The 43,185-nt window shown below is 43.2% G+C and carries 33 protein-coding genes and 4 tRNA genes (1 of these 37 only partly in view); 18 read left to right on the top strand and 19 right to left on the bottom strand.

What is annotated here, in order from left to right:
- Positions 1-303: 303 nt before the first annotated feature.
- The 3 genes from cls to QWZ17_RS22405 all read right to left on the bottom strand — a co-directional run bounded on the left by cls (position 304) and on the right by QWZ17_RS22405 (position 3,072).
- Positions 304-1,749, bottom strand: a complete 1,446-nt coding sequence (gene cls / locus QWZ17_RS22415; RefSeq protein ID WP_290307553.1) for a cardiolipin synthase — start codon at positions 1,747-1,749, stop codon at positions 304-306.
- Positions 1,750-2,095: 346 nt separating this feature from the next.
- Positions 2,096-2,776 (bottom strand): metal-dependent hydrolase, encoded by a 681-nt coding sequence (locus QWZ17_RS22410; protein ID WP_290307552.1) that lies wholly within the window; start codon positions 2,774-2,776, stop codon positions 2,096-2,098.
- A 140-nt stretch (positions 2,777-2,916) separates the two neighbouring features.
- Positions 2,917-3,072 (bottom strand): lmo0937 family membrane protein, encoded by a 156-nt coding sequence (locus QWZ17_RS22405; protein WP_290307551.1) that lies wholly within the window; start codon positions 3,070-3,072, stop codon positions 2,917-2,919.
- Positions 3,073-3,136: 64 nt separating this feature from the next.
- Between QWZ17_RS22405 and QWZ17_RS22400 the strand changes: the two genes are divergently transcribed.
- Positions 3,137-3,595 carry a helix-turn-helix domain-containing protein gene (locus QWZ17_RS22400; protein WP_290307550.1) on the top strand — a complete coding sequence of 153 codons (459 nt, stop codon included), beginning with the start codon at positions 3,137-3,139 and terminating at the stop codon, positions 3,593-3,595.
- 41 nt (positions 3,596-3,636) lie between these two features.
- Here the strand turns inward: QWZ17_RS22400 and QWZ17_RS22395 are convergent, their stop codons facing one another.
- The gene (locus QWZ17_RS22395) at positions 3,637-4,659 is read right to left on the bottom strand and encodes a nucleoside hydrolase (protein WP_290307549.1); all 1,023 of its coding nucleotides are present in this window, start codon (positions 4,657-4,659) and stop codon (positions 3,637-3,639) included.
- Positions 4,660-4,766: 107 nt separating this feature from the next.
- On the opposite strand from QWZ17_RS22395, the gene QWZ17_RS22390 reads away from it, so the two are divergent.
- On the top strand, positions 4,767-4,991 hold the full coding sequence (locus tag QWZ17_RS22390; RefSeq protein WP_290307548.1) for a DUF4287 domain-containing protein: 225 nt from the start codon (positions 4,767-4,769) through the stop codon (positions 4,989-4,991).
- Positions 4,992-5,169: 178 nt separating this feature from the next.
- Here QWZ17_RS22390 and QWZ17_RS22385 read toward each other — a convergent pair whose 3' ends face one another.
- Positions 5,170-6,168, bottom strand: a complete 999-nt coding sequence (locus QWZ17_RS22385) for a hypothetical protein (protein ID WP_290307547.1) — start codon at positions 6,166-6,168, stop codon at positions 5,170-5,172.
- A gap of 114 nt (positions 6,169-6,282) precedes the next feature.
- On the opposite strand from QWZ17_RS22385, the gene QWZ17_RS22380 reads away from it, so the two are divergent.
- Complete coding sequence (locus tag QWZ17_RS22380; RefSeq protein WP_290307546.1) at positions 6,283-6,687, top strand: hypothetical protein; 405 nt, start codon at positions 6,283-6,285, stop codon at positions 6,685-6,687.
- 63 nt (positions 6,688-6,750) lie between these two features.
- Here the strand turns inward: QWZ17_RS22380 and QWZ17_RS22375 are convergent.
- From QWZ17_RS22375 to QWZ17_RS22360, 4 genes are all read right to left on the bottom strand, one after another.
- Positions 6,751-6,821, bottom strand: a tRNA-Gln gene (locus tag QWZ17_RS22375).
- 10 nt (positions 6,822-6,831) lie between these two features.
- Positions 6,832-6,905, bottom strand: a tRNA-Cys gene (locus tag QWZ17_RS22370).
- A gap of 79 nt (positions 6,906-6,984) precedes the next feature.
- A tRNA-Ile gene (locus tag QWZ17_RS22365) sits at positions 6,985-7,057 on the bottom strand.
- A tRNA-Pro gene (locus QWZ17_RS22360) sits at positions 7,058-7,134 on the bottom strand.
- A gap of 345 nt (positions 7,135-7,479) precedes the next feature.
- Here QWZ17_RS22360 and QWZ17_RS22355 point away from each other — a divergent pair.
- The 4 genes from QWZ17_RS22355 (at position 7,480) to QWZ17_RS22340 (ending at position 16,631) form a co-directional block, all read left to right on the top strand.
- On the top strand, positions 7,480-10,374 hold the full coding sequence (locus QWZ17_RS22355) for a ligand-binding sensor domain-containing protein (RefSeq protein ID WP_290307545.1): 2,895 nt from the start codon (positions 7,480-7,482) through the stop codon (positions 10,372-10,374).
- Between the two features lie 260 nt (positions 10,375-10,634).
- Positions 10,635-13,631, top strand: coding sequence for a SusC/RagA family TonB-linked outer membrane protein (locus tag QWZ17_RS22350; RefSeq protein ID WP_290307544.1), 2,997 nt, complete (start codon positions 10,635-10,637; stop codon positions 13,629-13,631).
- 11 nt (positions 13,632-13,642) lie between these two features.
- Complete coding sequence (locus QWZ17_RS22345) at positions 13,643-15,178, top strand: RagB/SusD family nutrient uptake outer membrane protein (protein WP_290307543.1); 1,536 nt, start codon at positions 13,643-13,645, stop codon at positions 15,176-15,178.
- Positions 15,179-15,275: 97 nt separating this feature from the next.
- Positions 15,276-16,631, top strand: a complete 1,356-nt coding sequence (locus tag QWZ17_RS22340; protein WP_290307541.1) for a glucoamylase family protein — start codon at positions 15,276-15,278, stop codon at positions 16,629-16,631.
- A 218-nt stretch (positions 16,632-16,849) separates the two neighbouring features.
- Here QWZ17_RS22340 and QWZ17_RS22335 read toward each other — a convergent pair whose 3' ends face one another.
- The 4 genes from QWZ17_RS22335 to QWZ17_RS22320 all read right to left on the bottom strand — a co-directional run bounded on the left by QWZ17_RS22335 (position 16,850) and on the right by QWZ17_RS22320 (position 20,108).
- A complete protein-coding gene (locus QWZ17_RS22335) occupies positions 16,850-17,788 on the bottom strand; it encodes a hypothetical protein (RefSeq protein WP_290307540.1) in 939 nt (312 codons plus the stop codon).
- Positions 17,789-17,863: 75 nt separating this feature from the next.
- Entirely contained in the window at positions 17,864-18,079 is a 216-nt protein-coding gene (locus tag QWZ17_RS22330; protein WP_290307539.1) for a DUF2442 domain-containing protein, read from the bottom strand.
- 164 nt (positions 18,080-18,243) lie between these two features.
- Complete coding sequence (locus tag QWZ17_RS22325; protein ID WP_290307538.1) at positions 18,244-18,969, bottom strand: YebC/PmpR family DNA-binding transcriptional regulator; 726 nt, start codon at positions 18,967-18,969, stop codon at positions 18,244-18,246.
- Positions 18,970-19,157: 188 nt separating this feature from the next.
- The gene (locus QWZ17_RS22320; protein WP_290307537.1) at positions 19,158-20,108 is read right to left on the bottom strand and encodes an NAD-dependent epimerase/dehydratase family protein; all 951 of its coding nucleotides are present in this window, start codon (positions 20,106-20,108) and stop codon (positions 19,158-19,160) included.
- 330 nt (positions 20,109-20,438) lie between these two features.
- On the opposite strand from QWZ17_RS22320, the gene QWZ17_RS22315 reads away from it, so the two are divergent.
- The 7 genes from QWZ17_RS22315 to QWZ17_RS22285 all read left to right on the top strand — a co-directional run bounded on the left by QWZ17_RS22315 (position 20,439) and on the right by QWZ17_RS22285 (position 31,337).
- Positions 20,439-21,686 carry a YdcF family protein gene (locus QWZ17_RS22315; RefSeq protein ID WP_290307536.1) on the top strand — a complete coding sequence of 416 codons (1,248 nt, stop codon included), beginning with the start codon at positions 20,439-20,441 and terminating at the stop codon, positions 21,684-21,686.
- 12 nt (positions 21,687-21,698) lie between these two features.
- On the top strand, positions 21,699-22,574 hold the full coding sequence (locus QWZ17_RS22310; RefSeq protein WP_290307535.1) for a hypothetical protein: 876 nt from the start codon (positions 21,699-21,701) through the stop codon (positions 22,572-22,574).
- 380 nt (positions 22,575-22,954) lie between these two features.
- Complete coding sequence (locus QWZ17_RS22305) at positions 22,955-26,233, top strand: SusC/RagA family TonB-linked outer membrane protein (RefSeq protein WP_290307534.1); 3,279 nt, start codon at positions 22,955-22,957, stop codon at positions 26,231-26,233.
- A 23-nt stretch (positions 26,234-26,256) separates the two neighbouring features.
- Entirely contained in the window at positions 26,257-27,786 is a 1,530-nt protein-coding gene (locus QWZ17_RS22300) for a RagB/SusD family nutrient uptake outer membrane protein (protein WP_290307533.1), read from the top strand.
- Between the two features lie 428 nt (positions 27,787-28,214).
- Positions 28,215-29,255, top strand: coding sequence for a sensor histidine kinase (locus QWZ17_RS22295; protein WP_290307532.1), 1,041 nt, complete (start codon positions 28,215-28,217; stop codon positions 29,253-29,255).
- A gap of 320 nt (positions 29,256-29,575) precedes the next feature.
- Positions 29,576-30,601, top strand: a complete 1,026-nt coding sequence (locus QWZ17_RS22290; protein WP_290307531.1) for a sensor histidine kinase — start codon at positions 29,576-29,578, stop codon at positions 30,599-30,601.
- Complete coding sequence (locus QWZ17_RS22285) at positions 30,579-31,337, top strand: LytR/AlgR family response regulator transcription factor (RefSeq protein ID WP_290307530.1); 759 nt, start codon at positions 30,579-30,581, stop codon at positions 31,335-31,337. The genes QWZ17_RS22290 and QWZ17_RS22285 overlap by 23 nt, the downstream gene beginning before the upstream one ends.
- Here the strand turns inward: QWZ17_RS22285 and QWZ17_RS22280 are convergent.
- The 3 genes from QWZ17_RS22280 to QWZ17_RS22270 all read right to left on the bottom strand — a co-directional run bounded on the left by QWZ17_RS22280 (position 31,272) and on the right by QWZ17_RS22270 (position 35,750).
- The gene (locus QWZ17_RS22280; RefSeq protein ID WP_290307529.1) at positions 31,272-34,244 is read right to left on the bottom strand and encodes a lantibiotic dehydratase; all 2,973 of its coding nucleotides are present in this window, start codon (positions 34,242-34,244) and stop codon (positions 31,272-31,274) included. The two genes, QWZ17_RS22285 and QWZ17_RS22280, sit on opposite strands and share 66 nt — an antisense overlap.
- Before the next feature lie 76 nt (positions 34,245-34,320).
- Complete coding sequence (gene gwsS / locus QWZ17_RS22275; RefSeq protein WP_290307528.1) at positions 34,321-35,406, bottom strand: grasp-with-spasm system SPASM domain peptide maturase; 1,086 nt, start codon at positions 35,404-35,406, stop codon at positions 34,321-34,323.
- Positions 35,407-35,573: 167 nt separating this feature from the next.
- Complete coding sequence (locus QWZ17_RS22270) at positions 35,574-35,750, bottom strand: hypothetical protein (protein WP_290307527.1); 177 nt, start codon at positions 35,748-35,750, stop codon at positions 35,574-35,576.
- Between the two features lie 260 nt (positions 35,751-36,010).
- Here QWZ17_RS22270 and QWZ17_RS22265 point away from each other — a divergent pair, with 260 nt between their 5' ends.
- Positions 36,011-36,979 carry a zinc-binding alcohol dehydrogenase family protein gene (locus QWZ17_RS22265; protein WP_290307526.1) on the top strand — a complete coding sequence of 323 codons (969 nt, stop codon included), beginning with the start codon at positions 36,011-36,013 and terminating at the stop codon, positions 36,977-36,979.
- Positions 36,980-37,032: 53 nt separating this feature from the next.
- Here QWZ17_RS22265 and QWZ17_RS22260 read toward each other — a convergent pair whose 3' ends face one another.
- Positions 37,033-37,473, bottom strand: coding sequence for a cupin domain-containing protein (locus QWZ17_RS22260; RefSeq protein WP_290307525.1), 441 nt, complete (start codon positions 37,471-37,473; stop codon positions 37,033-37,035).
- 190 nt (positions 37,474-37,663) lie between these two features.
- Between QWZ17_RS22260 and QWZ17_RS22255 the strand changes: the two genes are divergently transcribed.
- Complete coding sequence (locus QWZ17_RS22255) at positions 37,664-39,397, top strand: glycoside hydrolase family 13 protein (protein WP_290307524.1); 1,734 nt, start codon at positions 37,664-37,666, stop codon at positions 39,395-39,397.
- A gap of 5 nt (positions 39,398-39,402) precedes the next feature.
- Here QWZ17_RS22255 and QWZ17_RS22250 read toward each other — a convergent pair whose 3' ends face one another.
- Positions 39,403-40,347, bottom strand: coding sequence for a helix-turn-helix domain-containing protein (locus QWZ17_RS22250; RefSeq protein ID WP_290307523.1), 945 nt, complete (start codon positions 40,345-40,347; stop codon positions 39,403-39,405).
- Between the two features lie 161 nt (positions 40,348-40,508).
- Between QWZ17_RS22250 and QWZ17_RS22245 the strand changes: the two genes are divergently transcribed.
- Together QWZ17_RS22245 and QWZ17_RS22240 are read left to right on the top strand one after the other, a co-directional pair.
- Entirely contained in the window at positions 40,509-41,282 is a 774-nt protein-coding gene (locus tag QWZ17_RS22245; RefSeq protein ID WP_290307522.1) for an SDR family oxidoreductase, read from the top strand.
- An 85-nt stretch (positions 41,283-41,367) separates the two neighbouring features.
- Positions 41,368-42,273 carry a helix-turn-helix domain-containing protein gene (locus tag QWZ17_RS22240; RefSeq protein ID WP_290307521.1) on the top strand — a complete coding sequence of 302 codons (906 nt, stop codon included), beginning with the start codon at positions 41,368-41,370 and terminating at the stop codon, positions 42,271-42,273.
- 185 nt (positions 42,274-42,458) lie between these two features.
- On the opposite strand, the gene QWZ17_RS22235 is transcribed toward QWZ17_RS22240, so the two are convergent.
- Positions 42,459-43,185, bottom strand: the 3' portion of a protein-coding gene (locus QWZ17_RS22235; protein ID WP_290307520.1) for an alpha/beta hydrolase. The gene runs 395 nt beyond the window's last position; 727 of the gene's 1,122 nt are visible here — the last part of the coding sequence; the start codon falls outside the window, past its right edge; its stop codon occupies positions 42,459-42,461.

The following is a 43,185-nucleotide window of genomic DNA, read 5'->3' as shown; positions in this document are numbered from 1 at the left end:
TCAAAATCAGGGTTGGAATTAATTGGTTCGTTCATCAAACAAAAGTCCAACTTTTTCGCAACTTGTGTACACACAGTAGCCCAGGGGAGGGAATTGGGAAATTATTATAGGGGTTGGGGCGGAAGCCGGGGTAGAAACCTGAAAGTTTATAGCGATGGACCTGTGCGATTCCTTCCTTGGGGAAGGGGAGGTAGGGGTTTATTCAGCTGTTCTTGTAACATTGCTCAATCGCATGTAGAAATCCCTCCCTGCCTTTGCGCTCATTTCCGGCGCGCCCCTCCCAAGGGAGGGAATGGGGAAATACTACAATAACGGCGAAAACAACCGCGCAAACTTCTCTGGCAATTGCTTAAACAGGGGGCGTTTTTTCCAGGTTTTGGGATTTATCTTTTTGGCATCTTTAATGTCGTTGTAAAAAGCATCCCGGAGTTGGGTGGCTATTTCGGTATCGTATACCATGGCGTTTACTTCAAAGTTAAGCTCAAAGCTGCGGTGGTCCATATTGGCCGAGCCGATGATGGCCAGCTTGCTATCTGCCACCATGGTTTTGGCGTGTACAAAGCCTTTTTGATAAAGGTAGATTTCGGCACCGCAATCCAATATCGTTCCGTAATAAGAACGGGCCGCGGCATTTACAACAGCAGAGTCTGATTTATCGGGTACCAGCAGCTTCACTTTAACCCCACTAAGCAGGGCCATGCAAATTGCATCCATCATGCTTTCGCCGGGAATAAAATACGGGGAGGTGATCAGGATCTCCTCTTCGGCCAGTCCAATTACCTCCATCAGCGAAAACATAATGGTTGGGGTAGATGAGTCTGGTCCGCTGGCGGCCAGTTGCACCATGGCTTTGCCTTTTTTGTTATCGGTAGTGCAAAAGAAATCCTTTTCCAGTTTCAGGTGCTGACCGGCGCTAAAGTTCCAATCGCAAATGAACAGGTATTGAAGGTAAAATACACCGGGGCCATTGATGCGTAAATGCGTATCCCGCCAAAATACCGGATTATCGTTTTCGGGCTTGTTGATGTAGCGGTCGCTAACGTTGATGCCGCCCACAAAGCCTGTACAGCCATCAATTACAATAATTTTGCGGTGATTGCGGTAATTGGTACGGTTAGATAGCGCCACAAAGAATATCTTGTAAAAAGGATAAGCCTCTACCCCACCGACCCGCAATTCATCCACAAATTTGTGGCGAATAGACCGGCTGCCAAAATCGTCATAAATGAAACGCACTTTTACACCTTCGGCCGCTTTTTGTATCAGCACATCTTTTACCTGGTTGCCAATTACATCATCCTCATAAATATAATACTCTATATGAATATGATGCTTTGCTGCCCGCAGTGCCTCTAATACCAGGGGAAACTTTTCTTCGCCATTCAGTAATAGTTTAACATCGTTATGCCCGCTTAGCGGACTGTTGTCATTAACCAGCAGCCGGGCCAGTTTTTTGTGCGTTTTTACTTCGGTGCCCCCGGTATCCCAGGCTTCTTTTGATTCCATGCGGATTTTTTTCAGGATCTCTTCCAGGAGGGTATTGTCCCGCACAATCTTTTTACTGTAAAGTTTGTTTTTGCGGTAATTGGCACCGACTGCAAAATAAATGATCATACCTAAGCCCGGCAAAAGGATAGCAATGAGCAGGTAGCCAAAAGTTTTACTGGTAGATACGGTATCGTACAATATGCGGAGGCAAACAAAGCCCACCAGGGCAATATAAAGGGCCGTAAGTATATACCAGTGCATATTAAAGGGTTTGGTTGTTGATGATTTGATGGCCGGCAATGCGCCGTAAATATATTTTTATCGATTGTTTATTCCAGCCGCCTAACCGGCCTTTTTGCAGCAAGGCGGCACTGGCTTTAGGATCATTTAAAGGGTAGCTGAACGAAAACGCGGCATCGCGCTTTGCCCAGCCTTGTACCTGCCCAAACCGTGGAATGTTGAGATAGCTTTTCCCGTTTTGTTGGGTTATGATGTAATCGTTATCCGCAAATTGGATTAACCTGCGGGTTTGTTCGTTAACATGTGTGGTTAATAAACTATCGGCCCTGGCATGCCATTCAAAATCAACGGGACTTTGTTCGTCGTCTCAAACAGAACTGTAACCCGTGTAATCGCCTTTTTCCTTACGCACTACAATATACCACAGCATGCTGGTAAATGGCGCAGGCGTTGTAAAATAGCTATCCGTAGGTGTGTTTAAAGATGACAGCACCTTGCGATTAACAGTCATTTTGCAAAAAGCCGCGAAACAGAGGTAAAGCGTTGCCATGTATAGCCCTCCGTAGGCCCAAACCGCGCGTTTTGAATAATGAGCGGGTTTAAACAGGAGTACAATTGCTGCGATCAACAAAGCGGCGGTAAAAAGAGGATCGGCCACGTACAATAAATTGACAGAGAAACGGTGATTGCTAAACGGTTCAAGCAAGCCGGTGCCGTAACTGTTGCAACAGTCGAGCAAATCATGCAGGCCAAGTTCAAAACTAAAGAAGGCAGCTAAAGGCAAAAGATTAAGGTTTTGCTTTTGATGAACCCGCCGGGCTACCAGGGCAAATACAAAACCCATAACAGCGGCAAACAAAAAAGAATGTGTTAAGCCCCGGTGGATAAGAAAAGCTTCGTCCGCAGGGAAAAAGGGCTGCAAAGCGGTATCAATATCCGGAAAGCTTTGCGCTAAAGCCCCCCAGAAAAGCGCTGGTTTGCCAAGCTTTTTGCCAAGTAAAATTTCGCCGGTGCAGGCGCCCAAAGCTAAATGTGTAACGGTATCCATTAATTTTTAAACGGGTTAATACATTAAGCGTTATAGGCTAAAAAAGTTTTAAAACAATGGTTATCAGTACGCTTAAAATACAAAGAGCCGGTTTGCATTGCGCAAACTGGCTCTTTGTAAATGTTGTTAACCTGAAGGTTTTATATGGCGGTGTCTCTTCTTAAGAAACCTAATATTAAAGCAATGATGGCAATAACCAATAAAATGTGAATTAAACTGCCAACAGAGTAAACAAATGCGCCAAGTGCCCATCCAATAATCAGGATTACAGCTACGATATACAATATTGAGTTCATGATAGATTTTTTTAGTTGTTAAATAATAATTGTTATTGAAATGATTGTGACAAAACAATTACAAATGGAATGCCAATTACTTTTTACCCTGCCTGGTTGTAATAATGCCATAAAAATAGTGTACTATACTATACAACACGTAGTAATAAAACCGACAGCTTTAAATTTAAAGTTTAATTTATTAATTTTTAATGGGGCTAAAATCCAAAATACTTACCTGTTCGTAAGTATTGACAAGCGCTCTGGTATCGGCATACAAGTGTCGACATTTTGGGGTGGAGCTTTTTTAAATACCAATATGTCAAACGTTGTTAAAAGTAGAATTAAAGCCATTGTAGGCCGGATACGTGTATTGCGCAGGTCAAAAAACTATTCGCAGGATTACATGGCGGCAAAACTCAATATGTCGCAAAACGCGTACAGTAAAATAGAATTAGGCTATACCAATATCACCCTGGAGGATTTTATCAATATAGCCGATTTATTAAACACCAGCGAGCACGAGTTGCTTGACAGTATTTGAGTGAGCTAAAAGCAGAAGGCTCAAAGCCCAAAGCAGGGAATCTACTTATCCATTAACTCAAGCTTGGCAAAAAAATCATTAAACATGAGATTAATATCAAGGCGACCGTAAACACGGATGTTGCGGCCATTGGCATTATAATCATATCCTCCTTGTGTGTTTATAGCAGGGCAAGGTTTAAGCGTGTATTCGCTTGATGACGGATCGGCCTCAAAAGAAGATTGCAGGGCGGTAAGCAATACCAGCGGACTGTCGCCTAAAATATAAGTCTCCCCAATATTTAAATGATACTGCTGTAAACGTCCCATCAAATTTTCGAGCGTATTGCTTAAGTATTTACCAATTTCGCCATGCGGTTTAATCCTCGTTAATAATTCTGAATATGGCAGTAAAGCCTGGCGGTAGCCATTGCGTGGTATTTGCCATAATTTAAGTTGGGTATGGTTAAATACGGCTCTTGCGGCATTGATATCGATGTTTAAATTATACTCCGGGCTGGAGTAATTTGGCGGAGGTAGTGCAAGGTCGTTATATTCCGGTCCGCCTATCCAAACTAAGGTGAGCTTTGATGCAATTTTAGGATCGGTAAGCGCCGCTGATGCAATTTCCGTAAGGCCTGCTCCGCAAATAACATAAAGCGGCAAATTGATATCGGTGCGGGAGGCTTCTTTAATAATTAAATCAACCGCGGGGCTTTTAACCACTGTGGTATCATTTGGCATCCCTGTATTTGAACCGGCTATTACCGGGATTTTACCATCCATTTTCATCACCTTTAACAGTTCGGTAGCTTTTTTGACCGCATTATCTGCCTGGGTTGTGGAATGGTCAAAGCCATCACCCACCTTAAGGTGCGAGCCGATGATTCCCCTAATCTCAACTGATGGCGATAATAACAGGTGTGTAAGCGCGAAAAGTCCATCCGGATCTCCGCTAAAATCGTTATCAATAATAACCCGCATCCGCGGTGTTACAACTTTGCTCATCATCATGGTTTGGGCCGATGCGCTGGATACGATAACAAAAAACAACAGCAGATAAGCGAGGCGGTTAATCTTGATCATAAAAAGTAGCTTTATTGGTTGGTAAAGCAAGTTAGCTGTTTTTTGATTATCGGTGTTAGGCATTTTAAACAAAACAACTTATCTTGCTTTTACCAATAAGAAAACATATGTCGTTTCAGGGATATTTAAAAACCATCAGAGCAAAAACTGACAAAGGCCCGGCCGATTTTAGAGCAATGGCCGAAGAAAAAGGTTTTACAAAAGGCGGAGAGTTAACCGCCAAAGCCGGTGATATTGTAAAATGGCTTAAAGACGACTTTGACCTTGGGCATGGCCACGCGATGGCTATTTACGCGCTGCTAAAGGGAGTAAAGAATGAGTATAGCGAGTAACGTTATAAACTCTTAGCTCCCGCGAGGTTAGCGCAGCGTAACTTGTGGGACAACCTGGCGTAAGCTTTTAGCTTGCGTAGTATGGTGGCGCAGCTAAAAGCGGCATCCATGTTACCCACGAACTGAAAGCCCGCGGGAGTTTTCTTGGCTTTCGGCTTTAAGCTTTCTGCGCTTCCCCTCAATTAACCTTCTGCCTCATATCAAAATGCTCCACGGTTTTTACGCCGGTTGGCCATTCATTAAAGGCGGAGTAAAGCACATATTTGTTTTCCTTATCTACTCCCGCAATGGTTTGGCCTATTATCTTTTGGATGCCCTCGTTTTCTTTTTTGATGGCGGTGGTATCGCTAACTTTAATCTTGGTAAGGTAGTAGATCATAGGGAAGGTACCGGTAGCGTCTTCCTGGTTAAATATGCGAATAACCTGAATATGTGCCGGCGAGCCTTTTAAAGCGAGCGGAACACGATATTTTGCCAATTCTTCGGTTAAAACTTTGTTACCAAATGTTGTTATTTCATCCTCGTTATCATATTTCCAAATACTTGATGGGCGGGTGCAGTCAAATGCCGATGCTCCGTTGATAAGCGCGTTAACCAGGTAGCCTTTAGCATAGCTTTCTTTAGCGGCTTTATATAGTTCAACGGCGTTTTTTCCGTTTTTAGCGTAAGCACTGGCTTCAAGGTGGCTCAATTTCCAACCGTAATCAAATTTGCTGTAAACAACTGTAATCATGTATTGGGTAGAAATATTCTGCGGTACAAAAAAAGCTATATAGAGGTCTTTTATGCCGCCTGGGCAGTACAGCGAATACTTACCGCTCCCATTTAAATTGCTATGAATAGTATCACCGTGTATGTAACGGCTCGAAATATAATATTCATCAAGCAGTTTGTATTTGTCTTCCTTAAATCGATTGCTCGCCAATTCAACCAAACGCTTCTTGTTCTTGGTAGCAATAAAATCTTCCGACATGATAAATTCCAGGTTGCTTTCATCGTTTGTTTTTAATGCTGCAAAAAGTTTATCGTTAAGGTCATGAAAGCGGTGTTGGTCACTTGCGTTTATTTTGTCGTTTTTCCAAACGCCCGGTCCATCGGGGCTGCTGTCGCAACTTTGCAAAATAAAGGCGGTTAATAAAACAAAGGTGATATTACTTAGGGCTTTAACGCGTTTCATTATAAATTGTAAAAGGTTGTTACGATGATACGTAATTTTAGCGGCTTGCTAAAAATGTAGTTGTAGCATTTTCGTCATCTTTACCGTAATAGTGTTTAATAATCCTGATAATCAATGAGAAATATCTTCCTGTTCTGCATCATTGCGCTGTTAATTGCCGGCTGTAAAAAAGATGACTCTGTTAAAAACAGTCTTAGCGGCAGCTGGGAGTTTCGTGGTAAGGCCTGTTTTTGTACGCCACCTACCGATGCGAATGCTGATAAGCCCGGAAATGGGAATATTATTAGTTTTGAGGGTAATAATTACAAGATTTACGCTAAACACACGCTTCAAAAAAGTGGAACATATTCTGTTAGTATCATAACCATCGGTTCTGAAACCCGCAACAAGATTAGCTTTAGCGATAACCCGGCTTATTTTCCATCGTATATTAAAATTGAAGCCTCCAAAATGACGTTTTACGGCGATGTACCCGCGGCAGCAGACGGACTTGAGCTTTATTATGAAAAAATAAAGTAAAACTACGCAATTAATAATATAAGTAGTCGCAATTAATACTATTTAATAAATATTAAACATAAGTTTCCCCGCATGGACTCGAACCACGATTACCTGGACCAAAACCAGGTGTGCTACCATTGCACCACAGGGAAATAACCAAAGAGGCCGGTACAGGGATCGAACCTGTGAACATTCCTTTTGCAAAGGACTCCCTTAGTCCGCTCGGGCAACCGGCCATTGTGAGGATCGCACTTGCTATCCTAAAATTGTATTTAACTTCATTTCATCTTTTGCCATTTATAAATCATAACTATGTGGAAATAAAAGGACTTTAACCTTTAACCAACACCGTATAAGGGTGCCGCTCTAACCATTGAGCTATATTTCCTGGTAGGGTAACCCGGACTCGAACCGGGAGCCTCCACATCCCAAATGTGGTAATCTAACCAATTGATATACTACCCTGAAAACAAAAAATCCCCTTAGGTTATCTAAGAGGATTTGAATACTTTATATCATTTATATGAATACGCAGCACATCACCTCTGATAAATCAGTGGGGGGAATTGGCTTTGTATACATATTGTATTTTTCATGGCACAATGATACATAAATATTTATTAAACAAGAAAAATATTTCAAATTATTTTTTTAATGAATGTGGCCTAAATAATTTCTGGTATAATTCGGCTCAAGCGTCGCTTGAATGTAATCCTTATATCCCATCCCAGTCACAATTTTTATTTATTACGATGCAAACCTTATTTTCGTAAAATTGGTTTGCCTGATAAGCCGATTCCATTTGTACCTATGCGTAAACCATTTCTGCTACTTATTTACTTGTTTTTAACCGCTACCCTGCAAAGCCGCGCTGTAGATATCAAAAGCATCGGCGTGCCATACGTACAAAACTATACCAAGGCCATGTACCAATGGGGCAACCAAAACTGGAGTGTAACCCGCGATGAGCATGGTATTATGTACTTTGGCAATGCCGAAGGCTTGCTTGCCTTTGATGGTAAATACTGGCAACAGTATCATATGCCTCATGGCCTTATTGTACGCTCGGTATGTGCCGATGGAAAAGGCAAAATTTACACAGGCGCTTATGGCGAATTTGGTTACTGGGCCGATGATAAAAAAGGGTTTCTTAAATACCATTCGCTTTGCGGTTTGGTACCCGCTAAATTTAACCCGCTAAATGAAGAGATTTGGAAGATTTATGTGGATAATAGCCGGGTGATTTTTCAATCTTTCGGGGCTATTTATATTTATGCCAACGGAAAAATCGATGTAATAAAGGCACCCAGCCCCTACCTGTTTATGTTTAAAGTAGGCAAGCGCTTCTTTGTTGAACAGGTATCCGCGGGGTTATTTGAGTTTAAAAACAACCGACTTGAATTTATTACAGGCAGTAATATATTGGGGTCAAGCGGGGTACTGGCTATATTGCCGCTTCCGAAAAACAAATACATCATCGGTACCGCCCAAAATGGGTTGTTTATTTACGATGGGCAAAGCATAAAGCCCTGGGCCAACCAGGCTAATGATTTTTTAAAAACATACCAGCTTAATAACGGAACCATTGTTGCAGGTAAATACTTTGCTTTTGGTACCATATTAAATGGCATTGCCGTTGTTGATACCGCCGGCAACCTGGTTCAGCATATCAATAAATCGAGCGGGTTGCAAAATAACACCGTGTTGAGTTTATACACAGATAAAGAGCAAAACCTTTGGGCCGGGCTGGATAATGGGATAGACCGTATCGAGATCAACTCGCCACTTTACTTTTATTTTGATAAAACAGGCAAATTCGGCACCGTTTACTCCAGCATTATATTTGATAATAAAATTTACCTGGGTACCAATCAGGGTCTGTTTTACAGCGATTGGAGTCCCAATAGCAACAGCAAGCTCTTTCAATCATTTGATTTTAAGCTGATCCCCGGTTCGCAGGGCCAGGTTTGGGAACTGAGCTTGCAGGATGGCCGCCTGCTATGCGGGCATAACGATGGCACCTACCAGGTTAACGGTAGCAGCATCACCAAAATATCAAACGTAACCGGGGGGTGGACTACCAAAAAGTTAAGTGCAGATAAACTGATACAGGGGAATTACACCGGCCTGGTGATCTTTAAAAAAGACGCGGCGGGTAACTGGCTCTTTGATCACAAGGTTGAAGGTTTTGGTGAGCCATCGCGCTATGTTGAGCAGGATAGCAAAGGGCAAATTTGGGTAAGCCATGCCTACAAAGGCATTTACAAAATAACGCTGAGCGCCGATTTGAAAAAGGTGATTGGTAAGGTTTTTTATGATGGCAAATACGGCTTGCCCGGTAGTTATAATGTAAATGTGTTCAACCTGGATAACCGGGTGGTTTTCTCGTCCGACTCCGGGTTTTATGTTTATGATGATATCACCGACCGTTTTTTTAAGTACACCCAGCTTAACAAAAAACTGGGCACGTTTGCCACTTCAAGTAAAATTATCAAAGCTATTGGCAAAAAGTATTGGTTTGTTAACCACGGACGGGTAGCACTGGCCGATTTTTCTATCCCCGGTAAGTTAAGCATCGATACTAACAGGTTCAGCATCCTTAACGGGCAGATGGTGCAACATTATGAAACCATCAACCGGATTAATGATGCCACCTACCTCATCAGTATTGATGATGGCTTTGTGATATTGAATGATGAGGATGCCCTGGCCCCCAGCAAAACACAGATTCCCCAAGTGCTTATACGCCAGGTAGAAAATATTACAGATAAGGTTTATTCGTTAAGTGAAAGCGGCTATAGTGCCGATGGGATTGAATTGCCTTATGCGCAAAACAATATCCGAATTTCGTTTTCACTACCCTATTACCGGCAGGCAAAAATAAAGTACCAATATTACCTCGACGGCTACTCCAAACAATGGAGCGATTGGACCCCACAAACCCAAAAGGAGTTTACCAACCTCGATCAGGGAACCTACCATTTTGGCGTAAGGGCCAAAATTAACGATCAAACAGTATCGGCAACAACTACAATAACTTTTGTAATACAGGCGCCCTGGTATGCCGGTAAATTAGCTATGTTGTTTTATGTTTTACTGCTGATACTGGCGTACTACAGCATCCGTTATTATTACCGGCTTAAACTAAAAAGGCATCAGCAACGCATCCACCAAAAACTACAGTATGAAAAGGAAGAGTTTTTGAAGCAGGAAGCCATTGCTAATGAGCAGCAAATTATCAACATAAAAAATGAGCAGTTGCAGGCCGAACTGGCCGGTAAAAGCCGGGAACTGGCAAACTCGGCCATGAACCTGGTTTATAAGAACGAATTGCTGCAAAAAATTAGCGAAGAGATTCTGCAGCTGAAAGACAACTCTGGCAAAAAGCTGGCCGACGATCAATTACGCCGCATCCAAAAAGTAATTGATGAGGGTATGAATGATGAGCGCGACTGGAATATTTTTGAAAACAGTTTTAACGAAGCGCATGAAAACTTCTTCAAAAAACTAAAAGCAAACCATCCCGATCTTGTTCCCAATGATCTTAAGCTATGTGCCTACCTGCGCATGAATATGAGCAGCAAAGAAATGGCATCGCTTTTAAATATCTCCTTACGTGGTGTCGAGATCAGGCGCTATCGTCTGCGCAAAAAACTCAATCTGGAGCACGATAAAAACTTAACCGAGTTTCTCATCGAGTTATAACACTACATCATTACCTCTCATAAACAATTTTCTTATGGGTATAACTAACATCCAATCTGTAGTATGTACGCTTTACACTAAGCATAAAATAACCAGTTGTTTTTCAGCACATTAAAAATTTAAAACTAAATTAATGTGAAAGTGTTTTATAAGTTGATGTATTAATGTTGAGTTAATTTTTTTGATTTAGCTATAATATCTCCCCAGTTTTGCCTGGAAATAAACCAATTTTTCTCAAACCGTTTTTATTTACTACCACTATGAAAAGAATCCTTACTATTTCAGTGCTGGTGCTTTCTTGTTTCTTTTTTGTTAACACTTCATTCGCTCAAAACGCGACCGTAAAAGGTAAAGTTACCGATGCGGGCACCGGCGAAACCTTAATTGGCGTAAGTGTACTTGTTAAAGGAACCAGCACCGGCGCGCAAACCGATGCTAATGGCGCATTCACCCTCTCGGCCCCTGGTAATGCCACGCTTGTTTTTACTTACATAGGCTATACCACGCAAGAGATCCTGGTTAATAACCAAACTACTTTAGCGGTTAAGCTTAGTCCCGAGGCTAAAGAACTGCAGCAGGTTGTAGTAATTGGGTACGGCACCCAAAAGAAACGTGATGTAACCGGCGCGGTTGCCAGCGTAAATGGCGAGCAGCTAACCAAGCAGCCTGTACAAACACCAACCCAGGCTTTACAGGGTAAAGTTGCAGGTGTACAGGTTATCTCATCCGGTCAGCCAAACTCTAATCCTATTTTGCGTATTCGTGGTACTGGTTCAGTATTGGCTGGCGCTAACCCGCTTTATGTGGTTGACGGGGTGCTCACCGATGATATCCGTAACGTAAACAATGCCGACATTGTAAGCATCGATGTGTTGAAAGATGCATCGGCAGCTATATACGGTGTGCGTGCTGCAAATGGTGTAGTAATTATTACTACCAAACGCGGCAAAGCCGGGCCGGCGGTGGTTAGTTACGATGCCAATGTTGGTTTCAGGGAAGTAGCCAACCAAATTCAATTAGCCAACAGGCAGCAATATGTTGACTACCTAAATGTAGCCAGCCCAACAAAAATAGCCAGCGATGATAAATCGCCATTAACAATTCCGGGTACTACAAACTGGGCACAGGCCGTATCGCAAAAGGCTTTTGAAACCAACCACAACATATCTGTATCTGGCGGTGGCGATAAAAGCACTTATTTTATCAGCGCCAATTACATTGATGAAAACGGCGTGGTGAAAACCAACAATTTCCAGCGTTTTACCATCAGGGCCAATAACGATGTTCACATTTCTGATAAGCTGCGTTTTTCAGATCAGATTTCGTTAAGCCGTAACGCCGAAAGGCCGGTTGATGTGGCCGGTATTTATGGTAACGTTTATCGTGCCGCGCCAATAATCCCTTCAATAATTGATGGCAAATACGGTAATACATCTGCCTGGAGCAACGTGGGTAACCCGCTGCTGCAATTAGATAAAAACAACGATTTCACGCTGAACAACCGGATACAAGGTAACGTCGCGTTAGATTATAACCCGGTAAAATGGTTAACCTATCATTCGGCATTTAACCTTGATGCCCGCTTTAATAACCAAAAAAACTACTCGTACCAGTTCGCATCTGATGCAAGCACTTTTACAGTAGGCGGTGGTAACCAAAGGCAGGATAATAGCTCATTGTTTGTACAAAACGATAACTCTTACCAGTATCAATGGGATAACACCATTACTTTCGACAGGACTTTTGGACAGCACCATTTAACCGTTTTAGCAGGTATGGTTACAGAAAAAGGCCGGTCGAACTTTATTAACGGAACCCGTATTGATGTTCCTGCTAATCCCGATCAGTGGTTTTTAGACCAGGGAAATCCTAACGTAAACACCGTTGACCATAACGGTGGCGACTTGTTTACCCGCGAATCATTTGTAGGTCGGGTTAATTATTCATTTGCCGGCAAGTACCTGTTAAGCGGTAGTATCCGCAGAGATGGTAGTTCAAGGTTCCAGGAAAAATGGGGTACATTTTATACTGTAGGCGCGGGCTGGGTATTATCAGAAGAAAACTTTTTGAAAGGAAGTGTTTTCACCAACCTGAAACTACGCGCCAGCTATGGCGAGCTGGGTAATGACAACATCGCGTCATCGCAATTTATTGTAACCGGTACTCCTTATCTGCCTTATTACTTTGGCAGTACCCTGGTTGCAGGTACCGTTATACAGGATATTAAAAATACCAACCTGAAATGGGAAACTACGGATCAGTTAGATATCGGTATCGATTATGGATTTTTAAATAACCGCCTTACCGGTGAGGCCGATTACTACAACAAAAAAGTAAAGAATGCTTTAACCAATATCCCGCTGCCGGGTATCCTTGGCGATCCGGACAATTTGTTTGTTACCAACGCGGCATCATACCGTAACAGCGGTGTGGAAGTTGCCCTGAGATGGAACGACAAGATCAACAACAAAATAGGCTACAATATTGGCTTTAACATCAGCTACAATAAAAACGAAGTTTTAGGGCTTAGCAACGGCGGCCAGGCTATCAGCGCCGGTGGTGCTAATGGCCAAACCATCACCCGTACAGATAACGGCCATCCTATTGCCAGCTATTACGTATTGCAGGCTACAGGTGTTTTCCAAACTGATGCCGAGGCTGCTGCGGCGCCAACTAATACTTTTGAGGCTAACCACGTTGGCGGTTTAAAATATGCCGATATTAACCACGATGGTAAAATTGACGCCAACGACCGCGTGTTTGCAGGCTCATACCAGCCAAAATATTTTGGCGGCTTTAACCTGGGCTTAAACTATAATAACTTCGATATCAGCGCCGATTTTTATGGCAACTGGGGCAACAAGATCTACAATGGCAAAAAGAATGCCCGCGGATCTGAAAACGATAACATTGAAGCAAGCTACGCTAATAGCCGTTTTACAACGGCTAAGCCATCAAGCACAGATCCAAGTACTATTACGCAAACAACGCCGCCATCAACCTATTTTATTGAGTCGGGCGCTTTCCTGAGGTTGAATAACTTAACGCTTGGCTATTCGTTACCGGCAGATTTGCTAAAACGCGCGGGGATTTCTAAAGCGAGGGTATTCTTAACATCACAAAACCTGTTTACGGCCAAACGTTACAGTGGCCAGTCGCCAGAGTTATTCTCGACAGATATTTTGTCGCAAGGTATTGATGCAACCAATTACCCGGTAACCCGCACGTTTGCAGTTGGCGTAAATGTTCAATTTTAATTATCGCAGTTATGAAAAAGATATATAGCCTAAGATTAACCATGTTTGTTACGGCTGCCATTATACTATCGGGCACACTACATGCATGTAAAAACTACCTTGACGTAAAACCCCAGGGACAGATAACACAAGACCAGATAGCGTCAGATCCTAACCAGGCCAAAAACCTGGTGATAGGTATTTACAATGTGTTTTATATTGGCGGGTTTGATCCGGATATTGATAGCTTCCAGTTTGTGATTATGACAGATATCGCATCTGATGATGCCGATAAAGGCAGCTCGCCAGATGATTACGGCGATGCCAAACAAATTGATAACCTGCAAACATCGGCAAGTAACGGCGTTGTAAATAACGTGTGGACGGGTTACTACCAGGGCGTTGCCCGCTGTAACCAGGCGCTTGATAAATTGCAAAACGCTCAGTTTGATGCAGCCACTAAAAACGCCCTTATTGGCGAAGCAAAGTTTTTAAGAGCTTACTTTTACTTTAACCTGGTGCGTCTTTACGGCGGTGTGCCGCTTATTGATAAACTGCCATCGGCTACCGAAGCAAATTCAGATAAATATCAAACCCGTGCAAGCGCTGCCGATATTTACAAGTTTATCATCAGCGATCTTGATTTCGCGGTAGCTAATTTACCGGCTAAGGGAGCTACAGATGTTGGTCGTGCCAATAAAAGCGCTGCCCAGGCTTTAGAGGCAAAGGTTTATTTGTACACTAAAGATTACCAGAAAGCTTATGATCTTTCGCAGGCGGTAATCACCAGTGGCTTGTATTCATTGGTTAAGGATTATTCTTTAATCTGGCGACAAAAAGCGGTGAATGGCGATGGTGGCAATAACAACGTTGAATCGATATTTGAAATTCAGGCCGGGATCAATAAAGATTGCTCGGCAGGTATTAACCTGTATACGGTATCACAAGGCCCCCGTGCAGGTGGTAAATATGGCTGGGCCGATTTGGGCTTTGGCTTTAACAATCCATCAACAAGTTTATTGAACGAATACGAGGCCGGTGATGTGCGTAAAGCCGCCACCGTGATCTTTATTAAACCTGGAGGTACTGTGTTGTTTGATGGCTTCCGCATTCCGGGCCAGGATTCTGTACAAAACAGCACTTACAGCTACAAAGCCTACCACAGCCGTAGCGCCGAAGACAATTGCGGGGGCAATACCGATAGGCTGCCAAAACAGGTTCGGATTTTACGCTACGCGGATATTTTGCTCATCAATGCCGAGGCCGCTGTTCAGATTGGTAAAGTTGGCGATGCTCAAAACGATTTGACCCTGGTAAGAACAAGGGCGGGTTTAACTTCAACGGCTGCAACATTGCACAGTATTTGGCACGAGCGCCGTATGGAACTTGCCGAAGAGCATGACCGTTTCTTTGACATTGTAAGGCAGGATGCTGTTGAGCCAGGCAGGGCGGCCGCTGCGTTTTCGGCACATGGCAAAACCTGGAAATCAACGGCCGCGTTATTCCCTATTCCGCAAACTCAAATTGATTTGAGCGGGAACAGGTTAACCCAAAACCCGGGCTATTAATTATAAAGATATTAAAGAAAACTACGGTTGATTGGTTTATGAGGTTGTCGGTTTGGTAACTGCCGGCAGCCTCTTTTTATCTAATCTGCATCTACAAATGAAAAAACTAATTATAACACCATTATTGCTGTTGATGGCAATTGGCTGTTTTGCGCAAAAACAGGCAAAAACAAATGGCGAAGACGGCATTAAGCCTGTAGGTATTATCAAAAACCTTAGCGATAGCGCTTTGCTTGATGTGGTGCAGCGCCAAACGTTCCGTTACTTTTGGGATTTTGGCCACCCGGTAAGCGGCCTGGCCCGCGAGCGTAGCAATACCTCTTTTGATTATGGTGCCGAGGTAGTAACCACCGGTGGATCTGGCTTTGGTATTATGGCCCTCATTGTTGCCGATAGCCGCAAATGGGTAAGCCATGACCAGGCTGTGGACAGGATGGTTAAGATTGTTAACTTTTTGTTTAAGGCAAACTCTTTCCACGGCGCGTTTCCGCACTGGATGAACGGAGAAACAGGTAAGGTAATCCCATTTGGTCGTAAAGACGATGGTGGTGATATTGTAGAATCGGCCTATTTATTCCAGGGGCTTTTATGCGCCAAACAATATTTTAAGGGCAATACCCCCAAAGAGCAACGCATTCGAGATGTGATTAGCTGGATGTGGGGCGAAATGGAATGGGATTGGTACACCCGCGATGGCCGCGACGCGCTTTACTGGCACTGGAGCCCCAACAATGGCTGGGCCATGAACTTTCCCATCCACGGCTTTAATGAATGCCTTATAACGTACGTATTGGCAGCGTCAGCCGAAAGATATCCTGTTAGCGCAAGCGTTTACCACCGTGGCTGGGCGCAAAGCGATTTCTTTAAAAATGGCAAAACCTATTATGGGTACAAATTGCCTTTAGGCTTTGATTTTGGTGGTCCGTTGTTCTTTTCGCAATATTCATTTTTAGGGCTTGATCCACGTGGATTAAAAGATGAGTATGCCGACTATTGGGAGCAGAATAAAAACCACACCCTCATCAATTACGCCTATTGTGTTGATAACCCTAAAAAATTTAAAGGCTACGGCACAAATTGCTGGGGACTTACCGCCAGTGATAATTATGAAGGTTACAATGCCCATTCGCCAACAAATGATCTTGGTGTTATAACACCAACGGCAGCGCTATCGGCATTCCCATATGCACCGGAGCAATCAATGAAAGCACTGCGCCATTTTTACTATGATTTAGGCGATAAGATATGGGGCGAATACGGTTTTACCGATGCCTTTAGCGAACAGCATAACTGGTACGCCAAATCATACCTGGCCATTGACCAGGGGCCAATTGTGGTGATGATAGAAAACTACCGCACCGGCCTGCTATGGAAACTATTTATGAGCAGCCCCGAAATACAAAAAGGCTTAACCAAGCTTGGCTTTGAAAGCCCCGCGATTGCGAAGAAATAGTTCGATATTCCCAGACTTACGAAGTTTTCAAAACTTCGTAAGTCTTTTTGCATTATGGTCGAGCCGTATCATCCCCGTTGTTCGAATCTCTCTAATTTCGAGCTGTTATGCTGTAGTTTTGAAGCTGCGCGAATCAGAAAAAATAAGCAGGGAACCTAAACGCAGGCCAAAAGGTAAAGCCTTACGGCAGCAAGGAGGCCGATTAGCAAAAAGGTTACTTATTCTGAATCTGTTTTTGCCGGATTGTTTTGGGCATTAAACCGGGGCTTGAAGCCAAGCTTAGGAGCCGGCGTTTCTTCTGTTGGTGCAACTGGTTTTGCCGTAACCTCCGGTTGGGTAAGCTCGGTTGGTTTTTCTTCTTCCTCTGATTGAGGCTTCATCACGGCCGCGTTAAAACGAGGCTTAAAGCCGATTTTGGGAGCCGGTATTTCTTCTGCCAGAGCAACTGGCTCAGCAGCGGATTTTGCCTCCGTCGGCTTTTCTTCCTCAACAACAGGCTTGGGTTTCACCATGGCTGCGTTAAAGCGTGGTTTAAAGCCTACTTTCGGCGCAGGTGATGTTTCTGCAGGAGTAGCCGGATCTGCAGCAACTCCTGGTTCGTCCGGTTCCGCTGGTTTTGGTTTCACCATACCGGTGTTGAACCGAGGTTTAAAAGCAGGCTTTGTAAGGGGTTGATCCCTTGAATCTTCCCCCTCTTTTAACTCAGGCTTTTCTGTAGGAACATTGCTATCTTCAGCGGGCTTGGCTTTTACCATACCCGGATTAAACCTTGGTTTAAAACCAGGTTTTGGAGCGGCGGCCTCCTCAGATTCTGCTGCTTTAATCTCCTGGGGTTTTTCCTCTGCCGGTTTTGGCGAGGAAGCTGCCCTAAACTTAGGTGTAAAACCAATTTTAGAAGGCGTTCCTGGTTCTATCAAACTTTCGGTAATGGTTTGCTCGGCCAATGGGTTGGCAATGTGTACGCGTTCGGTTTTTATTTCTGTCGAAATAGGGAACCTGCGCCTGAGCTTATTGAACCAGTATTTTTTGGTATGATCAAAACTCTTTTCGCCCATTTGCTCAAAGTGTTCTTTAAATTCCAAAAACAATGATCCCTCTGCCTGTTGTAAGGCGGCAAGATCTATCCTTTTCTTTTTAAAAAACTCTTCGAATACCATGGTAGTATAGATATAAGAATCGAGAGTCAGGAATCAAGACCGTGGCCTAAATTCAAAACTCTTGATTCTTGATTCTCACAAATCAACATTCACATCCAAACTATTAAAATGGATGCCTTTATCGGTTTGTTTCCAGTCCTCTCGCTCCTCGTCGGTAGCGTTCATCAGTTTAGGAAACCACTCCAGCGGAAAAGCCTGTTGCTTGCCATCCGGCTTTTCAACAAAAAGCAGGCCGTTGGCAAATGTCAACTTTACTTTCTTTTCTTCCTTACGTGAACTGAATAGTGGCATGTTTTTATTTTAAACCCGTCATTGCGAGGTACGAAGCAATCCCGAACTATACAGAGCGGATTTGCAGGCTGCCCTGCTTATAGGGGATTGCTTCGTACCTCGCAATGACGTTAGCTAAATTTTAAAATCCGAAATCGAAAATCCCAATTCCGAAATCAAAAGAATTACTCCGCCATATTATGGTAAACCGCCTGTACGTCGTCGTCTTCCTCTAAGCGGTCAATCAGTTTCATGATATCCACAACCTGTTCTTCAGTTACCTGGTGAAATGATTGTGGTACACGCTCTAACTTGGCCGATTTTACCTCTATGCCGATTTCTTCCAGCGCCTTCTGCATTTTACCAAAGTCTTCAAAAGCGGTATGGATTACGCCAATATCGTTTCCTTCCTCATCGGCCTCCACAAAAAGATCTTCCAACCCGGCATCAATCAATTCAAACTCCAGCTCTTCTAAATCGCGCTCGCCCGGTTCAAAAGTAAATACCGATTTACGGGTGAAAATGAAATCCAGGGAGCCGGTTTTACCTAATGAGCCGCCATATTTGGTGAAATAGCTGCGTACGTTGGCAACGGTACGGTTGGTATTATCGGTAGCTGTTTCAACCAAAACCGCAACACCATAAGGGGCGTAGCCTTCGTAAACAAGCTCTTCGTAATCTTTTTCATCGCGGCTGCTTGCCCTTTTTATCGCAGCTTCCACGCGATCTTTAGGCATGTTTACAGCCTTGGCATTTTGCACAGCGGTTCTTAAACGCGAGTTGGTGTTTACATCGCCACCACCGGCTTTAACAGCCATTACAATCTCTTTCCCTAAACGGGTAAACTGCACCGCCATTTTGGCCCAGCGCTTAAACTTTCTTTCTTTGCGGAATTCAAATGCTCTTCCCATAACTTATTAGTTCATTGTTGTTGGTTCATGGTTCATAGCAATTGTCAATGAATCAGAACGGTATACCCTGCTTTTTACAGAGGGGATAAAGATAATATTTGTTTTTTAAATCAGGATTTCAAAAAATCAAGCGAAGCGTGTTTTCCCGTCCTTTATCCCTTGTCCCAAAGTCCTTCAGTCCAATAGTCTTAAAGAACTTTCTTCAAATTCTCCAGCATATCTGCTGTCATTTTAGGCAAATCGTATTCTAATTTCCAACCCCAGTCTTGCCGGGCGCTGCTGTCGTCAATTGATTTTGGCCAGCTATCGGCAATGGCCTGCCGCGGATCTGTATTTACATAACCCATTTCAAATGAAGGGATATGCTTTTTAATCTCATCGGCTAACTGTGCCGGCGTAAAGCTAATGCCCGCCAGGTTATATGACGACCGGATTTTGATCTGCTCTGCCGGAGCATCCATTAAATTAATTGTGGCGCGTATGGCATCTTCCATATACATCATCGGCAGGGCAGTATCGGCAGATAAGAAGCTTTCATACTTGCCTTTCTTTAATGCTTCATGAAATATATGTACGGCGTAATCTGTAGTACCCCCGCCGGGTGAAGCCTTCCAACCGATTAAGCCGGGGTAGCGAATGCTGCGGATATCTAAACCATGTTTTACAAAATAATACTCGGCCCAGCGTTCGCCGGCTAATTTGCTAAAGCCATAAACCGTGTTGGGGTCCATAACACAATATTGCGGCGTGTTAAATTGCGGCGAGTGCGGACCAAAAACGGCTATTGAACTTGGCCAAAACACTTTGGCTGTTTTAAACTCAACAGCAAAATCAAGCACGTGGATAAGGCCGGTCATGTTTAAATCCCAGGCCATTTTGGGTTTTTGTTCGCCTACGGCCGATAGTATGGCGGCCAGCAGGTACACCTGTGTGGGGCGGTATTTATCAAAAATGTGGTGCAGGTTGTCTTTATCAAGCACGTTCACCAACTCATATGGTCCGCTGTTGCGGATGGCATAAGTAGGGTTGTTGATATCGGATGCAACCACTTTATCAACCCCATGAATACCTCTTAAAGCAACAACCAGCTCTGTCCCGATCTGGCCGTTGGCGCCTATCACTAAGATCTTTTCGCTCATGCAATTTTTGAGTTTACACAAAGGTAAAAATTTTGCGGTTGCGACAGGATAAGCGAATTATATTATTAACAGGATTAACGGTACGCGCTGTCCTAATAAAAAGCGGGTTAAATTCCTACGTAGAGACGCAATATTTTGCGTCTCCCGCGTGCAAATCTGGTATGCCAATCAATCCAGCAAATCGGCTTTGCAAATTCGCTCTGTACGGTGGGAGACGCAAAATTTTGCGTCTCTACACAGATGCCGTGTTAACTAAATTTAAACGGTATTGGCACCTTGTTAACCTGTAGTTTATTTTTAAAGGGTTTATTTGCCATCATAATTACTACCATGAAAAAAATGCTGACTATGGCACTGCTGTGCGCCACCTTTTTAAGCGGCTATGCGCAAAAGCGGGCCGCTCCCATTGCTGCCAAAAGCAATGTTGATTACATACAATCGAAAAACTATTACCTGTTAACACTTTTTGAACAGGATACACAGGTAAACGCGCTGCTTAGCAGCGATGCCGAGCTTGCCCGCCTTACGCAAAGCAAGCTAAAACAATTAAGCGAAACGCTTACCAACTGTAAGGATGCGGGTTGCCTTATTGCCGGGGTAAAGTTTACTGATGATGAAATAGCTGCCGTAAGCGCCCGTTTAACAGCGCTTTACAAACCGGGCAACGCGTTGGATGTTTTGGTGAAAACCAAACTCATTCCATCTGGCACTTATAGCTTGTATAAAACCTTATCGGCGGGCGAATTATTGATAAAAGCCTGGGAACAGGAAGCTAAAGGCATTAACTACACCATTGGGGTTTATGCCGAGGGTAATAAACCAAACTATCCGGCTATCGATTCCATCAGCTTTAATGTGCATGCTAAATCGTATTACACGTTGATGTATGATTTTAACGCGACGCTTTTAGGCGATGTGAAAAATGCTAAATTGTTTTATCAACCCGCTATAAAAGCGGCGCTGCTATACCTGCAAATTAACGAACGACAGGACCCCGCCCATTATGAGCCGATGGCGACAACTGCCAATAAAGCAGCTGTGGCTTATATCAAAACTATCAAATGGGCCAACTACCCTTACACTAATATTATGGTGCCAGGCGCTGGTCCCGAAAAACCAGAGTGGGCTTTAAGCAGCGAGGGCATGCTGCGCTGCCGCCTGGCCGAACAGGAATACAGGGCGGGCAAAGCGCCATTGATCATTGTATCGGGCGGTAATGTGCATCCCTACAAAACAAAATTTAACGAGGCCGAGCAAATGAAGATTTACTTATTAAATGTGCTGCATGTACCCGAGAGAGCCATCATCATTGAGCCGCATGCCAGGCATACCACCACCAATATGCGTAATAGCGCAAGGCTCATTTACAAATACGGCATCCCGGCCAACAAACCGGGTATTGTGGTTACCGATAAATCGCAAACGGATTTTATCATGAACATGGCCGCCCGTTGCGAAAAGGAATTAAACTACGTACCCTACAAATTAGATAAACGTAACTCCGAAACCGAGGTGGAATACTACCCCGTTGAAGAAGCAAAACAAATAGATAACGACGAACCGCTTGACCCTCGATAATAATTAACAGCAATGCAAAAAATAACTTTAACCATTATAACCGCTGCCCTGGGTATGGGTAGCCTGGTAACATCAACCGTTGATCAGCAATTGAATAAATCTATTACTGTAGATTCTTTAGGTGCCTGCCAGGGCATCTCCTACCAAAAAGGCCGCATTTTTTTATATGGCGACCGGGAGGTTGGCATGATCCGCGAATTTAAAATGGAGGGCGATAGCCTGGTTTACCAGCATAAAGAAGTAAAGCTTACCCAAAACGGACAGGATGTAATTAACCATCCCACCGGCATCGCCTATAACGGCACCGGGCCAACCTTTATAGGTAACTCCATCCGCCTTAATGCCGAGGGAACTAAGTGGAAAGCCGTAATTTATTGTGTGGATTGGAAAGCACTGCTAAAAACAGGTACCCTTGATGCGAGTTTGCTGAATACCATTGATGACGATGCCTGCATACAAGGTACCCGACCCGAGTATGTAAAATATAATAATAAGTGGTATGTGGCCACAGCCGACTATGGCGACCATGGTAACGAGGTAAGATTATACGACGCCGAAAAACTGGCTAAAGCTAAAAATACAAAAGAGGCAGGTGTACTTTACAAAAAGTTTACATGTTCGCCATGGGTCCAAAATTTGCATTGGGTGGCTGATAAAGGTGTGCTTGTGCTTATCCAAAATCAAAAAGAAGGCAGGCAATGGCGGTTTACTTATGTTGATCTTAAAAAGTCTATTGAGGCAGGTAAGCAGGTAGTCATCAGCCAGGTTGATCATATTGACCGTGCCGATGAGCTGGAAGGCTTTTCATTTATAGGCGATGATGAACGCGGAATAGCGGTAACCTCATCGCGCAAAAACAACGTGAACTTTACTAAAACCATTTGGTAAAATACGATTGTAATGGGTTAAAATATGGATATGCCGGGTAAAATGCCCGGCATTTTTTGTTAATACAAACTTAACATTTAAGTAGTCCGTGCTTAAGATAGCTGGTTTAATTTTGTTGCCATCATTGCAATATTAATAACCCCTAATTAATATTATATTATCACAAGGCAATAAATATTGTGATAATATTAAAATCTGCCACGTGTTTTAATTTAAATGCCTATGTAACATTAATTTAAACTTAACATCGAAAACCGGCGATAAAACAAAGAAACCGCTGAATGCGCTAACATTCAAACGGCTCCGGGAATAATTGTCAAATAACTCAAAAGCGGTCGAAAGCTTTACTGTCATTTTTCTAACAATCAACTTTTAAAAATATGAATAAAAAGATTACCCATGATCTTTTTGGAAGGTTTTTGCTAAAACCTTTTATCTGCCTTGTGATCATGGCACTCGCGTTTAACTCAAACGCTGCAACCCCCATTAAAATTGCGTTAAACCAGGCAATACAAATATCTGGTACCGTAACAGACGAAACTAACCAACCCCTTCCAGGCGTGTCTGTTATGATCAAAAACACCAATAAAGGGACATCAACAGATGTGAGCGGTAAATACAGCATATCGGCCGAACCGGGCGCTGTATTGGTGTTTAAATTTATTGGCTACCTGCCACAGGAAGTTACTGTTGGCGATAAAGCTCAAATAAACCTTAAACTTACCCCACAGGCCAACATGCTTAACGAGGTTGTTGCCATTGGTTACCAGGCCATCCGCAAAAGTGAAGTTGTGGGCGCTGTTGCCAGTGTAAAATCAAGCGACCTTAACCTGTCTTCACCTTCCCTGGGCCAGGCGCTGGTAGGTAAAGTTGCGGGTGTGCAAATATCGCAAACCGGCGGCGCGCCATATACCAGCACCAAAATAAGGGTGAGGGGTGTTGGCTCGTTCAATGCCAGTTCAGATCCGCTGTACGTGATTGACGGTTACCCATCAAATGATATTTTCATTAATCCCGAGGATATTGAAAGCATCGACGTATTGAAAGATGCGGCATCGGCGGCCATTTACGGCTCCCGCGCTTCTGGCGGTGTGGTATTGATCACTACCAAAAAAGGTAAAAAAGGCAAAGGTCGTTTTGAATACGATGTACAAACCGGTATCGATCAGTTGGCCCACAAAGTAAAATTGCTTAACGCCGATCAGGCTGCTTTGCTGGTTATTGATGGCCGTAACAATGCCTACCATGATCTTTGGGTAAACACAGGCCATACCTGGACCGATGCCATGTACTCTGACAATAACGCAACCCGCGTAGCCAATGTTGGTAACACCGGCAGCGTAAGTATCCCCGATGGATTGTACAATTTTGCATCGCAAACCCCCATTAAACAAACCGTAAATACAGATTGGCAGGATGAGCTGTACCGCAACACTTTTATGCAAAAGCATACCTTGTCGTTTTCGGGTGCTTCGGATGATATCCGTTATTACATCAGTGGTTCGTACCAAAACCAGCCGGGTATTATTCAAAGTACCGGGCAGCAGCGTTACAACTTCCGCGCCAACGTTGATGGCGATGTAAGCAAACGCATTCATATAGGTGCCAATATTGCTTACACCCAAAATACCAACCAGGAAACACAGGAAGGTCGTTTTGACCACAGCCCTATTCTTGGCGCGCTTATTTACATGCCTTACCTGCCGGCCTACAATGCCGATGGATCACTGGCAACCAACGCCGAAGCAGCTGGTTCAACTCAATACGGTTACCAGGGTATTGAAAACCCCTTGGCCCTTGCCGAGCGTATTAAAATTAACAGGCAGGGATACCGCAGCCACTACAACGCCAACGTAACGTATAACATTATGAAGGGCCTGGATTTTAAAACCAACCTGGGTACCGAAACTTATACCGAAAAGTATGATTATTACTACCCTACTACGTTAAGCAGTGGTACCTTTGCTCCGGGATCACAACAATCAATATTAGCAGCTAACGCGCAGGCATCAAACCAGAACACGCTTGACAGGCTTGCCGAGTTTACCTTAAACTACAAAAAAGAAATTGGTAAACACCATTTTGATGCCTTGGGTGGTTACAGCGCGCAACGCACCACTGCCGATTATTTCAGCGTGAAAGCAAACGGTTTCCAGAATGACGCTATTCCCGAAATTTCAAACAAAGGAGCTTTGGCGGCAAACTTTTCTCTAAACTCGGCCTATAAAAGCGCCTATACCCTGTTATCATACTTTGGCCGTGCCAACTATAACTACGATGGTAAATATTTCTTAACCGCGTCTTTCCGTGCCGATGGTTCATCACGTTTTGGTCCGGCAAACAAATATGGTTACTTCCCATCTGTTGCTGCCGGCTGGAATTTATCTAACGAAGATTTTTACAACAACTTCCTTGGCGATCAGTCAACCGTTAAGATCCGCGCAAGCTGGGGTAAAAGCGGGAACTTCAATATCCCTAACTACGCCATACAGCAAACGTTAGCAACACCATCGGGCACGGTGCTTGATGGCAACAGCGCGGTAACGGCAACCTACCCGGGTGGCATTAAAGACAATACCTTAAGCTGGGAAACTACCTCGCAGTATAACGTTGGTACCGATATCTCTCTGTTTAAAGGCCGCCTGTCAATCATTGCCAACTATTACCTGAGCTACTCATACAACCTGTTGTATAACCAGCCAATTTCGGCAATATCCGGCAGTACCACCATCTTAACCAACCTGCGCGATTCAAAGATTCGTAATACAGGTTTCGATTTGCAGTTAGATGGCCGCATTATTAATGATAAAGATTTCACTTTGGGCGCAAGCGGTAACATTTCATTAAACCGCAACAAAGTGGTTAAGCTACCAGCAAACAACACCCTGATCATTAACGGCGCCGAGCGTTCATACCTTACCAGTATCACCACACAGGGCCAGCCAATTGGTATGTTTTACGGCTTTAAAGTTGGCGGTATAATTAATGCCGATAATTTGGGTAAAACAGCACCATCGGCTTCACAAACCAACCCTGCCAAAATAGGCGACCTTTGGTTTGTTGATACCAATCACGATGGCGTAGTTAACGATGCTGATAAAACCATAATCGGTTCGCCATATGCTAAATTCACTTATGGATTTGCCTTAAACAGTACGTTCAAAAAGTTTGACCTGAGCGCGGCTTTTAACGGATCGTACGGAAATCAGATTTTGGACGGGCAGGATTACTACCTGTATAATGGCGAGGGCTCTGGTAACCAATATGCCAACGTAGCCGATAGGTACAGAAACGCGCAAGACCCCGGCGACGGATCATTTTACCGCGCTTCACGTGCCGGTACACAAAGTAACAGTACCCGTTTATCAACATTTTACCTGCAAAGCGGCTCGTACCTGCGTTGTACCAACTTAACATTAGGTTACACCCTGCCAGGCTTTTTACAACAAACCTTGGGCTTAACCAAGGCACGTGTTTTTGCAAGCGTGGTTAATGCCTTTACCATTACCAAGTATAAAGGTTATAATCCCGATGTGGATTACAACTACTCTGGCGCGGCATCAAACAGCACGCAGCCGGCCAACCTTGCGCCTGGTATCGATTATGGTACCTACCCGCTGGTTAGGTCATACAACTTAGGTGTAAATGTTACTTTTTGATAAATTTTTTAAGAGATATAAAAATGAATAAGAAATTTTTAGCCATTGCCTGCCTTGCCGCAACGGTGGCCATAAGCCCGTCTTGTAAAAAAGACTTTTTAATAGAAAACGACCCCAATGCCGTAACTGTTGCCGCCAGCTATAAAACACCCAACGATGTACTGTTAGCAGTAAACGGTATTTACCAGTCTATGCGCAGCGGTAACAACGTTGGCGAAGGCAGCGATTTATGGACAGATCAGCGTTCTGATGATACCGGTACCAATGATAATCAGTCAAACTCGGGCGAGCCTTTCCAGTTCAATAACTTTTCTATACTGCCAAGTAATACCTATTTAAAAGCTCACTGGGTATCATTATACACTACAGTAAGCCGTGCCAACGTGGTATTATCACATATTGATCAGGTTAGCTTTCCGGATAATACGGTAAAACAAAAGTATGCTGCCGAGGCCAAGTTTTTGCGCGCCTTTACTTACTTTGAACTGGTGCGCCTTTGGGGCGATGTGCCTTTGGTGACTAAAGAGCTATCATCTGCCGCCCAGGTTGCCGCTTCAACCTTCCGAGTAAAGCAGGATTTGGTTTACCAGCAAATTGTAACCGATTTAACAGATGTAATTAATAGTCCGCTGCCAAACCTGCAGGCGCCAACCGGCAGGGTATCAAAGGCCGCTGCCAATTTCCTGCTGGGCCAGGTATACCTTACCATAGCTACCACTTTAGATCAGGCTAACCGCACCACCAACTTAAACAACGCTAAAACGGCTTTAATGGCGGCTTATAACATGCGCACATTTGGTGTGTTAAGCAGTATTCCGTATACCGATGTTTTTGACGTGAACAAAAAAACAACCTGCCCGGAGCTGATTTTCCAGATTGTGAACATACAGGGCGATTTAAACTACAGCTCTGGTATAGCGGCCAATTTTCAGGCCAAGGGCGAAACTGTTAACTCGCAAAAACCATCATCGGGTGTGGGCTATAATGTTACGCACGATTTGATCAACGAGTACGAAACCACCGATCCGCGCATGACCTTCTCTGTAAAATACGCTAATGACCCAATTGTAAAAGATTGGTTTGTTACCAAATTCAGGGATGTGAGCGCTGCTGCCGGTGTTAATGGTTACGGCGGTAACGATTGGATTTTGATGCGCTACGCCGATGTGATCCTGTCGTTAGCCGAAGTAAACAATTACCTTGGCGATGCGGTAACAGCTACCTCGTTTTTAGATCAGGTACGCGTTCGTGCAGGCATGCCAACTTATGCCGTATCTATGACTAATAGCGATTACGCTTCAAAATACCCAACACTTAAACTGGCTATTTTACACGAGCGCCGCGTTGAACTGGCTTTTGAGCACCACCGCTGGTTTGATTTGCTGCGTACGTTTACTACCGATGAGTTGGTAGCCTACTTTAAAGCCAAAAAACAAGCCGACTTTGGTTTAGCCCAGGTAGCAAACTTTAGCACCAAAGACCGCTACTACCCTATCCCGTTTGATGAGTACAAACTTGACCCGGTTAAGATGTACCAAAACCCGGGATATTAATTATATCCATCAAATAATAAAACGAAAAGAGGAGGGCTTGCCCTCCTCTTTTCGTTTTAAATCCTAAGGAAAAAAATGCTGTAGGTTTTCAATTAAATTGCCAGTACACTCGTCGCGGTTGTCATAGTATTACTACCACTTGTCTGTGTAGGATCGGTTGGCCGATCTGTTAAAAATGTGTTCTTTGATTGAAATTTAAAAATTTTTTTTACGTTGACTAAGCCGGTTGTTTTGCTCTTTTTCATGATCGTTTGGGTTTTATGATCACAAATTGCTATAATAAAACAGGCCTAAAGAAAATCCTTTACCAACTCAAAAATACCCTATACCAACAACGGAAATATCAGTATCTTTCATCCCAAACTATGTATAGATTAAGTTTAATGAGGCCGTTTTTGAAATTGCTCCGGATTCATATTATTTGTTGGGTGCTATTTATTACTTACGAGGTTTTGCTGGGCTTTACCGCTCAGGGAAGAGTGATTTCGGCCTTTACTTTCGCCGAATATGCAGCTCATTATGCTGTCAATATTTGCTTTTTTTACGTTCATGGGTACCTGACGTATCCATTAGTGGCAAATAGAAAAACGCCAGGCAGATATTTTTTGATATTGTTGCTTATTGCTGTTGAATTTGTGGTGTATGTAGGAGCAATGAAATTTGTTGCCTACTTGTTATATGAAATTAATGACCCCAAATTTATATTTCTTAATGTTTACTATTGGGGGTATTTATGGAGATTTATTTATTTTATGCTCATCGGCACGGCAATTTACTATACACGCACAGCGTTTAAGCACGAAACGAGAATTGTAATCCTGGAAAACGAAAGAATCAACAACTTATTAGATCAACAATTATTAGAAAATAAGCTGATCAAATCTGAAAACGCCTGGCGCCAATCACAGCTTAACCCTCATTTTTTATTTAATACCTTAAATCTTATTTATAATAAGGTAAGCGTGCTATCTCCTGAAATAGGTGACAGCATTATTAAGCTCTCGGAGATCATGCGTTTTTCCATAACGCCTTTAAGTAACAGCGGAAAAATTAAGCTTGAAGATGAGATAGAGCACATCCGTTTGTTTATAAACCTTAACCAGTTGCGCTTTAACGATAAGCTTGCACTAAACTTTGAAGTTACGGGCGAAGAAGAAGGCCTGATGATCAATCCGCTATTGCTTATTACCTTGGTCGAAAATGTATTCAAATACGGCGACCTTTACAACCAGGAAGATCCTGCTTCTATCATTATCAACATAACAGGAAGTATATTGAGTTTCAATACCAGAAACCATATTAAAAAAAGAAAGGTTTCGAGCCATGGTATCGGTTTAGCCAATGTAACCGAGCAATTAAAAACCTACTACCCTAATCAATTTGAGTTTCTTTATGAAGAACGTGATTCTGTTTTTGATTTGAGCTTAACTATCAATTTGGCCGCTGATGACCAGGTGTTACTTAATTGACGATGGTTTGCGGGGTATTGAAATAGTTAAAGATCTCCTGGTCTGCAATCAAGGGAACGGCTCAAAATCTTATGATCGGTTTTAATGAAATGTTTATCAAGGACATTGATATTGTTGTTTAGATGTGGATAAGCCGGTTGATGGATTCCTTACGATCACTGATTTAGGGTATAAATAATGTGAGGAAAAAAGCCTACCCAACGGAAAAAGAACCTAAATCAGCCCAGGAGATATCTGTATCTTCCATCCAAATTATGCATACATTAAGTTTAATAAGTTCTTTTTTGAAATCTATAAGAGTTCACATTCTTTGTTGGGCCTTGTTTATTATATATGAGGTTTTAGTTATCATCACCCTAAACGGAACAGGAACCGTTGCAGATTATATCTGTCATTATATAGTAAACATCGCCTATTTTTATATCCATGGTTATTATGTATACCCTTTAGTTGCCCGGCAAAAAAAACCCGCAAGGTATTTTTTAACATTGTTATTAATTGGGGTTGAGTTTGTAATATACCAGAGCTTTATGAGGCTTACGGCCTATGTGTTGTATCAAACAAATGGCGGTAAATTTGAGTATGCAAACATCTATTATTTGAAATACACATGGCGGTATGTTTACTTTTTGTTTATCAGCACAGCTGTTTATTACATTAGAACAGCGTTAAAACATGAAACCAAAATTGTAAGCCTCGAAAACGAAAGAATTAACAATTTATTAGACCAACAATTATTAGAAAATAAGCTAATCAGATCCGAAAACGCTTGGCGGCAATCGCAGTTAAACCCACATTTTCTGTTTAATACGTTAAACCTTATTTATAATAAAGTTACCTCGGGAGCGCCCAATGCCGGTGATAGTATTATTATACTTTCGGAAATTATGCGTTTTTCTATTACGCCGCTATCAAGCGGAGGGAAAATTAAGCTGGAAGATGAGATAGAGCACATACGTTTGTTTATTAAAATGAACCAGCTACGGTTTGACGACAGGCTGGCTTTAACCTTTGAAGTTACGGGAGAAGAAATGGATTTATTAATAAATCCGTTATTACTTATAACTTTAGTTGAAAATGTATTTAAATACGGCGACCTTTACAACGAAGCCGCCCCTGCTTCTATTATTATAAACATAACAGGAAGTATTTTGAGCATTAAAACTCATAATTATATTAAAAAAAGTAAAGTAACAAGTCATGGTATTGGGTTGTCTAATGTAACAGATAGACTAAAAACCTATTACCCGGATCAATTTGAGTTTTTTTTTAAAGAGCATGATTCTGTTTTTGATTTGAGTTTAACTATCAATTTAACCGCTAATGACCACATGTTACATAATTGATGATGAATTACATGCTATAGAGATATTAAAGGGATATATTGAAAGAACCCCCGAACTGCAGCTAATTGGTACCGCTCAAAATCCGCTCATTGGCTTTAACGAAGTTTTGGCAGGGAACATTGATATTACCTTTTTAGATGTGGATATGCCCGAATTATCGGGCCTTGAAGTAGCCGACCTTATCAACAAACACACCGCTATTGTTTTTACTACCGCGTTTGCCAGCTACGCGGTAGAAGTATTTGAAAAAAACGTTTCTGATTTTTTATTAAAGCCAATTTCATTTGAAAAGTTTATTAAAGCCGTAAACCGGGTAAAAAATAAGCTTCAGGCTAAAGAAGCCCCTAAGGTAGAAGCCCCCGATCATATTTATATTAATCCCGGTATTAAAGGCAAAATGACCAGGATTAATCTAAAAGATATCACCTATATTGAAGGGTTGCAAAATTACATTCTCATTTATACCGAAGATAACAAATACCTTACCTACCTCACCATGAAAGAGATTGAGGCAGGTATAGGTGACAAGTATTTTAAGCGCATCCACAAATCATACATTGTTAACCTGGATAAAATCGCATCTATTGAACGTGGCAAAGTGATCATTAAGCCTAAAATTGAACTAAACATAGGCTTAATGTATAAGGACGCTTTTTTTGAACAGATCCGGCTAAAAACCATTAGTTCGGCCCGTACCCTGAACAACAACAGCCCTTTGCCTGGCGATGAGGGATAACTTATGCTTATGAACCAGGTAATAAATAACCCCCTCCTTTTTACGCTGGTCATCGGCAAATAACCTGTTAAAATGCATGTGCAGGATACTTGAATAATAATCCTCCATGTTTTGGTACCCGGCTATTGCAAGTTTATCAAAGTATGCCCTTGCGGTACTTTTTAGTATGCTGAGGTCTTTATCAAGGCAGGTTAAATCGGCATCAAAGGCATACATGATATTTTGTTTCTCTAACCGATACTTTTTATCCATTTGTACTTTCAGGTTTTTAGAGCCGCCGCCTTCGTTTAAAAAATAGGACGCTATTTCATCTAAAAAATGAATTTCATGGTCGATATCCATAGCCATGCTTTCTAATAAAGCAGAACAGCTTACCGCGGCAAACTGAAGATCGGTAAGGTCAATTTTTTCGCGCTCTTTCCCCGTTAGGTAATTCAAAACCAGGTTACTGCTCGCCTGGAAAACGGCTTCGGCTTCTTCAATAAGTTTATACCGTTCCAGTTCGCGGTTATAGGTTTCCAGCACCACAGAACCAAACTTGTCTTTAAACCTATCGGTATTAATCACCTGGTTAAATTCTTTCAGGATCAAATCGCCCTGGTTTGATTTTATCCTGATGCGCAAATGATTCTCGGGATCTTTATAGCGTACAAAAAACCACTCATCGGCAATTTTTTGTTTTTTAAGCCGGCTTAGTATCTGCGTTAGTCCGGTGGTTAAAAACTCATTTGCAGTGTTTTTGTGGCAATAAAGCTTTACATAAAACCATTCCTCGCCGGGGTTAAAGTTTCTTTGGGCAATAGCCGGTATGGTAGCCAGCATTAAATCTGCCGGCGATTTGTAAACCTTTTGATTGTTTAACAGGCTAACAACAAACTGATTTACTATTTCATCGCCGTTTTCATTTACTACAGCGGCTTCTGTTTTATCAACAAAAGCCTCCTTCAGGGTCAGCTTTTTACTTTGTTTGCAAACATTTAAAAACATTTTCATGTCGCCGATGCTCAATTGGTTAAATACCAAATGATTGTCGTGCTCAACCACCGCAAAATATTGAGGTAGGTTAAGCTCCTGTAATTTGGCCAGCATAGCATCTGTATTTGAGGCAAGCGCCAGGCGATCATCGTCAGAAATTGTCCATAAGGCGGCCGATAATATAGTGCCTTTATATTCAACCCTTGGATAAAAACCCAGGCCTGGTATTAATTGCTGAAAATTAAACGTTAAGCTGCCTTTTACCCCCTGAAACTGCAAATCGCCCAGGAAGCGGATGATGGCATTTGATGAGCGGGTAAAATTATAGGCCGAATTAAACCGTGGTATAACCCTTTTATTGAGGCGTTTTGAAAACAGGATTACCTCATTATTGAAAACGCGTACATAAAGATCATTCAAATCAAGCACCTGCTCCTTATCCCTCACGGAATGTACAAGCACCGGGATTTCATAATTGTAAAAGGATGCCCTTACGTTAATATTTGCGGCATGCTCATCTGGCATAAAAGAAACCTCGGCAAATACCACATCTGGATTTGATGATTGTTCGGCTTGTGCAATTTGTTGGCAGCTTTGTTGTACCTCGGCATTATCAACCGAAAAACGTGAGTACAAGTAAAACCCATTAGCGCCTCCGGCTTCCTCAACCAGTAGCTTTTCTTCCACTTTTTTAAATACCATTTGAAGCGCCGGCGGTAAGGGGCTTTTGGAAGTGGTTATTCCTGCAAGGTCATTATCGGTTAGTTCAACAACGCGTTTTGCCTGGGTAAGCTTGTTAACTAAAAGCCGGTGAACGTTGGTCCATTTAAGGGTTTGCTGTGCTGCCGGCTGCTCAAAAGTAAGTTCACTCATAATTGAGCAAACGTTAATATCGGCATCTAATGAGTTATACCCCAAACCATATTCCGGATCAAGCGCTAATAATAGCGGGATGCTTTTTTGATCGTACTTGGCGGTGAATTTTTCTTTAAAAAGCGTAAGCCCTGCCACCTCTTGCTCAATATGTAAGGCGTTCAACGAATGCAGCGCGGTAAAAATAGGCTGTTGCAGGCTTTGGGGCAGGCTAATCTTTGCCATTGATTTTGATAACGCGTAATAGTTATGCCTAAAAAAAGGAAGCTTCCGAAACTCTTTTTGTGGCAGCAACCGGCCAATATTCGCTGTTATGTTTTGCGCAGGTTGATAGCCAATTTCATGGAACATATCTAACATGCAGCTTAAAGCGGAGCTATCATATTGTTTTAACCTGTTGCCCCAAAAATTGCCGGATATGTTAGCATTAAGTTCGCTATATAAAATTTGCTGGTCTGTTAAAGTTTCCAGTAAAGCCTCCGGCTCGGTATCATAACCGCTTAAAAAATCAATTAGTTCAACACCGGTGCGGTCCCGGTCAAAAAAGGCTATTAGATCTTCAATAAAGTGATTTTTTTCTACAGATAATATTTCGGCAGGTTCTGTTGATGGCAATCGCGAATTATAAATGTAACGGTAATCGTTATTGGTTTTATAAAGGGTTTTATTAAGGTGGTATTTTAAATCCTCGGGCTCATCAACAGGCAAACCATCGGCCAGGTAGCTAAGCAGCGCAAAATCGGGTAATAAAAGCACTTCGTTGTTTAAGCCGGATGGAATAACGGTTTTCTGATCGGTAGTATCGGTCCATGAACCATTATAGCAGGTGGAAAACAGGCCAAATGGCGTTGGCCTGAAACACATCCTGTTCCAGTATTTAAAAAGGGTGAACTTTTGTTTTTCATTAAGGCACTCCCAATCCCAGCCGGCTTTTTCAAACTCTTCCCATAGCGGGATGCTTGCCATGAATATAGCAGCCTTTACGTAATCGGTGTTTAGCTTTTGTTTGATGGAATCTTCGCTAAAATCTGTTATGTTCAAAACCGGGGTTCTTAACATAAAGTAGGGGGATATGGCTATATTTTCCAATTTGAATTATAAGATAAGGGTTAGATAAAAATTAATTTCATGCCTGCTATCGTGCTATGGTTTGATAAAATGGCTCGATGGTATCGTATCCAAACATTTCATCCGCTCCGGCTTCATGCTCCCATTGCGCCGAGTATGGGTCGTAACTGCATTTGAGTGGTTTGGATAATTTATCGTTCGGATCGGCCAGGAAAACCCGGCAGTCAATGCATACATACCTGTGTTCGCAATCACGGCAGGCTTTAAAATCATCTTTTTTAAGATGCCACATCGCTTCAAAGCCAGGCGCGTTTTTGAGTGCCTGCTCCAGGTTATCGCGGTATATATTGCCGTATACTATTGCAGATGATGGGCAGTTTTTGATATCGCCATTGGTATCAATGCCAACCTTGCGGTTAAGGCAGGTATTAAATTGTTGCGCTTCGGTAAAGGTTTTAACGTTAACAGCAAACGTGAACGGATCAATAATGCCACAGCAGGCGTTTGATTTAATAACCTGCTCAGTAAATAAAATATTCCCCATCGCCCCATCAAAAGCCCTCAATATGCGGGTTGCGGGCGAGGAATGAATAAACACCGATTTGATGTTAGGGTGTTTATCCGTAAGGAATTCAAAAAAGTTATCCCTTGTGGACCGGGCATATTCTACAATAATCTCAATGGATTTAAACAGGGAGGGCTTAAGCAGCTCCATCATCGCGCTTAACTCTTCAATGCTGCTTTTTCTGAAAAAACGAAGCTGTAGGTTGCGGCAGCCAACCCGGCTTAATGCCCGGAAAATAATGTCGAAGCTTACCTCGTGCTCATCGTCGATATCAATAATGGCGTTATCTATGTAAGATGTTGATTCGGTAACCGGAATAGTCAAATTGAGCGAGGTAACTGGGTTTAGGATGATTGATCCCAGGCCCCGCTCAATTAGGTAATGAATATGTTCATCAAGCAAATCTTTATGATCGCTGTGTTTTTCAAAAAGTAACTCCAGCGGGAGATCATTATCGGCCATCAGGATATCTGCTATCTCGTTGGGTATGTAATAAATCTCTTCCCGTTGCAGGTCGCATATCGAACTGCGTTTGTAGCCCCTTACCGGGATACAGTGCGGATGCAGGTTAAAATAATTATCGCCCATGTTTGATAACAATTGAGTTTAGATCAATAATGGTGGATAATGGTTTGTAAACCCCATCCGTACTGGATTTTAGCGCAAGCCGCGTGTTTTTAAACTTAAAGTAATACCGGTACTTACGATTAGCGCTCAAGCTGTTTTTTTGCAGTTTATCATTTTTTATAAGCTGTTTAAAACGGTTCCTGTAGCTTCTTTTCATGGGTAATGGTTTCTGGTATCAGTAAAAAATGCAGGTCGCGTAACGGCTTCCCTCCATCTGCTAAAAACACCAATAAAAACACCGGTAGCTGCTTGTTCTGGATCGAAAATAGGGATAAACAGCCCCTAAAACGACTAAAAAAGAGCATATTACACCAACGTGGATATTGTCTATACGAACGTGGATATTCGACAGAAAGTAAAAAAAGCAAGCCCCTGTTGAAATATTTTGATGATGGGCCGCGGCACAATACTCCAGGCTCTTTACCTGTATAGCTCCAAAAGATGGTAGCACTATATGAAAGCTATTTTGCTTACCCTTAATCTATCTTAAGCTTATTACTTAAACTATCTTATAGGTTGTCGTCGACTGTAAAGCTCAACTTTGTGGTAATTTATTAGCATAGCAATGAAAGCAGCAGTGACAACAAAAGCCGGCGAACCCGGTGTAATTCAAATACAAGATGTGCCTCAGCCAATAGTTAAAAACGGGTGGCTACTTATCCGAATAAAAGCGTTTGGCTTAAACCGCTCCGAAATTTTTACAAGGCAGGGGCATTCGCCGGGTGTAACGTTCCCCCGTATCCAAGGCATTGAATGTGTGGGCGAGGTGTTTGATGATCCATCCGGCACGTACCAGCCCGGTCAAAAAGTAGCTGCCATTATGGGCGGCATGGGCCGTGAGTTTAATGGCGGTTATGCCGAATTTACCTTGGTACCCCTTAATATTGTATTCCCTTTTGAAAGCCATTTGCCCTGGGAGGTATTGGGCGCTATCCCCGAAATGTTTCAAACCGTATCCGGCTCCTTAAACGAGGCCTTGGAAATAAAAAAGGGCGAAACATTATTGATCCGCGGCGGAACATCGTCTATCGGTATGTTAACCTGCCAGATGGCCAAAAACATGGGCTTAACCGTAATTGCCACCACCCGCAACGCCGGTAAAGCCGAACACCTCACCGCCAACGGGGCTGATTATGTTTTGGTAGACGATGGTAACATCGCCCCAGAACTTAAAACCATACTCCCTAACGGTGTTGATAAGGCGCTTGAACTTATAGGCATTGCCACACTTAAAGATTCGCTCCAATGCATCCGCCCTAAAGGAACAGTTTGTATGACCGGCATTTTGGGTGGCTCATGGACTATGCCCGAGTTTACACCCATGGGCGATATCCCATCTTTAGGCCGCCTCACCGTTTACATGGGTGGTGCCGAAAATTTAAATAAGGACTTGTTGCAGGCCTTTATTGACGATGTTAACAAAGGCGTTATCAACATCAATATCGACAGAACATTTTATTTAGATGAAGTTGTCGCCGCCCATACTTATATGGAAAGTAACCAAAGCAAGGGTAAAATAGTTGTATTAGCTTAAGCGGGTTTAAATATCCCTCCCCGGCCCCTGGTCATTCGATTTGGGGCTTTTTATTATGCCTGCTTTACTGGTTCCAAGCCATGGTTTTTCATAATAGTCAATACCTTTTGCATATCTGGTGGTCCGCCGGCGTTAATTACCGCAGCAATCTCACGAAAATATGCCGGGCCAATGTTTGCCGGAGATAGTGAACATAATGCTCTCACAGTTTCGCTATGCAGGTTATTAAAGCCATGTATCGTTCCCCTTTTAATGAAACAATGGTCGCCGGGCTTTAATTCATGAGTATCTGTGTCTATAAGTTGCGTTAGGGTTCCCTCCAATATATAAAGCGTTTCATCAACTTCTACATGAAAATGCGGCGCGGGTACTTTGGCATTCGGTGGTACTATCAACTCAAACTGTACCAGTGTGCCGGCCGTATCCTGGCCATCCAGCAAAAAGTTAAGCTCAAGGGCACCCATGCGTACGGTTTCTTTAAATTTAGGGAACATGATAAAATGAATTAGGTATATGATACAACTAAATTAAGCATGTTATAAATTAATGCAAAGTGCTGAACAGGAAATAATTAAACCGCCCATCCATTTTGCTCCCTCAATAAATTATGCTAATTTAAACTGCTTTTATAACCTAAGGGATTACCAATTATTCCTTCATCAATTCACGCTAAGCATTTTTATTATGAGCAGGATCATTAAATCTTTTGCCATTGTGGCGGTTTCTATGCTGATGAATACCGGCAGCAACGCGCAAACTGTGCCGGTTGGCAAGGATAGCATAGACCGTAAATGGTGGAAGGAAGCCATAGTTTACCAGGTTTATCCGCGCAGCTTTAAAGATAATGACGGCGATGGCATTGGCGACCTGAAGGGCATTATATCTAAGTTGGACTACATTAAAAGTTTGGGTGTAAACGTAGTTTGGCTTAACCCTATCTATAGTTCGCCCAATGATGATAATGGCTACGATGTGAGCGACTATCGCAACATTATGAAAGACTTTGGCACCATGGCCGATTTTGATGCCCTGTTAAAAGGTATGCACGACCGCGGCCTTAAACTGGTGATGGACCTGGTGGTAAACCATAGCAGCGACGAGCACGAATGGTTTAAACAAAGCCGCAGCTCGCGCACCAGCCCGTACCGCGAGTATTACCACTGGTGGAATGCAGAAAAAGGGAAACCGCCCTATCGTTACAGCCTGTTTGATGTAAACCACGATGCCTGGCGTTATGACTCCTTAACCAACGCCTATTACCTGCACTACTTTTCGCGCAAGCAGCCCGATCTGAACTGGGAAAACCCCAGGTTAAGGCAGGAGGTTTACGGCATTATGAAGTTTTGGGCCGATAAAGGAATCGACGGTTTCAGGCTGGATGCTTTCCAGTTTGCGGCCAAGGATACTACCTTTCCGGGTTTTCCTAAAGGATTTGAAAAAAACTTTACCCAATATTACGCCATGCAGGGTAATCTGCACGGATATCTGCAGGAAATGGACCGCGAGGTATTAAGCAAATACAACGTGATGAGCGTTGCCGAAGGCGCGGGCAATACTTTTGAGGATGCCCATAATTTAGTTGATGCCGATAGAAACGAATTGAACATGGCTTACGCCTTTGAGGGTGTGGATATTGCCAAACCCGATGGCTACAGCGTAGTTCATTTAAAACAAGTTTTCAGCAAATGGGATAGCGCCTTCGCGGCTAAAGGCTGGCTTTCGGTATTTTTAGCCAATCACGACCAGGCCCGGTTGGTGAGTCGCTTTGGTAACGATAGTGAGCAGTTCAGGGCGGTATCATCAAAAATGCTGACTACCTTTTTGCTTACCATGCGCGGCACGCCCTACTATTACAATGGCGATGAGTTGGGCATGACCAATGCCGGCTTTACCAAAATTGACGACTACCGCGATGTGCAAACTCTTAATGAGTACCAGCGCCAGAAGAACATAGGGGCCGATTTGCCCGCCTATATAAAACGGATAGGTTTTGAAAGCCGCGATAACGGCCGCACGCCGTTTCAGTGGGATGGCACCAAAAACGGGGGCTTTAGCAAAGGCACACCCTGGATAGCCAGCAACCCCAACTATAAAACCATCAACGCCGCCGCGCAGGAAAAAGACCCCAATAGTCCGCTCAACTATTTCCGTAAGATGGTAAAGCTTCGTAAGGACAACCTTGCTTTGGTTTACGGTAAGTATACCCTGTTGGACGAACAAAACCCCGATACCTATGCTTACACGCGGGAGCTTGAGGGCAAAAAACTATTAATCCTGTTAAACTTTAGCAGTAAAAAAGCCACTGCCCAAACGGGTTTAGATATCGGCAGCGCAGATGTTTTAGTCGGCAACTATGAACATCCTTCAAAAGATGGCTCATTGCAACCTTATGAGGCTGTGGTTTATCAGCTGAAGTAATTGGCCTACCCTACCTGGCTCCTAATCTCTATTGGCGATAAGGAGGTTTGCTTTTTAAAGAAGTTGGAAAAATGCGATAGCTGCTCAAAACCAAGGCTATAGGCAATCTCGGAGATATTCCAATCCGTTTGTTTAAGCAGTATCTTGGCTTCCTGTACCAGTCTGCCCGCGATATGTTCGGTAGTGGTTTTGCCGGTGCTTTCTTTTAAAACCTTATTGAGGTGATTGCTGTGGATGGCCAGCCTATCGGCATAATCTTTGGCCGTCCGCAGGCTTAGTTTTTGTTGTGGCGATGATACCGGGAACTGCCTTTCCAGCAGTTCAATAAATAACGATGATACCCTCGCCGATGCATTATGCGTGCCGCTGTTGGGCGTGTAGGGTTGCAGCTTTTGCCCGTAGTGAACCAGCTCCATCACAAAGTTGCGGATGAGGTCGAACTTGTACAGGTAATCCGATTGGGTTTCATTCTGCATCTTTTTAAACAAAGCAGCTACTTCGTCAGCCTGCTCGTTTGATAGCTGAAATATCGGGTAACCTCCCGGTTTGAAGATGGGTAACTCATCTAAAATAACCCCGCTTTTTGATTGCACCAGGAAATCATCGGTAAACAGGCAAAAATATCCTTTCTGATCCAGATCCTGTGGAATCCAATGGTAAGGAATCCTCGGCGTAGCAAACAGCAAAGCGTTTTGCTCAATGTTGATCACCTTATCGGCGTATTCGGCAACGTTTCGTCCGCGCACCAGGCTAATCTTATAATAAGCCTTGCGACTGTAAGGCATCGTTTCGGGCAGTTCGGTTAAACCCTGCATCAGGGTTTCGAGATTGAAAACGTTAAAGTGACCAATCTCCTTAGCGTTAAAACCAGCCGGTAACAGCGGATTAACCTCGCAATTCACAAATTCCGAAGTCTCTTTATAAAAATCAGCTATTGTGGTGATTGCCATGCCGTTTTTTTGATGTTCAACTCAAATTTAGCCAAAATAGCGTTTGGGCGTTTTTGTTTTTTTGTGTTGTTTGAATTTGATAAACAATAGATTGATGTTTACAAACGGCAGGGTGAAGCATTGCCGCATCTTTGTGCTGTTAACCATAAAGATACGAAAAAATGCTGTTAAAAAATAATACCATATTAATAACCGGGGGCACCAGCGGCCTGGGTTATGAGTTTGCCCTCAGACTGCTTGAACTGGGCAACACCGTAATTATTACCGGCCGCGACCAGACTAAATTAGATGAAACCCGCAAAGCCCTTCCTGGCATCCACACTTTTAAAAGTGATGTGAGCGACCCGGGGCAAATTCAGGAATTGTACACGCAGGTTACCACAAAGTTCCCCAAGTTAAATATGCTGATCAACAACGCGGGCATCATGCGCACCATAAACCTGCACGATGCTACTATTGGTCTGTTGGATATTACCAACGAAATAGAAATTAACCTGATGGGACCGATCCGCATGGTGCAGGCCTTTTTGCCGCATTTAAAGCAGCAGCAAACGGGGGCTATTGTAAATGTAACTTCGGGACTGGCGTTGGTTCCGTTCCCGGTTTCACCGGTTTATGGGGCTGCCAAGTCGGGGTTACGGTCGTATACCAAATCATTAAGGGTACAATTGAAAAACACCAATATCAAAGTGTTTGACCTGGTTGCCCCGGCTGCCAAAACACCCCTTAACGACAAGTTTTCCCAGGTTAATGGCTTCGACCCCAAAGCCATGATGGACCCGGTAAAGCTAATTGAAGGGGCCATTAAAGGCTTACAGGCAGATAAGTACGAGATTTTGCCCGGCCTGGCTAAAGTGATTAAAATCATGTCGAGACTGGCTCCGGAGTTTTTGCTGGGACAAACCGGTAAGGTTGGGGTTGAGTTGATGAGGTAGATGAGGCGGTAAAATGTTAAAAAACAGGGCCTGCCCCCTGTTTACCACTTGGCAAATCTTGCACTATTTCCTTAACTTCGATACAATGGACGTAACCACTTTAGATGAATTTTACAGGCAAACCGCCACGCTTATTCCCGAGGATATCAACAAGGAAATAGGTCATTTTAATGTGTTTAGCTTTGATGACCTGGCTGCAAAACGCAGCAAAAAGGGCGTTATGCCCTATAACAGGCGTACCTATTACAAAATCAGCATCATCAAGGGCCATAGCACGGCCGAGTACGCCGACAAGGTGATTAACATTGAGCAAAACGCCTTACTATTCGCTACGCCTAAAATTCCCTATAACTTTTACCCTGCTGATGGGCAACAGCAACATGGTTACTTCTGTATTTTTACAGATGAGTTTTTGGTGCAATCAAAAAGTGGCGTAGTATTGGACGATCTGCCAATTTTCAGACCCGGCGGCTACCCAATTTTTGAGGTAGGCGACGAAGAGGCAGCCGAGATCACCGCCATTTTTGCCAAGATGTATAAAGAGCTCTCGTCCAGCTATGTGTATAAGTACGATTTACTGCGTAACTACATCCTGGAGCTGATTCACTACGGTCAAAAGCTACAACCGGCCACTACACTTTATCCCTCGCATTCGGCTTCGGCAAGGGTGTCATCGTTATTCATTGAGCTGTTGGAGAGGCAGTTCCCTATCGAATCGCCCAATCAAAAGCTCAAACTTCGCACCGCTAAGGACTATGCCGACCGGCTGGCTGTGCACGTAAACCATCTTAACAAGGTTTTAAAGGAAAATACAGGCCAAACTACCACACATATTATCAGCAACAGGGTAATTAAAGAGGCCAAAATTCTGCTCAAACAAACCGACTGGAACATCTCCGAAATTGCTTACTGTCTCGGCTTTGAACAGGTAGCCCATTTCTCCAATTTTTTTAAAAAACAAACCACTTTGGCACCTATCGAGTTTAGGTAGCGTTATTTGAATTTTGCAAACTTTGCGCTTTTGATTTTTAATTAAAGCAAAGGTTTTTACGCCCTTTTACGTTCAAAACGGTACCAAAAACATACCAAAATACTACCGGTTGTTCACTTTTTACAACCAATTAATATCCATTTGTGCACCGTTAGCATCCGTTTGCGTACCACGTGATTTATTTATCATTGCATGGCCTTCGCGGGACGGTAATCTTTCCAAAGCCACTCCAGCGCTTCGGGTAGTGTTTGCTTTTTTACGTTATAATCAACGTGCCCGGCGTTGCGGGCAAAAATAAACTGGTATTGATAGTGCTTGCCGGCAAGTGCTTTTGCCATGTTTTCATTTGCCAGTACCCAGTCATGCATGCCATCCCGCATAACGTTTGGATTAAAAAGGTCCCTGTCGCCCACCTCCATCCAGATCCGTAGTGGCTTGCGTTTGGTTTTTTGAATCAGGTGCTCCGGAAACTCCCAGGCACCGTGTGGGGTTTGCGGGTTATGGGGCCATTGCTGGTTGATGTAGGTACCCGAATAGTTTAGTACACGGTGATACAGTTCGGGATGGTACCAGGCCATGATCAGGGCGCATGACCCGCCCGAACTGCCTCCCATGGTAGCCCTGCCGGCGGGGTCTTTGGTTAGTTTTACCTGGCACTTGCTTTCAACAAGGGGTAGTATTTCACTTTCAACAAATTCGGCATATAAACCGCTCATGGTATCGTACTCCAGGCCCCGTTGGCTGCCCTGGGCGTCGCCGCTGCCGTTCCCGATCGCAATGGCAATCATGGGCGGTACCTTGCCTGCCGCAATCAGGTTATCCAATACCGTAAAAAGCAAATCGTCGGGCCCGTCGGCTCCAATGATGAACGGTGCCGCGGTACTTGGTACGTACTGTTTTGGAACATATACA

The organism is Mucilaginibacter flavus, assembly GCF_030409315.1.
Lineage (GTDB): Bacteria > Bacteroidota > Bacteroidia > Sphingobacteriales > Sphingobacteriaceae > Mucilaginibacter > Mucilaginibacter flavus.
Note: the sequence above shows the minus strand (reverse complement) of the source record. Positions and strands in the feature narration are given on the sequence as shown.

Bases quoted from the DNA above. Each gene is read 5' to 3' on its own strand.
- QWZ17_RS22240 (WP_290307521.1), top strand. From the start codon at position 41,368: ATGGACGTAACCACTTTAGATGAATTTTACAGGCAAACCGCCACGCTT.
- QWZ17_RS22305 (WP_290307534.1), top strand. From the start codon at position 22,955: ATGAATAAAAAGATTACCCATGATCTTTTTGGAAGGTTTTTGCTAAAA.
- QWZ17_RS22315 (WP_290307536.1), top strand. From the start codon at position 20,439: ATGAAAAAAATGCTGACTATGGCACTGCTGTGCGCCACCTTTTTAAGC.
- QWZ17_RS22380 (WP_290307546.1), top strand. From the start codon at position 6,283: ATGAGAAATATCTTCCTGTTCTGCATCATTGCGCTGTTAATTGCCGGC.
- QWZ17_RS22405 (WP_290307551.1), bottom strand. From the start codon at position 3,072: ATGAACTCAATATTGTATATCGTAGCTGTAATCCTGATTATTGGATGG.
- QWZ17_RS22255 (WP_290307524.1), top strand. From the start codon at position 37,664: ATGAGCAGGATCATTAAATCTTTTGCCATTGTGGCGGTTTCTATGCTG.
- QWZ17_RS22350 (WP_290307544.1), top strand. From the start codon at position 10,635: ATGAAAAGAATCCTTACTATTTCAGTGCTGGTGCTTTCTTGTTTCTTT.
- QWZ17_RS22345 (WP_290307543.1), top strand. From the start codon at position 13,643: ATGAAAAAGATATATAGCCTAAGATTAACCATGTTTGTTACGGCTGCC.
- QWZ17_RS22320 (WP_290307537.1), bottom strand. From the start codon at position 20,108: ATGAGCGAAAAGATCTTAGTGATAGGCGCCAACGGCCAGATCGGGACA.
- QWZ17_RS22390 (WP_290307548.1), top strand. From the start codon at position 4,767: ATGTCGTTTCAGGGATATTTAAAAACCATCAGAGCAAAAACTGACAAA.
- QWZ17_RS22410 (WP_290307552.1), bottom strand. From the start codon at position 2,776: ATGGATACCGTTACACATTTAGCTTTGGGCGCCTGCACCGGCGAAATT.
- QWZ17_RS22335 (WP_290307540.1), bottom strand. From the start codon at position 17,788: ATGGTATTCGAAGAGTTTTTTAAAAAGAAAAGGATAGATCTTGCCGCC.
- QWZ17_RS22250 (WP_290307523.1), bottom strand. From the start codon at position 40,347: ATGGCAATCACCACAATAGCTGATTTTTATAAAGAGACTTCGGAATTT.
- QWZ17_RS22265 (WP_290307526.1), top strand. From the start codon at position 36,011: ATGAAAGCAGCAGTGACAACAAAAGCCGGCGAACCCGGTGTAATTCAA.
- QWZ17_RS22395 (WP_290307549.1), bottom strand. From the start codon at position 4,659: ATGATCAAGATTAACCGCCTCGCTTATCTGCTGTTGTTTTTTGTTATC.
- QWZ17_RS22270 (WP_290307527.1), bottom strand. From the start codon at position 35,750: ATGCTCTTTTTTAGTCGTTTTAGGGGCTGTTTATCCCTATTTTCGATC.
- QWZ17_RS22355 (WP_290307545.1), top strand. From the start codon at position 7,480: ATGCGTAAACCATTTCTGCTACTTATTTACTTGTTTTTAACCGCTACC.
- QWZ17_RS22330 (WP_290307539.1), bottom strand. From the start codon at position 18,079: ATGCCACTATTCAGTTCACGTAAGGAAGAAAAGAAAGTAAAGTTGACA.
- QWZ17_RS22400 (WP_290307550.1), top strand. From the start codon at position 3,137: ATGGAATGCCAATTACTTTTTACCCTGCCTGGTTGTAATAATGCCATA.
- QWZ17_RS22325 (WP_290307538.1), bottom strand. From the start codon at position 18,969: ATGGGAAGAGCATTTGAATTCCGCAAAGAAAGAAAGTTTAAGCGCTGG.
- QWZ17_RS22260 (WP_290307525.1), bottom strand. From the start codon at position 37,473: ATGTTCCCTAAATTTAAAGAAACCGTACGCATGGGTGCCCTTGAGCTT.
- QWZ17_RS22245 (WP_290307522.1), top strand. From the start codon at position 40,509: ATGCTGTTAAAAAATAATACCATATTAATAACCGGGGGCACCAGCGGC.
- QWZ17_RS22300 (WP_290307533.1), top strand. From the start codon at position 26,257: ATGAATAAGAAATTTTTAGCCATTGCCTGCCTTGCCGCAACGGTGGCC.
- QWZ17_RS22285 (WP_290307530.1), top strand. From the start codon at position 30,579: ATGACCACATGTTACATAATTGATGATGAATTACATGCTATAGAGATA.
- QWZ17_RS22280 (WP_290307529.1), bottom strand. From the start codon at position 34,244: ATGTTAAGAACCCCGGTTTTGAACATAACAGATTTTAGCGAAGATTCC.
- gwsS (WP_290307528.1), bottom strand. From the start codon at position 35,406: ATGGGCGATAATTATTTTAACCTGCATCCGCACTGTATCCCGGTAAGG.
- cls (WP_290307553.1), bottom strand. From the start codon at position 1,749: ATGCACTGGTATATACTTACGGCCCTTTATATTGCCCTGGTGGGCTTT.
- QWZ17_RS22310 (WP_290307535.1), top strand. From the start codon at position 21,699: ATGCAAAAAATAACTTTAACCATTATAACCGCTGCCCTGGGTATGGGT.
- QWZ17_RS22340 (WP_290307541.1), top strand. From the start codon at position 15,276: ATGAAAAAACTAATTATAACACCATTATTGCTGTTGATGGCAATTGGC.
- QWZ17_RS22385 (WP_290307547.1), bottom strand. From the start codon at position 6,168: ATGAAACGCGTTAAAGCCCTAAGTAATATCACCTTTGTTTTATTAACC.